The following is a 54,689-nucleotide window of genomic DNA, read 5'->3' as shown; positions in this document are numbered from 1 at the left end:
TCTTCGGTGCGGCCTACGCGGTGCAGCCGGCGTATGGCATCGGCTTCGACAAGAGCGTGTACCTGTGGATTCCGGTGGTCGGCAACATCGTCGCGGTGCTGGTGATCCCGTTCGTGGGCAACCTGTCGGACAAGATCGGCCGTCGCCCGACCATGATCGCTGGCTGCCTGGGCTCTGGCCTGCTGGCCTTCGTCTACCTGTATGCGATCAGCATCCAGAACGTGCCGATGGCGTTCGCCGCCTCGATCGTCATGTGGGGCATGGTCTACCAGGGTTACAACGCGGTGTTCCCAAGCTTCTACCCAGAGCTGTTCCACACCCGCTACCGCGTTACGGCCATGGCCATCGCGCAGAACATCGGCACCATGCTGACCGCCATGCTGCCCGCGCTGTTCGCAATGGTTGCTCCGCCGGGCTCGGACAACATTCCGCTGGTAGTCGGTGGGCTGGCCTTCTTCATCACCGGCGTGTGCGCCCTGGCGGCCTACATTGCCCCGGAAACCCACCGCCTGGCGATGGACGACCTGGGCAACCCAGACGCCAAGCCGATGGAAAAGGCTGCCTATGAAGCCAGCCGTAAAGGTAGCTTTCAGGCGGTGAGCCACTGATAGATTGCAGGGGCTGCTTTGCAGCCCCTTCGCGGGCAAGCCCGCTCACACAGGTACCGTACAGGCTTCAGCCCTGATGCGATCCCTTGAGAGCGGGCTTGCCCGCGAAGGCTTCAGCCCTTGATCACGTCCTGCAGACGTGCCCACAGCCGCTGCACATCCCCCCGCTCGGTCGGCAGCGCACCAATCGAAACCCGCACCATCCACCGCCCGTCCAGTGTAGCCGGCGTCACATAAGCATCGCCGGATGCATTCAGCCGCTCGGCCCAACCCTTGGTATGCGCATCCAGCGCCTCCCCTTCAAGCCCCGCCGGTCGATGGCGAATGCACAAGGTCTGCAGCTGCACTGGCGCCAGCACTTCCCACTCCGCCGCCGCCTCGACCTGCCCCGCCAGCCACTGGGCATTATCCAGGTCACGCCGCAGCCGCGCCTGCAATGCATCGACACCCTCGCTGCGCAACATGAACCACAGCTTCAACGCACGGAACCGACGGCCCAGCGGAATGCCCCAGTCGCGCAGGTTCTTCACCTCGCCATCCACCGCCGACTGCAGGTAGCTGGGATTGGTGCTCATCACGCGAATCAGGTGCTGCGGATCGCGCACGTAGTAGATCGAGCAATCGAAGGCCACACCCAGCCATTTGTGCGCGTTGACCACCACCGAATCGGCCAGCTCGATGCCGTCCCACATCCAGCGGCACTCGGGCAGGATCATCGCCGAGCCGGCCATGGCCGAATCAACGTGCAACCACAGCCCATTGGCCTGGGCGATTTCGCCCACCGCGCGCAGCGGGTCGAGAGCAGTGGTCGTCGTGGTGCCGGTGGTGGCAACCACGGCGCAGGGCTGGTTGCCGGCAGCCAGGTCCTGTTCGATCGCCGCCTGCAGTGCTTCTGGGCGAAGGGCGTAGCGGTCGTCGGTGGGGATCAGGCGGATATTGTCGCGGCCAAAACCTGCCAGCAGTGCAGCCTTGTCCACCGAGCTGTGGGCGTGGGCGCTGACATACACGATCAAAGGCTTGGGCTCGGCCTGCAGGCCACCACGTACCAAGGCGTAGTCAGTGGCGCGTTCACGGGCACTGATCAGCGCCACCAGGGTGCTGGTCGAGGCAGTGTCCTGGATCACCCCACTCCACTGGGCAGACAGGCCAAGTAACTGGCGCAGCCAGTCGAGGGTGGTTTCTTCCAGTTCGCTCAGGGCCGGGCTGGATTGCCATGACAGGCCCAGCACGCCCAGACCGGTACTGAGGAAGTCCCCCAGCACCGAGGACAGGGTGCCATTGGAAGGGAAATAGCCATAGAAATCCGGGTGCTGCCAATGGGACAGGCCGGGCATGACCAGGTTATTGACGTCGTCGAGAATGGCCGCGAAAGGTTCGCCTTGTTGAGGGGCAGTTGCGGGCAAGGCGGCCTTGAGATAGCCAGGTTCGACCTGGGCCATGACCGGGCGTTCGCCCACGGTCTGGCGGTAGTCGGCAATCAGGTCGATCAGTTGGTGGCCGTACTGGCGGAATTGTTCGGGGGTCACGCTAGCTCTCCTGGGGTTATCCATTGCCTGTGCTGGCCCTTTCGCGGGTAAACCCGCGCCTACAGCCGCGAAGAAGCCGCACAATCAACACAATGTCCCAGTCTAGGCACCTATCCCCAGCCGAATAACCCCGCTTCACGCATAGCTGCTATGGCGAACCCGCATGCCCGCCCTGCACCCCGAACTGCGACTGGCGCCACAGCTCGAACACCCGGTTGCGAAACCAGCGGTGCTCGGCCGAAGCCTGCAGGCGCTGGTGCCACACCACCCAATAGCGCTGGCTGTGGTCAATGAAGCCCAGTGGCCGCCAGTCCAGGTGATGTAAACGGCACAACTGCCGGGCAATATGCTCGGGGACCGTGGCCACTGCCTGACTGTTGGCAATCACTTGTACCGTGGCGCAGAAGAACGGCACTTCCAGGCTGACCCGCCGCTGCAGGCCCTGTGCACGCAGGTGACGGTCGATGAAGCTGTCCTTGTCGCCACCGCCCGAAATGCGCACATGCTTGTACGCCAGGTAGTCGGCCTGGCTGAGCGCGGCCTGCGCGGCCAGCGGGTGATCCTGGCGCATCAGGCATACCGCGCGGTCCTCACCCAGCAGCCGTCCATGCAGGTTGGGCGGCGACTCGTCAAACAAGGTGGTCGCCAGGTCGATTTCTCCGCTGGCCAGCAAGGCGTACTGGCCGGCCTGCCAGGTGCGGTACTCCAGCGACACACCTGGCGCTTCGCGCTCCAGCGCCGCCACCAGCAGCGGCAGCATGTGCTCGGCCACATAGTCCGAAGCGGCCAGGCAGAACCGCCGCTCGCAACGCGCCGGGTCGAAGATGGCGGGCTGGCGCAGCGCGTGCAGTTCTTCGAGCACCTGGCGCAAAGGCTCGACCAGGGCTTCGGCGTGTTCGCTAAGCACGTAACCACGCCCTTGGCGCACCAGCAATGGATCATCGAAGGCTTCGCGCAGGTGGGCCAACTGGCGGCTCAGGGCCGATTGGCTGACACCCAGGCGCTCGGCCGCGTGGCTGAGGTTTTTAAGCTGCAACAGGTGGTCGAGGGTACGCAGGTGGGCGAGGCTGAGGGAGGCGAAGGTGGGGTTCATGCAGGCTCCCTGCGGTGGAATTCAAGGGCCCTCTCGCGGGCAAGCCCGCTCTCACAGGGTTCTCACATCGTTCAGCATCGTGAAAAACCTGCGGGAGCGGGCTTGCCCGCGAACAGGCCGCAACGCGGCCCCGACGATTACTCGGTCAGGCCAACATAGACGTTCTGCACGTCATCGTGCTCGTCGATCGCCTCGAGGAACGCTTCGACCTCGGCCAACGCTTCAGCACTCAGGCTGGCCGCGCTTACCGGGTTTTTAGGGGTGTAGCCGATTTTTGCCGCAGTCACGGTGAAACCATGCTCTGGCAGGGCCTTCTGCACCGCGTCCAGGTCGGTGGTGTCGGTGATGAACAGGGTCGAGCCCTCTTCTTCACCTTCCTCGAAGTCCTGGGCACCGGCTTCGATCGCGGCCATTTCCGGATCAGCGTCAGCGCTCGCAGGCGTGGCTTCGATCAGGCCTACATGGTTGAAGTCCCACGCTACCGAACCGCTGGCACCCAGCTGGCCCTTGCGGAACAGCACGCGGATCTGCGCGACAGTGCGGTTGATGTTGTCGGTCAGGCACTCGACGATCAGCGGTACCTGGTGCGGTGCGAAACCTTCATAGCTCACCGCATGGTATTGCACGGCATCACCGTCCAGGCCAGCGCCCTTGCGGATTGCCCGATCCAGGGTCTCGCGGGTCATCGAAGCTTTCTTGGCTTGCACGATGGCCAGGCGCAGGCGCGGGTTCATGTCGGGATCGGCACCCGACTTGGCCGCGATCTGGATTTCCTTGGACAGCTTGCCCATGATCTTGCCTTTGGCATTGGCCGCTGTTTCTCTATGTTTGGCTTTCCACTGTGCGCCCATGTCGACTCTCTTGTTTCAGCGGCCGGTTCAGGAAGCGACCGGCCAAAAGTGGGTGCATTTTATACGCCCTCGAGCATGGGATCGACAAGAAATCTCATCAGCCTTTATCGGCTTTGCCCGCCGCCGCGGCAAACCGCGCCAACCGCACGTCCAGCCTTCGCGGGCGCACACCACGATCTTCGGCCTGCTCCTTGCGGCGGATGGCATTGCGCACCATCAGCGAGCCCAGGTAGCGGATCGGCTCGGGCGGGAACAGCCCCAGCGGCCCTTTGACCAGCGGCGACCGGGTCCACGGGTTGTCCAGCCCCAGCGCCAGCGACGAAAGAATCTGCCCGCCCATGTGGCACGGGCCAACACCGCTGCCGGAGTAACCAAAGCCGTAGAACACGTTGCCCTGCCCGTCCAACCGACCAAAGAACGGCAGGCCGGTTACCGAGCGATCCGACGGCCCGTTCCAGCTGGCCGCCAGTGGCACCTCGGCCAAGGCCGGGAAAAAGCCGCCAAGGCTTTCGCGCAGCAACCGCCGATACGGCGACGGCTGGTCGAACACCGGCAACATGCGCCCGCCATAGGCAAACGTGTTGCCGCCCTTGCCGAGCATCAGCCGGCCATCGGAGGTGTTGTGGTAGTAGTGCACGAAAATACGCGAGTCGAGCACGCTGATGCCGCTGTCCAGGCCGATCTGGCGCAGCAGCTCGGGGCACGGTTCGGTAATGACCATGTCGCTGGAAACGATCGCCACACTGCGCTCGAACTGCGGGAAGACGCGCGCCATCCAGGCATTGAGGCCCAGCACGACACGGTCGGCGCGCAGCGTGCCGTGGGCCGTGCGTACCTGCACCGGGGCGCCGTGCTCCAGGCCGGTCATGGCGGTGCCTTCGTAGAGCCGCACGCCGCGCTGCAAGGCCACCCGGCGCAGGCCGCGCACCAGTTTGCCAGGCTGCACGGTGGCGGCGGCCGGCGAGAACCAGCCCTCCAGGTGCCGTGCCGAACCGGCCAGGCGCTGCACCTGCTCCAGCGGCAAGCGGCAGAACGAGTTGATGCCCTTGTGCTCCAACGCGGCGATCACCGCGTCGGTGGCACCGACCTGCGCTGCGTTGGTGGCCGTGTACAGCGTGCCGTCCAGGCGGTAGTCGCAGTCGATGCCATTGGCCGCGCAGAACACACCGATGTCTGCGATGCTGCGCTCCGACTCGCGTACCAGCCGCACCGCCTCCGCCGCCCCGAACAGGCGTTCGAGGGTGAAGTACTTGGCCGACCAGGACAACGCACAGCCCCCATTGCGGCCGCTGGCTCCGGCACCACAGATGTCGGCCTCGATCAGCACCACATCCAGGGCCGGTACCGCTTCCTTGAGCATCAGCGCCGTCCACAGGCCGGTGTAGCCGCCGCCGACAATGCACACATCGCAACGGGTATCGCCTTTCAGCGGCGGGCATACCGCCTCCTGCGCCGAATCCAGGGCCTGTTGCAGCCAGAAGGGTCTCATTCGCTCGCTTTCCTTTAAGTACGCAGTGGCTTGATTGCCATGCTGGTGTTCGGTGCCACGTCGGTGCCTTGCGCGCTGCTGGCCGGGCGGCTGTTCCAGTGCGGCAGCAACACCAGCGCCGAGAACAGCGCGCAGCCCGCGAACACGATGAACACCGTGACGCCGTCGAAGTAACCCGGCAGCAGCCCGCCCAGCACCGCGCCCACCGAGCCACAGCCGTTGACGAAACCTGCTGCGGTGGCGCCGGCCTTGGCGGTGCCGAAGTCGATGGCTGCAGCGCCGCTGATCATCGAGTCCGGCCCGTACAGGGTCAGGCCCATGACGAACAGCAAGGCCACCACCAGCAGCACGCTGCCGGTGTGCATGGCCGCCATGAACGCCGCCAGTGTCACGGTCAGCAGCACCAGGCTGATCACGCAGGCCGGCATGCGCCGGGCGCCAAACAGTTTGTCGGAGGCCAGGCCGATCATGATCGGGCCAAGCAGCCCGGCCAGTTCGAAAGCAGTCGGGATGATTGCCGCGCCCACTTTGCCCACCGAGGGCATCTGCTCGAAGACGATCACAGGGCCCCACAGCAAGATGGCGTAGCGCGCCGGCTTCAGCAGGAAATACGCCAGGCCCAGGGTCAACACCGTGCGGTTGCGCAAGATTTCCCGCAGGGGTGCCCACACGCTGCACAGGTTGTCGGCCGGGGCCATGCTTTGCGGCTCGGGCTCAACCGCCGGCAAGCCGACGTCCTCGGGTTTGTTGCGCTGCAGGAAGAAGAACAGCACCGCCACCAGCGCCACCACTGCCGCGCTGGAGAAGAACGCCGCATGCCAGGTGCCCACCAGGGTGTAGGCCCACCAGCCCGCGAACGGCGAGGCCACCAGGCCGCCGAAGGCATAGCAGGAACTCCACAGGCCCAGCACCCGCCCGCGCTGCGAAGCCGGGAAGAAGCTGCCGATGTTCTTGCACAAGCCGGCCCAGCCGGTGGATTGCGCCAGGCCCTGTACCAGCATGCAGGTGGCGAAGATCGGGAAGGTTGCGTAACTGCCCATCACCACTGCCGCCGCCGCAGAAATCAGCAACCCGCCCAGCACGACCACGCGCGGGCCGAAGCGGTCGGCAAGCATGCCCCAGGTGAATTGGCCCACGGCATAGGCGGCCAGGTAGATGGCGTCCAGGTTGGCCATGGCGGCCTTGTCGAGCATGAAGCCTGGGTCTTCGGCGATGCCCAGTTTGGCCACCGAGAAGGCTTTGCGGGTGAAGTAGAAGGCGGCGTAAGCCAGCCAGGTGATGGCGAAAATCTGGATGCGCCAGCGTTTGAACGCGGCTAGGGATTGGTTCATGTAAGTCTGACCTCTTGCTCAAGTGTGCCGGCAGAATGTGAAGAAACGCCTGTCTTGTTCTTGTGTTACGCACAGCGATGACGAGGCTGTCATCGGGTCAGGTGGCGCCGTGTGAGCGCCATGGCCCTGGCGGCATTCGTGGTGCCAGCGTCGGGCTGAAATCCATGGAAACAGTTGCTGTAAGATAAATAAAATCGATTTATCGTATTACACACATAAGCCCAGCTTGTTACTGAGGTCGTCATGTCGGTTTCCCACGCTCAACTCAAGGCTTTCCACGCGGTGGCCGTGCACGGCAGCTTTACCCGCGCCGCTGAAAGGCTGTTTCTTACCCAGCCTGCGGTGTCCGATCAGGTGCGCAAACTGGAGGAGCGCTTCGGCGTATTGCTGTTCCACCGCAACAAACGCTCGGTGCAGCTCACCGACCTTGGCGAGCGGCTACTGGGCATCAGCCAGCGCCTGTTCGCCTGCGAGGCCGAGGCACAAGAGCTGCTGCACGACTCGCGTGCGCTGCACACCGGCAGCCTGGTGCTGGCAGTGGATGCGCCGGTGCACGTGCTGCCGCAGATCGCCCGCTTCTGCCAGCGTTATCCGGGTATCCAGGTGAAGATCGAAACGGGCAATACCGACGAATCGCTGGCGCGGCTGTTCAGCTATCAGGCCGACCTGGCCCTGCTGGGGCGGGATGTCGACGATGAGCGCCTGCATTGCCTGCCGCTGCGTCGTGACCCGATGGTGGCGTTCGTTTCCCACCACCACCCATGGGCCAGCCGTGGCTCGATCAGCCTGGCCGACCTGGACGACACGCCACTGGTGCTGCGCGAGCCCGGCTCGGTAACGCGGCAAACGCTGGAAGAAGAGATGCAACGTGCCGGCCTGCGGATACGCGCAGCGATCCAGGTGGAGGGCCGGGAAGCGGCGCGTGAAGCGGTGGTGGTAGGGATTGGTGTGGGCGTGGTGTCGGCGGCGGAGTTCGGTGCCGATGCGCGGGTGTGTGCGTTGCCGATTGTCGATTGCCAGCGGCATTTGACCGAGACCCTGGTGTGCCTGAGCGAGCAGCGTACACGCCGGGTGGTGGCGACTTTCCTGCAGATGGTCGAGGAAGGGGTGTAGGCCTGTGCTGGCCCCTTCGCGGGCTCGCCCGCTCCCACAGATCCTGCGCAGCATCCGGAACCTGTGGTGATGCTGCGGAAGCGGGCGAGCCCGCGAAGGGGCCAGATCAGGCAACCCGACTATGCTGGGATAACCCCAATCCCCGGGCGCCCACCCCATGCTCTACCGCCTTGCCGCCGACACCCTGGTGCTGCTGCACCTGGCCTTCATCCTGCTGGTGCTGTTCGGCGGGCTGCTGGTGCTGCGCTGGCGCCCTGCCCTGTTGCTGCACTTGCCGGCCCTGGCCTGGGGCCTGGCGGTGGAGTGCCTGCACCTGGGCTGCCCGCTCACCACCTGGGAAAACCGCATGCGCAATGCCGCCGGTGACGCCGGTTACCAGGGCAGCTTCGTCGAGCACTACGTCTGGCCACTGATCTACCCCACCGGCCTGACCCCGCAGATCCAACTGCTGCTGGGCACACTCGTGCTGGCGCTGAACCTCGGCATCTACAGCTACGTGGCCTGGCGCTGGCGCCGCCCTAGCGGGTAGCGATCACGAACAACCGCGGGAAGGGCAACAGGACCTTGCCATCAGAGGCCGGCGGATAATCGCGCTGCATGGCCTGCAGGTACATCTGCAGGAAGTCGGCCTGCTCCTGCTCATCAAGCCTGGCCAGATAAGGCCGCAACGCCGAGCCCTTGAACCATTCCACTACCGCTTCGGCGCCCCCCATCAACGGGTGATGATAGGTGGTGCGCCACACATCCACCCGTGCGCACAGCGGGCTGAGCAAGTCGTAGTAGAACGCCGCGTTGTGCCGTGGGGGTAGCTGCAAGTCGGCGAACTTCGCCGCCCAAGGGCCTTGGCTTGCGATCTCGCGCAACTGCCGGTGGGCCGGCTCGTCGAGGTTGTCCGGGGTCTGCACGGCCAGGCTGGCGCCTTCGCTGAGCTGGCGCACCAGGTGCGGATACAGCAAGGCGTGGTCAGGTACCCATTGCAGCGAGGCATTGGCCAGGATCAGGTCCTGCGGCTCGGGGGCAGCCCAGCCGGCAATGTCGGCAATGACCGTGCGCACACGCGGGATACACAGCCGCTTGCGCTCACGGGCCTTGTCGATCATGTCCGGGTCGCTGTCCAGCGCCGTCACCTGGGCATCGGGGTAACGTTGCAGCAGCACTTCGGTCGAGTTACCGGGGCCGCACCCCAGGTCGGTGGCGTGGCGCACCGGCCGTGGCGGGATGGCGGCAATCAGGTCGCGTACGGCGCGTGTGCGTTCGTCTTCGAACAGGGAATACTGGTTGGCAGACCAGGCCATGTGCGGCTCCTTTGGGCGGGCAATGTGCCTAGCATATGCCATCTGTCGCCCGGCGGGACGGTTGCGAACGGATTACCCCGGAACTGATCACCTCTGCTTGAAGTCAGTCCTTGCATGCGCACGCCCTTGAAGACCTACATCGCCCTCGCCATCCTGGCCCTGATCGCTGCGGCCGCCCTGCTCGGTTCACCGTGGATGAACCAAGGTTTCCACATGCCTGCAGAAAAAGCCCAGGCCCAACAACGCGAAACGGCCGGGTCCCCAAGGGAGCCGGCCGTTTCCAGACGCGAGTGACGCTTAGTGCTGCTTGCTACCAGAGCGGATCTGGTGCACCACACCCATCACCACCACGACCGCCGCAGCGATACCGGTGGAAATGACCAGAATCTGGTAGTCAGGCATGAAGGCCATGGTGACCAGGGCAGCCACGATGAACGCGATCACCAGGTAGGTCAGCCACGGGAACAGCCACATCTTCAGGCGTACTTCCTTGCCCTCGGCAATCAGCTTGCGGCGCATGCGCAGCTGCGAGAAGGCGATAACTAGGTACACCAGCAGGGCGATCATGCCGGTGGTGTTCATCAGGGTGTCCAGCACGTCTTTCGGGCGCAGGGTCTCGCTGAAGTTGATCAATGCACACACCACGGCCACGGCGCACGAACCCATGATCGCGTACACCGGTACACCGGTACCGGCGCGGGTGATCTTGAAGAACGACGGCGCATCGCCACGCTGGGCCAGGGAGAACAGCATGCGCGAAGCGGTGTAGTGGCCCGAGATCAGGCAGCTGCTCACCGAAGTCAGCACCACGAAGTTCATCAGCAGCTCGGCATACGGCACGCCCAGCAGCTCCAGGGTACGGCGATAGGCGCCATAGCCAGAAACACCCAGGTGCGGGTCGTTCCACGGAACCAGGCAGACGATCAGGAAGATCGAGCCGACGTAGAACAGGCACACACGCCAGACCACCGAGTTGGTCGCCTTGACGATCTGCGCAGCCGGGTCCTTGGCTTCGGAAGCGGCGATGGTGACGATCTCGGCACCGAGGAAGGCGAACATCACCCCGAGCAAGGCACCGATCACAGTGGTGATGCCGTTGGGCATGAAGCCTTCGGCGGTGAGGTGGCTGATGCCACGCACTTCACCGAACTGCCAGATGTTCATCACGGCAGCGGTACACACGATCAGGAAGCAGACGATCGCAATCACCTTGATCAAGGCGAACCAGAACTCGAACTCACCGTAGTGCTTGACGTTGAAGAAGTTGACGGTGATCAGCAACAGGGTCGTGGCCAGCACGAACACGTTGACGCTAACGTCGGGGAAGAAGCCATGCAGGATCTTGCCCGCCACATAGGCTTCCCAGGCCATGAGAATGACCCAGTACCACCAGTACAGCCAGCCGATGGTGAAACCGGCCCAACGGCCAATGGCGCGGTCGGCGTAGGTTGAGAACGAGCCGGTGTCAGGCGAGGAAGTCGCCATTTCACCCAGCATGCGCATGATCAGCACCACCAGGATGCCGCCTGCCAGGTAGGCCAGGACAGCGGCTGGGCCGGCGCTGTGGATCACGCTGCCGGAACCGACGAACAAGGCGCCGCCGATAACCCCGGCGATCGACATCATCGTCAGGTGGCGCGACTTCAGCGAGGCACTGAGCTTGCTCTCGTGCCCGCTTTTCGCGGTGGTGGTTGTGGATGTTGCGTCCATCAGTTGTGTACCCCGTGCTTCTTCTTATCCAAGGAAAACTGTGAAATCCCGATGGCTGGCGATTTCACCTGTACATCAGTGCTAATGCGGGCAGGATGGTGTGAATTACACACGCAGGCCTTCCATGGCGGCCTGCTGACGCGCCCCAGAGCGACTGCCTGAGGCGAACTGAACATGCTTTATGTGGCGATATCCGACACCTAATGTAAAAATGTCCGACGCAGAGAGCCATGCACAGTGGCATGAATCTCGCACTGCACTGTATAGGTCGCCCATGCAGTACACCCTGCAGACGCCAGGCGATACGCACCCTGAAGGCCCCGAATGTTCGAATTACATCCAGACTCCTCAACCCCGCTGGTCAACCAGATCATCGATGGGCTGCGCGAGCTGATCGACAACCAAACCCTCAAGCCAGGCGCCAAGGTCCCGTCGATCCGCGCCTTTGCCGCCAGCTATTCGGTGAGTACTTTCACCGTGGTCGAGGCCTACGACCGCCTGGTCGCCCAGGGGCTGCTGGTGAGCCGTGGCAATGCGGGGTTCTTCGTCAACCGTGCGGCGGGCGAACTGCTGGAGCAGCACAACACCGAGGCCGACACCAGTCGACCAACGTTCAACTCCGAGTGGTACCTGCAGCAGATTTTCGAAATCCGCCAGTTGCCGTACAAACCGGGGTGCGGCTGGCTGCCCAACGACTGGATGTACGAAGACGGCCTGCGCCGCGGCCTGCGCCAGGTGGCCGGCAGCCCGCTGGAGTTGTCGGGGTACGGCGACCCCATGGGCCTGATGGAGCTGCGTGCGCTGACCGCACAGAACCTGCAACAAGAGCTGTCGATCGTCGCCAACCCGGCACAGCTGATGCTCACCCACGGCGCCAGCCAGGCCCTGGACCTGGCCGCACGCACACTGGTGCGGCCGGGCGATGTGGTGCTGGTGGACGACCCCGGCTACCCGAACCTCATGAGCATTCTGCGCACCCAAGGCGCAACCCTGGTAGGCGTGCCGCGCACCCCGGCCGGCTACGACCTGAACCAGCTGGAGCAATTGCTCACCCACCACCGCCCGACGGCGTTCTTCACCCAGCCGCACCTGCACAGCCCGACGTGCTCGCGCACCCCGCTGCCGCAGTTGCACCGCCTGCTGCAGCTTGCCAGCCAGCATGGCTTCCGCCTGGTGGAGAACAACCTGTACGCCGACATGGTCGCCGAGCCGCAGCCATGCCTGGCCAGCCTCGATCACCTGCAGCAGGTGGTGTACGTGGGCAGCTACTCGAAGAGCATCTCGCCCAACGTGCGGGTCGGCTACATGCTGGCCAATCCTGAGCTGATGCAGAAACTGCTGCACCTGAAAATGCGTTCGGGCCTGACCACTTCGCAGGTGATGGAGCGCGTGGTGTACGCCGCGATCATCGACGGCCGCTGGCGTAAGCACCTCAAGCGCCTGCGCCAGCGGCTGGCCGAGGCGCACCAGGAAGTTGGCCGGCATCTGCATCGATTAGGCTTCGAACTGTTTACCGAATCGGATGAAGGCATGTACATCTGGACCCGCCACCCGGCCATTCCGGACAGTGCCGCGTTGCTGGACGATGCGCTGGAGAAAGGCATCATGCTTGGGCCTGGGCAGTTGTTCATGGTCGACGCCAAAGCGACCGGGTGGATGCGCTTCAACGTGGCGTTCAGTACGGACCCGGCGATGTGGGAGTTGTTGGAGAAGGTCTTCGTCAAGCATGTGCGCCGGGGTGGGATGTAGTTCGCCACGACATTGCACCGCCTGTGGGATCGAGCGCCGCCCACGCGCCACGACATCTCACAGGCGTTGAAGATGTTGTGGCATGCACTTATTGGCTCCATCACCCCCTTCGCGCTTGCTCCTGTCGCCCCAAATATTCCTGGCACTTGGCGCTCTGGCACAACACTTCTTCTTAACTTCTTTGATCACACAGTTCAAACCTGCTTCCTACCCCCAGTCACTTTCCTGCACCTGCTCCTTGTAGTCACAGGCTCTAACGCGCACGGCAGCCCTGAATCAATTCCATCTGCAGCCTCTACGACACGCGCTCCAATACTTCCCGTCTCAAATCCGCCTCACTGGAAATAGACGTGACCTCTCGAAAAACCTTAACGAGCGCTGAACTGCAAAAAATATACTCAGCAGAACCTTTCAGCTATGACTTCGAAAAAATCCTTTCATGGGACACCCCATGCACACTGCCTATAGTACCGCCAAACATAGCCTCGCTATCGACAGAAGCGCTTCGCACCAACGCAGCACGGATTGCAATAAATCTAATAAAGGAAATCGAGGCGACTCGCCCATCCGATACCCCCGGACTTGAAACGTATTTAGCTAAAAATTATTCAAACATAAAAAAATTACACCCGGACCAGATAAATCATAATTACGCCAAAAAGAAATTTTTGCTATTTCTTTATAATAAAATTAACAAAAAAACATCTCACCCTCTCAATAGATATATGGCAGTAGACCTCTATGCCTCAAGCATCAATGACATAGGCCTGAATGTTGAAGTAACCGCAAACGAATTAGCAGAGGATGGACACAATTTTTATTGGCTTGAGGAGGAGCTGTATTATTTAATGAGCGCTGCTACTGCCGCGCAAATTGAAATAGTGCTAAGATGCTGCCTTGAGAAAGTCCGAAATGAATTCAAAGAGTTCCACCCTAAAGCAATAAGAACATTACGAGAAAATAATTTAAAAGACAACAACAAATCCATCACTTTAAATCTTAACTCCACAATTCAACTTAGCTCAACACTAACCACCCTATCAACAACCGAAAACCTTCAAAGCGCGCTATTTGACGGAATACAGAGACTCAAATGGCCTGGCCTTACTGCCACGCCAATTTTCAGACTGGGTATTGGGGTATTTTTTTATTCAGCGGAACTAGGGAACGCAGATTTGTACCATGAATCAGCCCTGAGCATACCTGCTGAACTACTCATTCCTGAGCTACCTGACAACATTCATGACATCTCGCTTAAACATGGGTCTTTCGAATCCCCATTCCGGATTCATGCCACGCTCGACACGTATACACTTACGGATAAAGGAAATGCTACCCATGCGGAAAAAGAGATACCCGTACGCCCCCTGATAATGGACGAAGAAAGCAATAGCTACACATGGGTCCCATCGAGTGATTTCCCAATCAGGCTTAGCTTTCCCATTCATACCGAAAGTGGATCATCAACTACAACCCCCATTATCCCGATGCCCTCAGATCCCTATGAGGGAGTCAACCTCAGAAAAGCATGGTCAGAAGCGACACCACTCCCTGCCCATGAGCCACCGAATTATAAAGACTGCATCTACTGCTTCCCGCCAGAGTCTGGCCTACCGCCACTGTACGTAGTTTTCAATTCTCCCTATCCCGGCGCGACAACCATAGGGACTTACAGCGGACGCCCCTACAACCCGGATAAAGCCGGGGGACCAATCGAGCGAATGGATTGGAGAAAAGCCCGGATCACAGCAGGCGGTGTCGAGTTAGTCAAATTACACACTAGTCGATTCCCGCCTTCAGACGCGAACAAAATCATGATAGATAGGCTCGAAAAAATCCTACAAAGCAAACTACAAGCCACCGACATCGACAAGCGATTTTTCACACATGAAATAAGGGAGCTTGAGCGCTTCCGCGCCCTTGGTATTGCTGATAAAATTCTACCAACTGATGGCGGCGAGACTTGGAACAATACTCACGCAGCCACTTTGGAAGACTATCAGCTTGGATCAGACGCCGAGCTATTATATACAGCGGAAGCGCTAGAAGCAGACGCAATCCAGCTTGAGCGGGAAAATCCATGAATACCATTCACGATGTAATTAAAAACGAATCTCCTACGGATGTAATTTTATTTTTCACCAGAGGTACTGGCATCTCCCACCCGCAACTAGACAGGCTTTACACCCAGAATAATTGGATTCACCTAGGTGACTGCATTGGCCTCATCGAACTGATCAGAAGAATGACGAGCGACGGCTTGATTGAACAAAAAGCCGGTGGATATGTGAAAGGTCCAAAATGGACGGCACCAAAATTCATGCTCGAAAATAAGTACACTTTCAATCAAAGTTGACAGCACACCAGCGGGCGTTGGCCGGCGTACCCGGTGCGGTGCAGTTCGTCGGCGAGGCTGCCGGTGAACACCGCCGAGCCGAACATGGCCGGGATGAAGCGCGCGCCCTCCTCGTTGGTCCATTCGGCAATTTCCAGTGACTTGCGGGTTTGGATGTCCAGGTCGCTCAGACGACGCACCACTTGACCGAGGCCAATCGCCACAACTTGGATCCCATCTTGTGACGAGGTATGCTAGGCAATAGCTAAACGCCACTACCCAGGCAGGCTTGGTGCCTGTCTTCAAGGACGAGCCCTTTGCCCAGCCACCCGACCCGCCACACCATCGCCCGCCAGTGGCAACTGCTCAAGTTACTGCCCGGCCGCCACCCAGGCATGAGCTCCACTCAGTTGCAGGCGGCCCTGACAACCGTGGGCCATTCCACCAGCAAACGCACCGTCGAGCGCGACCTGGTGGAGCTCGCCGCACTGTTCCCGCTACAGTGCAACAGTAAAGGCATGCCTTATGGCTGGTACTGGCAACCGGGCTTGAGCCTGGGCGAAGCGCAGCAGCTGCAACCCGACGCACTTACCCCCCCGACACACGTTGTACTGTATGCCTGGGTCGATGACGCGCTGGCCCGCCGCCTGGAACAGTCACCCCTGTCCGTCGATATGCAACTGACGCCGCAGGCTGGCGGCGGCGCCGCGCTGGTGGCCACCGTCGACGACAACCGCGCGCTGATGGGCTGGCTGCTGTCCCAGGCGGGCTCGATCCGCATCCAGGCGCCGCAGGCACTACGTGCGGCCATGATTGAACAATTGCGCCAGAGCCTGGCGCTGCATGAGGGCGAAGGCGGCTGCAAGCAATAGCGCCAACGGCGTCAGTAGGTTCCTGGATACGCCCCGCCATCGATCAGCAGGTTCTGCCCGGTGATGTACCCGGCATGCGCACTGCACAGAAATGCGCAATACGCGCCAAACTCCGCGGCTTCGCCAAAACGCGACGCCGGAATGGCCTTGCGCCGCGCCTGGGCAGTGACTTCCACATCACCACCCGCAGCCTTCAAGGTCTTTTGCAGGCGCGCCGTGTCGAACGCCCCAGGCAACAGGTTGTTGAGTGTCACATTGCGGCCCGCCAGGCGCTGCTGCCGGGCCAGGCCGGCAATGAATCCGGTCAGGCCACTGCGGGCACCGTTGGATAAACCCAGCATGTCGATCGGTGCCTTCACCGCGCCGGAGGTGATGTTCACCACCCGGCCAAACCCACGCTCGGCCATGCCATCTACCACCGCCTTGATCAGCTCGATGGGCGTGAGCATGTTGGCGTCCAGCGCCTTCAGCCAGTCATCACGCCCCCAATCACGGAAGTCCCCCGGTGGCGGGCCACCGGCGTTGTTGACCAGAATGTCGACCTGCGGGCAGGCCGCCAACAGCGCCTGGCGCACCTTGGGATCGGCCACATCACCTGCCACGGTATGGACCTCGATGCCCGGGCAGGCCCTGCGCAACTCGCTGGCGGTCTGCTCCAGGGTGGCCTGGGTACGGGCATTGATGACCAGGTTGACGCCTTCTTTGCCCAGCGCTTCGGCGCAGCCTTTGCCAAGGCCTTGGCTGGCCGCGCAGACGATGGCCCAGCGGCCGGTGATGCCTAGATCCATTGGTTTGCTCCTAGATGCAATCAGGGTTACAGGGTGACTGACAGGCACTGCCGGGGCAATCTAGAGCACAGGACAGGGCCACCGATAATGAAAAGAACTGATCCACCGATAACCGCCGCTTATCCCTACCAGCGCTTCGACAACGGGCTGGAAATAGAGGGGTAGCGTCACACTTCACCCGCCGTCAGTTCCTCCACCAGCAATCGTGCCGCAGGCGATAACGGCGCCGCGACCCGGTGCACGATGCCGAACGGCTCGCTCAGCGCCCGTAGCGGCACCGCCAGCGACACCAGCAACCCGCGCTGCTCGGCAAAGGCCGCCACTGCACGGGGAATGACCGCCACCAACGTCGGGTCATCTTCAAGCAGCATGAAGGTGGCGAAGGTGGAGAAGGTCTCCAGCGGATAACGCGACACCGCCACCCCAGCCTCGCTCAACTCGCGTTCCAGCGCTTGGCGCATGGGCATGTTGGCCGGATAAACCACCCAGCGATAATGGCTAAGGTCGCTGATCTTGAGTGCCGCCGCCCCGGCCAGCGGATGCTGCGGATGCGCGACCACCGCCAGCGGCTCCTGGGCCAGTTCGACAAAGCCATATTCCGCCGCGTTGCGGCCCAGCCCTGGTCGGCAGATGGCCAGGTCCAGGCGCCCTTCGTCCAGCTGGGCGAGCAGGTTGGCGCTGGTATTCTCGGCAATTTCCACTGCCAGTTGCGGCTGTTTGCGGCGCAAGCGCCCGAGGGCGCTGACCAGTGTGGGCATCGCCCCCATGATACTGCCCACCGCCAGCCGCCCGCCCTGGCCTTGGACGATGCCCAACACCTCTTCGCGCAGATGCCCCAGGTCGCTGTGGATCAGCCGCGCGTAGCGCACCACGCAGCGGCCCACCTCGTTGGCAACCAGGCCGCTGGGCATTCGCTGGAACAACGGTACGCCCAGCACCTCCTCGACCTCGCGCAGGGCCTTGGTGGCGCCGGGCTGGGAAATGGCCATGGCTTCAGCTGCCTTGTGCAGCGAGCCACAGCGGTCCAGCTCAATCAGCAAGCGCAACTGGCGCAGGCGCAGGCGAGAAAAAATGGCGTCCAGAGAAGGAATCATCAGGCAGGCTCGGCAGGGGTTTCGTCATGCCGAGCACTATAGAGGGTCGTCTGCGGGGGCGTGTTGCGTTTTCAGCAAATGACCCTTGATCGCAGAACGCATGCACGCATTTTTCTGCAGGCTGTTTTACCGCGGAACACGACGCGCCAGGCAGGCATAGGCCAAGCCCAGTACGCTGGCCGCCAGTATGCCAAGCAGTATCATCAGCTCACGGCTGTAACGGGCCACCATGGCCGGAAAACCGATGACTTCGCGGTACACCTGCACATTGGCCTCACCATCGGCATGGCTGATACTGACCCCGCCATGGCGGATCTGCGAGTAGTCGGCATCGAAATACACCCACACCTTGCAGGTGCCAGCTGGCTCGATGGCCGGGATATCAACCTGGGCGATGGCGGTTTCCAGCAGCGTATCGTTGCCGGCAGCATCGCGCACCTGCACCAGGCCCTTGGCTGGCAGGCGGATTTTCACCTGCCGGACCTGCGCATCACCGCTGTTGTGCAGTTCGATCAGCAGGCCGGCACGGTGGTCGACCAGCCCGGCCTCGAAAGGCTTGGCGAACAGCTGGGCATAAGGGGCCTGCGCCATTTCGATGAGCCGCTCGACCTGATCATGGCCCAGCTGGCCTTGAACGATACCGTTGATTTGCCCCTGCAACTGCTCATACTTCAGCTGTTCGCTGGCCTTGCTGATCCGCTCGCTGAACTGGCTGGGGTAAGTGAGGTAGGCATAGGTCAGTGACGCCTCAAGGCGCGGATTGCCCCTGAGCAACGCGTAGGCGGCCAACAGGACCATCAGGCCGATCAGCACGGCGACGAGAAGCTTCCCCACCTTGTCCCAGCTCAATGCATGCTTCCTTCTGTCGTGTTACAGACGATTAAAACCGCCCAAGGGTGCCAAGTTCGCGCCCCCCAGGCAAGCCTGGCTAGGCTTCGCCCCCGCCTTCGCGCGCCTGACGCATCTGCAGCAGCTGGCCGTCGATCAGTGACTTGGCCATCCCGGCCAGGTAGTACGTGGCCTTCATCATCACCTGGCGGTCGTCAGGCCTGTCGATGGCCTTGCGGGTGATCTCGGTGATGCAGCCCATGATGCCCGAAGCTTCCATCAGTGCGGTGCGTATTGGCAGTTGCGGTTTCATTTGCACCAGTTCGGCATCGCTGTTGCCAAAGCGGCTCGCGGCTTGCACGACATAGGGCTTGCTGCTGTTTTTCGGCGTTTCGCTGTCCATGTCCATTCCTCAAGGTTAGGCGCTTGCCGAGGCTAGGCCGCTGCCTACCCCATTACAATGACAAAGGGGTGGAAAGGGTCACTTTAGGAAATGGACTACAAGAACCCTGCACAGGGAGCGCCGAGCCCCCGCTCAGCCCCCTTGACCCGCCCCCGGCAGTGGCGGACGATCAACCTCCCCCACACAAGGACGAACACCATGCTGCGGATACTGGGAAGAGCCTCTTCCATCAATGTGCGAAAAGTCCTGTGGGCCTGCGCCGAATTCGAGATCGCGTTCGAGCGCGAAGACTGGGGTTCCGGCTTCAAGGCCACGGACAGCACCGAGTTTCTCGCGCTGAACCCCAACGCCATGGTTCCGGTGATCCAGGACGGCGACTTCACCTTGTGGGAATCCAATAGCATCATCCGCTACCTGGCCAGCCGCTACGGCGCCACCGCGTTCTATCCCGGCGAGGCCCAGGCGCGGGCGCGGATCGACCAGTGGATCGACTGGCAGGCCTCGGACCTCAACCGCTCTTGGAGCTACGCGTTCATGTCGCTGGTCAGGCATTCGCCCGCTCACCAGGACCCGCAAGCACTGGCTGCCGGTTGTGCCGAGTGGTCACGCTACATGCGCATCCTCGACCGCCAGCTGGCCGGCACCGGTGCCTATGTGGCCGGCAGCCAGTTCACCCTGGCCGACATCCCGATCGGCCTGTCGGTCAACCGCTGGTTCGAAACGCCGTTCGAGCACCCGCACCTGCCCGCGGTGCGCGATTATTACGAGCGCCTGAGCGAGCGCCCTGCCTATCACCTGCATGGCCGAAACGGTACCCCGTAGTACCCGCAAGGAAGTGTATCGAGGGGCGCAAGGCGCCCCAAGGTTCCGGCCTGTTACACCGCAACCTGCCGCCCGGCTAGCCCCCCTCGCCCACGCCAGGCAAACAGCAGCACCAGCACCAGCGTCTGCCGCCCGAGCGCTAGGCCTGACGCCCTCGGCGGTCAGCCGCATTCTCGCCCGCACCGAACAGCGCCTGGGTACCCGCCTGCTGCTGCGCACGATCCGGGCGCTCACCCTCACCCCCGAGGGAGAGGCCTACCTGCGCGGCGCACGGCGGGTGCTGGCGGACATGCTGGAAGTGGAAGAAGCCATCACTGACCAAGGTGTGCCACGCGGGCGCTTGCGGGTCAGCGCTGCGCTGGGCCATGCCCGGTTGACCGTAGTGCCGCTGCTGGCGGCCTTCAGCGCACGCTACCCGCAAGTGCTGGTTGACCTGACCCTCAGCGACGAGGTGGCCGACATTCTCGGCGGCCAGGCCGACGTCGCGCTGCGCTTCAGTCACCTGCCGGACAGCTCGTTGAGCGCTCGCGCCATTGGCGAGACCGGCCAGGTAGTGGTGGCCTCGCCCGATTACCTGCAACGCCACGGTACCCCGCTTGAACCTGAAGACCTGGCCCGGCACAACTGCCTGCGCTTCAACTTCCGCCGCGCGGTGCCCGACTGGCCGTTTCACCGCGACGGGCATACGTTCTCACTGAAGGTTAAAGGGAATATCGAATGCAGCAGCGGCGAAGCGCTGGCGCAGCTGGCCAGGCTGGGCGCCGGCGTGGCGCGTATCGGCACCTTTACCGTGGCCGATGACCTGGCCAACGGGCAACTGGTGCCGTTGCTGGAGGCTTACAACCCGGGTGATCGGGAACCGATTCATGCGGTGTTCGTCGGCGGCCCGGCGATGCCGGCGCGGGTGCGGGTGTTTGTGGACTTTCTGGTGGAGCAGCTATCTGGCGGCCTGTAGAGCCGGCCTCGGGTCGCGACAGGGCCGCCAACGCATGGCGGTTGCATCACTGGGCGGCAAAGCCGGTGCTGATGTGCAGCGACTGCAGCCTGACCTGACACCGATACCGCCCGTTAGGTTATCTTCGACACTTCCCTGTACCGCCCGGGCCAGACCACCATGCGCATTGTCATTCCCGACGACTACCAAGATGTAATCCGTACCCTCGATTGCTTCGGCAAGCTGAGCGGGCATGCTGTCAGCGTCCTTCATGAGCTCCCGCCTGCCACGCTGGAACAACTTGCCGCACGTTTTGCCGATGCCGACGCCCTGGTACTCACCCGCGAACGCACACGCATCGACGCTGCCTTGCTCGACCGCCTGCCCAACCTCAAGCTGATCAGCCAGACCGGCAAGGTGTCCAGCCACCTCGACCTGGCTGCCTGCACCGCGCGCGGCATTGCCGTGACCGAGGGACGCGGATCGCCGGTAGCGCCTGCCGAACTGGCCTGGGCGCTGATCCTCAATGCCCGCCGGCAACTGGTGCCGGCCATTGATGCCTTCCGCCAAGGCCAATGGCAGGTCAACCTGGGCCAGGCGCTGGCCGGGCAGACGCTGGGCATCTGGGGCTATGGCAAGATCGGCCAGCGCCTGGCGCGTTATGCGCAGGCTTTCGACATGCCCGTGCTGGTGTGGGGCAGCGACAGCAGCCGCGCCGCAGCCAAAGCCCATGGCCACACTGCTGCCGCCTCGCGTGAGGCGTTTTTTGCCGAGGCGGATATTGTCAGCCTGAACCTGCGCCTTTCGGATCAGACACGCCATGGAGTGACCTTCGACGACCTGTCCCACATGAAGCCCGACGCCTTGCTGGTGAACGTCAGCCGCGCGGAACTGATTGCACCAGGCGCATTACTGCAGGCATTGGATGTCGGGCGGCCGGGCTACGCGGCGGTGGATGTTTATGAGGAAGAGCCGTTACTCGACCCGGCCCATCCACTGCTGCGCCACCCACGTGTACTCAGCACGCCCCACCTGGGGTATGTGGAGAAGAACGGCTACGAGCTGTACTTCGGTGACGCCTTCGACAATGTGCTGGCGTTTTTCGAAGGGGTGCCGAAGAACGTCGCCAACCCGCAAGCTTTGGCACTTCAACGCTGAACCCAGTGCAGCCTTGAGGTTGCACTACCCAAGCAGGTGCAGCCCCAGCGTAAACACAGCCACGGCCAAGGCGACCAACGACACCCCATGACGTTCCAGGTACGCGGGCCAACCGGCTGCTGACTGCGCCACGCATTGACATTGGCGCTCAGCCAGGCCGGTCAAGCGCGTCTCCACACTGTCCACACGGTCTGCCTGGGTGCTCGCTGCCAGCGCGAGCTTCTTCAGCGCCGTGGTGACCGTGATGGACAGCCCCTCCCGAGCCTGATTGCTGGCGGCCAGTTGCTGCTGGCACTGCTCAAGGTGCTTGCGAATCGCCCCTTCCTTCTGCACACGGGCCAGGGTAGTTGCCACGAGCTTTTTGTTCAGCGCCTCGATACTGGCCTGCAGTGCGTCATGCCCGGGGGCCTGCTGGGCCGACGCGTCTGCCTCATGCTGGGGCTCGTCCATCGTGTTCCCATTCGCCTCGGCAAGCGGAGTCAGGGTGCCGTGTTCATGTAGCTGGTTCATCAATCACTGTCCGGATACTGCGGTAAGGGGCGAGAAGCTATCAAAATGACATTACCGGATCCACTGGTCAGTCGCGCAATTGACGGCTTTCGTCAGAACGTGCGCGTACACTTGCCTTCATGCCACTCGCAGGAGCCGCTTCATGCCCTACCCCATTGAAGAAAAACTGGTCATCGGCGTTGCCTCGAGTGCGCTGTTCGACCTCTCCGTCTCCGATGACATCTACCAGACCCAAGGTGTCGAGGCTTACCGCCAGCACCAGGAGCAAAACCTGGACGAGCCGTTCCCCAGTGGGGTGGCGCTCCCGTTCATTCGCCGCTTCCTGAGCATCAACAAGGCGTTCCCCGACCAGTTGCCGGTGGAAGTGGTGCTGCTCTCGCGCAACTCGCCGGAAACCGGCCTGCGGGTGTTCCGCTCCATCAGCCACTATCAGTTGGACATCACCCGCGCGGCATTCATGTCGGGCCGCTCGCCCTACGAATACATCCCGGCGTTCAATGCCTCGCTGTTCCTCAGCGCCAACGAGGAAGATGTGCAAAAGGCCATCGACGCCAACTACCCTGCCGGGCGTGTACTGCCTACGCGCATCTACGATGATGAAATCGATACTGAGCTGCGGGTGGCCTTCGACTTCGATGGCGTGATTGCCGACGACGAGGCAGAGCGTGTTTACAAGCGCAACGACAACCTGGACGACTTTCAGGAACACGAACGCATGCACAAGGGCACCCCGCATTCGCCGGGGCCACTGGCAGACCTTTACCGCAAACTATCGCGGATACGCATGCTGGAGGACCGCAAGCTGGCCGAGGACCCGACGTACCAGCGGATTCTGCGCATTGCCATCGTCACGGCGCGCAACGCGCCTTCGCATGAGCGAGTAGTGACGACCTTGAAGGATTGGGGCGTATCCCCGGATGAGTGCTTTTTTCTAGGCGGTATGGATAAACCCAGGGTGTTGTCGATATTGAAGCCGCATGTGTTTTTCGACGACCAGCGCACGCACCTGCAATCGCCAGCGGGGAACCTGCCGATGGTGCATGTACCGTTTGGGGTGGCGAACAGAGTGCGCTCGCCTCAGGAACCCGACGTGAAGCAGGATCAACTGCCGATCAGCGCATCATCCTGCATGCCCTAAAGCGCAAACACCGGCGCTGTGCCACGCGCGGTTCGGGCGACCAAGGTGCGTGCGCCCGTGCCGGGTACGCGCTTGCAACCCGGCCGAAAGGGCGCGGTCCGTCGCGGGGTCAGCTTAGCGCGGGCCGCCACCCTGATGGCCACCAAAACCACCGCCGTGGCCACCCCCACCATGACCACCGCCACCACCCGGCGGCATGAACATCCAGCAACCCGACAAGGCGGATACCAGCGCCGCCACCAAGGCTGCGCGCAAAAGGTTTTTCGACTTCATTGAAACGCTCCACAAGGCTAGATCTGCTGCCTGCCTTAGCGGATCGGGCAGCGACACGATTCTAGAGCTGCGGTGTGATGGCACAGGGAAACTTTGCATATCTTTACTGTCGACCCAGTGGCCGCAAACGCCGCGCAGGGACCACCAGAATGATCCTCCTTGACCCATGCCCACTCGCCGCCGCATGCTCGAACGCTTCCACCCACGCTCAAGGAACGATTGCATGAAGCTGGAAACGCTTGCCATCCATGCGGGCTTCAGCCCCGACCCGACCACCAAGGCGGTGGCCGTACCGATCTACCAAACCACCTCCTTCGCCTTCGACGACACCCAACACGGCGCCGACCTGTTTGACCTGAAGGTTGCCGGCAACATCTATTCGCGCATCATGAACCCCACCAACGACGTGCTCGAGCAGCGCATGGCCGCCCTGGAAGGCGGGGTTGGCGCGCTGGCCGTCGCCTCGGGCATGGCGGCTATCACCTACGCCATCCAGACCGTCGCCGAAGCCGGCGACAATATCGTCTCGGTGGCCAAGCTGTACGGCGGCACCTACAACCTGCTGGCGCACACCCTGCCACGCATGGGAATCCACACCCGCTTCGCGGCCCATGACGATATCGCCGCCCTCGAAGCGCTGATCGACGCGCGTACCAAAGCGGTATTCTGCGAGTCCATCGGCAATCCCGCCGGCAATATCGTTGATATCGCTGCGCTGGCCGAGGCCGCCCACCGCCACGGGGTGCCGCTGATCGTCGACAATACCGTGGCCACCCCGGTGCTGTGCCGGCCGTTCGAGCACGGCGCCGATATCGTCGTGCACTCGCTGACCAAGTACATCGGCGGTCACGGCACCAGCATCGGCGGCATCGTCATCGACTCCGGCAAATTCCCCTGGGCCGAAAACAAGGAACGCTTCGCCCTGCTCAACACCCCCGACCCGTCCTACCACGGCGTCACCTACACCGAAGCTTTCGGGCCTGCCGCCTTCATCGGCCGCTGCCGTGTGGTGCCCTTGCGCAACACCGGCGCCGCGCTGTCGCCGTTCAACGCCTTCCTGATCCTGCAAGGCCTGGAAACCCTGGCCCTGCGCATGGAGCGCCATACCGAGAACGCGCTAAAGGTCGCCCATTACCTGCAAGCCCACGAGCAAGTGGCCTGGGTGAAGTTCGCCGGGCTGCCCGACCACCCCGAACATGAACTGGCCCAGCGCTACACCGGCGGCAAGCCGGCGTCGATCCTGTCGTTCGGTATCAAGGGCGGCCAGGCGGCTGGCGCGCGCTTCATCGACGCATTGCAGTTGGTGGTACGCCTGGTGAACATCGGCGACGCCAAGTCACTGGCCTGCCACCCCGCTTCCACTACTCACCGTCAGCTCAACGACGAGGAACTGGAGAAGGCCGGCGTGCCACGGGACATGGTGCGCCTGTCGATCGGCATCGAACACAGTGACGACATCATCGCCGACCTGGCCCAGGCCTTGGAGGCCAGCCGCGGCTGATTCCTCCGCGCCCTACCCAATGTCGAAGGCGGGCGCACCTTCATCAAGCGTGGATGCACCCGCAATGACCCTGTTTTACCTGAAACTCACCATCACCCCCCTGCTGATGTGGGCCATCTCCCTCGCCTCCCGGCGCTGGGGCGGCCTGCTAGGCGGATTGCTGTCCGGCCTGCCGATCACCTCGGCGCTGGTGATGACCTTCCTGTGCCTGGAACAGGGCACGGCCTTCGCCCTGGGCGCATTGCCCGGCGCACTGGGCGGCCTGGCGGCGGTGCAGGCCACCTACACCGTCTACCTGCTGGCCACGCGCACACTCGGCATCGCCGTGGCCGTACTGCTGGCGTTGCTGTTCTATGGCCTGGCCGCCTATGCCTTTACCCACTGGGGCAGCCTGTACCTGTCGATTGCAGTGGCGTTGGTGCTGATCGGCGTGCTGATCCGCGCCAGCGGCCGCGAGCCCAAACCTGATACCTTGGCCCGCCCCCGGCACCGGCACTGGGAAATCCCGTTGCGCATGGTATCTGCCACTTCCCTGCTGATGATCACCACCAGCCTGGCCAGTTGGCTGGGCCCGGCGACCAGCGGGATGCTGGCGCCGATTCCGGTGATTGCCTGGCCACTGGTGGTGTTCGCCCATGTGCAGGGCGGGCGAGCCGGGATGGCGGCGATGGTGCGGGGGAATGCGATCGGCGCGGTGGGGGTGATTGCGTTCTATCTGGTATTGGCGGGGCTGCTGGAAACGTGGGGCGTTGGCGTGACCATCGGGCTGGCCATGCTGTGCGCTGTGGTGCTGACCCTTGGGCTGGCCGCGGTGTTGCGGCGGCGTTGATAGGCCGTTGGGCTGCTGCGCAGCCCATCGCAGGCACGCCAGCGCCTGCAGGGACCGAGCGGACTGCTCGCACCTGCGGCCTTAGTCGAACGCCCCGTTCAACACCTCATAGATGATCCCGGTCGCCACGGCGACCAGAATCAGGTCTGCGCCCGCTTGCATCCACTCATACCCGTCGTAGTGAGGCAGCTGCCCCAACAGACGGCCATCCAGTTTCTTGGCGATACCAGGTGGCAGGGGCTTGCCGCGGGCCAGGTTCTTCTGAATGCCTGGAGGCAATGCCGGGCCCGGGCTCCAGTAGTTGCGGTGGCCACCGAGGATGCCCAGTACATCGCCACGGTCGATGGACGGGCCGCCGTGCCAGTCATTGCCGCCGGCGCTCTGCTTGTGGCCGCCCGAATTGCCCTGGCCCTGGCCCTGACCCTGGGCGTGCGGCGCCTGACCCTTGCCGTGCCCCTGACCTTGGCCCTGGCCTTTGCCATTACCCGGGTCGGCGAGCACCGGGCCAGAGGCCAAGGCCACCGCCAATGAGGTGACAATGGCTGTCATGATTGTTGATCTGGCCATGTGAGCATCCTTTGCGCGAGAGGTTGCCCCACACTATAGACGGTGCGCACGCCTGCTTCACTTGCAACAGCCTCAGCAGGGGTGGCTGACAAGGCAGGCACGCTTCGGCCACAATCGGTCGCCTGGTCCACGCTGGGAAGCACTGCATGCTCACTACCCTCGCCATCGGCAACTACCGCTCGATCAACCACCTGGTGCTGCCGCTGAGCCAACTCAACCTGGTGACCGGTGCCAACGGCAGCGGCAAATCCAACCTGTACAAGGCGCTGCGCCTGCTGGCCGAAACCGCACAGGGCGGTGTGGTCGAAGCCCTCGCCCGTGAAGGCGGGCTGGATTCGACCTGGTGGGCCGGCCCAGAAACCAGCGCACGAATGCGGCGCGGCGAAGTGCCCATCCAAGGCCAGCATCCGAGCGAAGCCAGGCGCCTGCGCCTGGGCTTTGCCACCGAAGACCTCGGTTTTGCCATCACCCTCGGCCTGCCAATTCCCCTGCCGTATCCGAGCGCGTTCATGCTCGACCCTGAAATAAAGTGCGAGGCCATCTGGGGCGCTGGCGCCTATCGCCCCTCTTCCTTGCTGGTCGAGCGCAAGAATGCCCTGGTGCGGGCCCGCGAGGGCAACCGCTGGGCAGTGCTCGATCAGCATGCTGACAGCGGCGAGAGCTTTTTCAACATCGTCGGCCGGCCACGCCAGGCACCGGAAATCGGTGACCTGCGCGCGTTCATCAACAGCTGGCGGTTTTACGATCACTTCCGGATTGACCGTGATGCGCCTTGCCGTCAACCCCAACTGGGCACTCGCTCGCCGGTACTGCATCACGACGGGCGCAACCTTGCCTCAGCGTTGCAGACCATTATCGAAATTGGCGATGTGGAGGATCTGGTGGAAGCGCTGAATGACGCGTTTCCCGGCAGCCGTCTGGAGGTCAATGCGCCACCTGGTGGGCTGTTCAGTGTACGGCTGCACCAGCACGGTCTTTTGCGCCCGCTCGAGGGTGCTGAATTGTCGGACGGCACCCTGCGTTATCTTCTGCTGATGGCCGCCCTGCTCACACCACGGCCGCCATCGCTGATGGTCTTGAACGAACCGGAAACCAGTCTGCACGCGGACCTGCTTCCGGCCTTGGCGCGGCTGATCATTCGTGCATCACGCCGTAGCCAGGTTTGGGTGGTATCGCACAGTGCGCCATTAATCAACGCGCTGGCAGCCTGTGACGGGTGCAATGTGCTAGAGCTGGAAAAAATACAAGGGCAAACCCAGCTGCGGGGGGTTGGGTTGCTGGATGAGCCGCTGTGGCGCTGGGCTGACTGAATTCAAGGACGGTATGAGCCCGGCATGACTAACCGGCCCCGGTAATCTCGTCCATGAACTGGGTAAGAAAGGTTTCAAGCCGGGTATGACGCTCGGCAGCAAGGCGAGCCCCTTCTTGGGTCTTAAAGCCCGAAGCGAGCTTGAGCAGTTTGGTCTGGAAGTGCTCGATGGCATACGCCCCGTCCTGGTACGCCCTCTGCTGCGCGAAAGGATTCTCGACGTCATAGAGCGCCGACCCCATTCGCCCGGCGACGTAAAAACACCGGGCAATACCCACCGCGCCGATGGCGTCAAGCCGGTCACTGTCCTGAAGGATGCAGGCCTCACGTGTCAGCGGTTCGAACCCCGCCGAGTAACTGTGTGTTTTGATCGCATGCACTACCTGCTCAACACGCCCACTCGGCCAGCCCATCTCAGCAAGGACTGATGCAGCCTTGTTCGCCGATAACGTCGAGGCCTGCCCACGTAACGGCGAATGCTTTTCCACCGCCACACAGTCGTGCAGCACCGTCGCCGCAAGCAAGACTTCAAGGTCGCCACCCTCTACCCGCTGAATCCGGTGCGCATTGACCCACACGCGCTGAATATGGGCCAAGTCGTGGGAGCCATCACGCTGGTCGGACGGCAGATACTTCAGCAAGTCAGTGGCAAGGCACTGATAAGGGGCAAACGCTTGGCGGGTCATCTTCGGTAGGTTCCATTTCCGGTGAATGCGCGGGTTCACGGGCGCCGCCCGACACTGCCTGGGCAAGTACCGAGAGCCTGCATGTCGGTTTCAAAGCCTGTACAGCGCTGGCAGGAGCAGCCTTGTGCTGCGATGAGGATATTACTGCCAAAGTAGATCCTCAGCCCTATCTGCACCTTGCTACTAAGTATTTCCGTCAACAACACGTTTGTTACTGGGAGCACTTGTATTCGATCAGCAAGGAGTCAATGGATGTCCGCTCGCTTTTCCTCCCCCGCCACCCGTATTCGCCAAACCGCGCTAGCGGTCAGCTTCGCGGGCTCGCTGCTGGGCACTGCACATGCCTGGGCCGAGCCTGTGGGTTACAGCATCCCGGCAGGGTCATTGGCTCACGCACTCGACCAGTTTGCCGACGCCAGCGGTGCAGTCATCAGTTTCAGCCATGAAGCAGTCGCAGGCTTACACAGCAAAGGGCTGCACGGCAATTACGCGCTGCATCAGGCGTTGGCAGAACTGCTGCAAGGCAGTGGCTTGCAGGTGCAGGCAGCGGGCGACAAGCGCTTCATGCTGGTTAGCGCTGAACAGGATGGCGCCATGGAGCTTGCGGCAACCACCGTCTCCAGCATGGCCCTGGGTGCCACCACCGAAGGCACCGGCAGCTACACCACCGGCTCGGTCAATACCGCAACCGGGCTGCGGTTGTCTGCACGCGAGACACCCCAATCGGTCAGCGTGGTCACCCGCCAGCAGATTGAAGACCAGAACCTGAACGATGTTGCCCAGGTGCTTGAACAGACACCGGGCGTGGTCGTTGACAGCATGGGGCCCGCCGGAAGCGACGCCAACCATATCTACGTGCGCGGCTTCGAGGTCGGCAGCATCCAGGTGGACGGCATCAACCGCCCCGATACCTTTGGCTTCAGGGACGACCTCTCCGACATGGTGTCGTATGACCGGGTAGAGGTAGTGCGCGGTGCCACGGGCCTGATGTCCGGCACTGGCGACCCGGGCGCCACCGTCAACCTGATCCGCAAGAAGCCGACCCTGGAAACACAACGCAAGCTGACCTTGAAAGCGGGCTCGTGGGACAACTACCGCACCGAGCTGGACGTTTCTGGCAAATTGACGCAAAGCGGCAATGTCCGCGGGCGCTTTGTCGCCTCCAATACCGACAGCCAGAGCTACGTCGACCGCCAATCGCTGGAACGGCAGGTGGCCTATGGGGTGCTGGAGTGGGACATCACCGACAGCACGATGCTGACAGCAGGTGCGGAATATCAGGAGATGGACAACGACGGGGCAGGCAACCACGGCTTCCCGATGTTCAATTCAGATGGCAGCCACTTCAGCCCCTCCCGCGCGTTCAATTCGGCTTCGGACTGGAGCTATCACAAGCGTCGCACCAAGACGGTATTCACTACGCTGGAGCATCAACTGGACAACGGCTGGCAATTGAAACTGAATGCCGAACACAGCCGTCGCAGCTATGACGACGCCTTCGCCACCGCTGCCAGCGGCACCGTCAAGCCCGATGGCAGTGGCATCAGCACCTGGACGGGGCGTTGGGCCGGCGAGCCCCGGCAGACCTCGTTCGACCTGTCGGCGTCGGGCCCGTTCGAGCTGTTGTCACGCGAGCACCAGGCCTACCTCGGGGCCAGTCACTACCGCGCCTACTACCGCAACGACGGTTACCCACTGTGGGCGATCCAGACCATCGACAACATTTACACCTGGGACGGTTCGCTGGCGATACCAGACGCCATCCATGCCAAGTCCTCGGAAGACGCGCTGGATGAAACCCAGGACGGCCTGGTGGCTTCGGTACGCTGGAGCCTGGCCGATGACCTGTCGCTGATTACCGGGGCGCGGCTGATCGACTGGAAACGCGACGAAACCTCTACCACCCTGTCGTCCGGCGCGACAAGCCGCACCTCGCGTAGCGAAACCGGGGTCGTCACGCCCTACCTTGGCCTGGTGTATGACCTCAACGAGCACTGGTCGGCCTATGCCAGTTACACCACCATTTTCAAACCGCAGAGCAACAAGGATATCAACGGGACCTACCTGGACCCGTTGGAAGGTGTTAACTACGAGCTCGGTCTGAAGAGTGAGTTCTGGGACCAGCGCCTGACCGCGGCTTTCAGCGTTTTCGAGGTGCACCAGGACAACCTGGCGGTAGCCGACGGAAGCAACCTGGCGCCAGACGGCAACCAGGCCTACCGTGCCGAGTCGGGTACCAAGACACGTGGTTTCGAGATGGAAATGGCGGGCGAGATTTTGCCTGATTGGCAGGTCTCGGCCAGCTACACCTATGCGGTGAGCAAGGATTCGGATGGCGACCGCCTGAACACTGAAATACCGCGAGACACCTTGAAACTGTTCACCAGCTACCGCCTGCCGACCCTGCCACAGTTGAAGGTCGGGGGTGGTGTGCGCTGGCAGGGTACCGAATATTACAAGAGCGCCGGGCCCAACAACGAAACGTTCACCCAGGACCCCTACAGCGTGGTCGATCTGATGGCTCAATATGCCTTCACGCCGCAGACCAGCGTTTCACTGAACCTCAACAACGTGTTGGACAAAACCTACTACACGGCGATTGGCGCCCGCGGCTGGTATGGCAGCCCACGCAGCGCCACGGCCACGTTGGTATACGCGTTCTGACCCGCCAAGGCGACGCCTGATGGCCCCTGAGTTCGCAGATCAGAACACCGACCATCCGATCCGCGAACTGAGCAGCTCAAGCGCCGCCATCCCGGCCAGGGAGTTGCCCGCAGCGTTCAACTCTGGCGACCACACGCATACGGTAAATTGCCCCGGTACGATCGCCACGATCCCGCCACCCACACCACTCTTGCCAGGCAAACCCACCCTGAAGGCGAAATTCCCCGCCTCGTCATACAGCCCGCTGGTGGCCATGATCGAGTTCACTTGTTGGGTCTGGCGCCGCGTCAGGATCTGCTCACCGCTGTGCTTGCAGAACCCATCATTGGCCAGGAAGCAGAATGCCCGCGCCAGGTCCAGGCAGTTCATTTGCAGTGCGCAGTAACTGAAGTAACTGCGCAGCACCGTCTCGACCTCGTTATGGAAGTTGCCAAATGACTGCATCAGGTACGCCATGGCAGCGTTGCGCGCGCGAAACTGATATTCCGAATCAGCGACCCGGGTATTGATCGAGATGTGGGGGTTGCCTGAAAGCCGTCGGACAAAATCGCGCATCGACAACGTGGGGGCAGCGAAGCGCGACTGATTGATATCGCAGATCACCAATGCCCCTGCATTGATGAACGGGTTACGCGGCCGCCCGCGCTCGAACTCCAGCTGCACCAGCGAGTTGAACGGCTGACCCGAAGGCTCATGCCCCAGTCGCTCCCAAATGGCTTCCCCCGAATGGCCAATGGCCTGGACCAGGCTGAACACCTTGGAAATGCTCTGCACCGAGAATGGCACCCGCGCGTCGCCTGCGCAGTGATAACTGCCATCGTTGCCATAGACAGCGATGCCCAGCTGGTTCGCCGGCACGTCCGCCAGCGCGGGAATGTAGTCAGCGACTTTGCCCTTGCCGATCAAGGGACGTACTTCTTCGAGAATCTCGTTCAACAGCGTTTGCATGGAAGGCCCTGTATCAATCCCCAGACGACGGCGAGGGGCAGTCTTCTTGACGAAGACTGAGCGGGAGAGATCACACATTCAGAAACAAATCACCGTCAGCGTCTTCATCACCCGGAAGCCTGACGACGCCAGCAGCGCATCAGGTCTTTTACAGGGCAACAGCTTGCTGCCGAGCGGCACAGCTTGACGCGACATTAGCGCCACGAAGTCTGCGATAAAAAAATTGGATATCTCATTAAAGAAATCCCGCAGGCGCTGCCCTGGACCATGGGATTACAGTCCGCCCCACGCCGTCGTCCGGCGGGGTGGTTGCTGCTGGGCCATTACGCGTTCGAAGCCTTACCGGAACCCGGCGCAATTCACACCAATACAAGAACAAAGGTGACCACGCATGCTTAAGCCTCCTGTCGATGCCCCTATCGATGTCAAAGACTGGATCGATAACCGCCCCATTGCTGCCTACCAGTGGCTGATTCTGTCGCTGTGCTTCCTGATCGTGCTGTTCGATGGCTTCGATGTCGCCGTCATGGGTTTCATCGCGCCTTCGCTGATGCAGGACTGGGGCCTGTCGCGCGCCGCCTTTGGCCCGGTGATGAGTGCCGGCATGGTCGGCCTTGCCATCGGCGCACTGACCGCCGGCCCGTATGCCGACCGGTTGGGCCGCAAGAAAGTGCTGCTGATCGCGGTCAGCGGTTTCAGCCTGCTGAGCCTGGCCTGCGCCTTCGCCCGCAACCCCTATGAACTGGCTGTGTTACGGCTGCTGACCGGCATTGCCCTGGGTGCGGCCATGCCCAACTGCACCACCCTGCTCGCCGAATACCTGCCTACCCGCAACCGCTCGTTGATGATCACCATCATGTTCACCGGCTTCAACATGGGCTCGGGCCTGGGCGGCTTCCTGTCCGCCTGGCTGATACCTCATCACGGCTGGAAGTCGGTACTGCTGGCCGGCGGCCTGCTGCCACTGGCCTTGCTGCCACTGCTGTGGTGGCTGCTGCCAGAGTCCGCTCGCTTCCTCGCCGCACGCCAGGCACCGGCCAGCCAGATTGCGGCAGCCTTGGCCAAGCTTGGCGGCCGCTTCGCTGCCGGCACCCGCTTTACCGTCAGTGAGCCAACCACGCAGCACAAGGCACCGGCCCGGCAGCTGTTCAGCGAGCGCTACCGGTTGGGCACCCTGGCCCTGTGGCTGACCTATTTCATGGGCCTGCTGGTGATCTACCTGACCATGGGCTGGTTGCCGACGCTGCTGCGTGATGGCGGGCTGTCCATCGAGCGCGCCGCCACCATCACGGGGCTGTTCCAGATCGGCGGCGCAGTGGGCGCAATCGTGGTCGGCTGGATCATGGACCGACGCAACCCTAACCGGGTCATCGCCATCGCCTACGCCCTCGGCGGCCTGTGCATCGTCTCACTGGGCGCCCTGAGCCTGGAGTCGAGCCTGCTGGTGGTGGGCGTGGCGGCTGCCGGGTTCTGCATGAGCGGTGCGCAGACCGGCCTGAACGCCTTCGCCCCTGGCTATTACCCGACCGAGTTCCGCGCCACAGGCGTAAGCTGGATGCTCGGTATCGGGCGCTTCGGGGCCATTTTCGGCTCCCTCATCGGTGGTGCCGTGCTCAGCCTGGGGCTGGGCCTGCCGCTGCTGTTCACCCTCCTCGGCCTGCCGGCATTCGCCGCTGCCCTGGCGATCCTGGCCAACGGCCACGCCCGGCTGCGCGCGACCCCCGCAGTAACCGCGCCGTAACCTGTAACAGAGGACTTTCGCATGGCTCGTATCATTGGTGGCCTGGCCGTCTCCCACACCCCAACCATCGGCTTCGCAGTCGACCACGACAAACAGGAAGAAGCCGCCTGGGCGCCGATCTTCGAAAGCTTCGAGCCGATCCGCACGTGGCTGCAGCAGCGCCAGCCGGACGTACTCTTCTATATCTTCAACGACCACATCACCTCGTTCTTCTTTGACCATTACAGCGCCTTCACCCTGGGCGTAGACGAGCAGTATGGCGTGGCCGATGAAGGGGGCAATCCGCGGGACCTGCCGCCAGTGGGCGGCCACGCAGCGCTGTCGCGGCACATCGGCCAGAGCCTGATGGCCGATGAGTTCGACATGAGCTTTTTCCGCGACAAGCCGCTGGACCACGGCTTCTTCTCGCCCATGTCGGCGCTGCTGCCCTGCGATGAAAGCTGGCCCGTACAGATCGTGCCGCTGCAGGTCGGCGTACTGCAGCTGCCGATCCCCACGGCCCGGCGCTGCTACAAACTGGGCCAGGCATTGCGCCGCGCCATCGAGAGCTTCCCCGAAGACCTCAAGGTGGCGATCGTCGCCACCGGCGGGGTGTCACACCAGGTGCACGGCGAGCGTTGCGGCTTCAACAACCCGGAGTGGGACGCGCAGTTCCTTGACCTGCTGGTGAACGACCCACAGCGCCTTACCGAGATGACACTGGCCGAGTACGCCACGCTCGGCGGCATGGAAGGTGCCGAGGTGATCACCTGGCTGATCATGCGTGGCGCGTTGTCTGCCAACGTTGAGCGCAAGCACCAAAGCTACTACCTGCCGTCGATGACCGGCATTGCCACCCTGCTGCTGGAAAACCGCGACCAGGCACTGCCGGCACCGGTCAACGAACGCCACCGCCAGCACATGCAGCATCAGCTGGCAGGGGCTGAGCAGCTTGAGGGCACCTATCCCTACACCTTGGAGCGCAGTGCCAAAGGCTACCGCCTGAACAAGTTCTTGCATCGCATGATCGAGCCGCAGTGGCGCCAGCGCTTCCTGAGCGAACCCGAAGCGCTGTACCGCGAGGCAGGCCTGAGCGAAGAGGAAAGCGACCTGCTGCGCCGCCGCGACTGGCGTGGGCTGATCCACTACGGGGTGATCTTCTTCGTACTGGAGAAGCTGGGCGCCGTACTGGGTGTGTCCAACCTGGACATTTACGCCGCCATGCGCGGGCAGAGCATCGAAGACTTCATGAAGACCCGTAACCAGCAGGTTCGCTACTCGGTGGCCGGCAAAGCACCCAACTGACCGATGCAACCCGCTTGATCCTGTGACGGCGCGTCCCGCGCCGCCACCCCCACCGCTCCCTGATTCAACCTGCCCAGCGCCGATGCGCCGCTGGCAGGCAGCGCTTTGCCCATCCCTGGAGAATAAAAATAATGAAATGCCGCACCCTGTACCCGCTCGTCCCCACATTCACACTGGCAGCCAGCCTGCCACTGCAAGCCCTGGCCGAAGGCTTCGTCGACGATGCCAAGGCAAGCCTGACGTTGCGTAACTTCTACATGAACCGCGACTACACGGGCACGGCAAGCCAAGGCAAAGCCGAGGAATGGACGCAAAGTTTCATCCTCGACTTCAAGTCCGGCTTCACCCCCGGCGTGGTCGGTTTCGGCGTTGACGTGCTGGGCCTTTACAGCATCAAACTTGATGGCGGCAAGGGCACCGCCGGCACGCAGTTGCTGCCTGTTCATGACGACGGGCGCCCGGCGGACGACTTTGGCCGCACGGCGCTGGCGGGCAAGATGCGGGTGTCCAAGACGGAACTCAAAGTCGGTGAGTGGTCGCCTACCCTGCCCATCCTGCGCGCCGATGACGGCCGCTCGCTGCCACAAACCTTGCAGGGCGCGCAGGTCACCTCCAACGAGCTGGCCGGCCTGACCCTGTATGGCGGCCAGTTCCGCCAGAACAGCCCGCGCAACGACGCCAGCATGCAGGACATGAGCCTGTTCACGCGCACTGCCTTCACCTCGGACCGTTTCAACTTCGCCGGCGGCGAATACCGCTTCAACCAGGAGCGCACCTTGGTCGGCGCCTGGTATGCCCAGCTGGAAGACATCTACCAGCAGCGCTACTTCCAGGTGCAGCATCAACAGCCGCTGGGTAACTGGGTACTGGGCGCCAACCTGGGCTACTTCTGGGGCAAGGACGACGGTGGCGCCAAGGCAGGCGAACTGGACAACCGCACCGCTTCGGGCCTGTTCTCGGCGAAGCTGGGTGGCAACACGTTCTACGTCGGTTTGCAGAAGGTCATGGGCGATGATGAATGGTTCCGGGTCAACGGCACCAGCGGCGGCACGCTGGCCAACGACGCCTTCGGCTCCAGCTACGAAAGCGCCCGCGAGCGCTCCTGGCAGGTGCGCCACGACTTCAACTTCGTGGTGCTTGGCATACCCGGCCTGACCCTGATGAACCGCTATATCCACGGCGACAACGTGCACAACGCCAGCACCCAGGACGGCACCGAGTGGGGCCGCGAAAGCGAGCTGGCCTATGTGATCCAGTCTGGGCCGTTCAAGGCCCTGAACCTCAAGTGGCGCAACTCCAGCCAGCGCCGGGACTGGGGCAGCACCAACAGTTTCGATGAGAACAGGCTGATCGTCAGCTACCCCCTGAGCCTGCTTTGAGGCCCCTCCCGAGCTTATGCCTGCTCGGTGATAACCTGGCGGATACAGGCCATCAGCGCGACTGCCGCCGGTGACTGCAGGCAGCCACTGCGCTGCATGAGGCCGATGGCGCGGGCAGTGCCGGGCAGTGCCAGCGGCAGGCGTTGCAGTTCGCCGCTGGCAATCTCGTAAGCCAACTGGTGCGCAGACACCGCCGCCAGCATGTCCGAACGCACCAGCAGGCCACGGATAACCGCCAGATCAGCGCTTTCCACCACCGGCCACGGCGCTGTCAGGCCCGCGACGGCGAAGCAGTTGTCGAGCAGCTGGCGGGCCGGCGAGCCCGCCCGCGGCAACACCCAGCGCGCCTGGTGCACGCCCTTGAGCGTCAGGTGTGTGTGCAACAGCGGGTGCCCTCGACGGGCCAGCAACACCATTTCCTCGTTAATGAGCGGCTCGCCCACCAGATCGCTGGCATAGTCGTGAGGCCGCAAGGCCCCCAGCACAAAATCCACATCCCCTACCCGCAGCTCGGTTGCCAACAGGTCGAACGGGCTTTCGTTGGTCACCACCCGAACCTGTGGGTGCTGGGCCGTGAAGCGTAAAATGGCGTCCGGTAGAATGCGCGAGCGGCCCAATGGCAACGCGCCGACATGCACCACCCCGCGCAGGGTGCCTTGCATCGCGCTCAGGTCACTGTCCAGCAGGCGCAACTCGTTCAGCGCCCGGCGGATGGGGAACAGAATGTCCCGGCTGGCCACAGTGGGCTGCAGGCCGCGCGACGTGCGCACGAACAAGGGCTGTCCGCAGCCGCCTTCGAGCACTTTCAAGGCAGCACTGACCGCCGGCTGGCTAAGGCCGAAGTGCCGCGCCACGGTTTGCATGTGCCGTGTTTCACAGAGCTTCACGAACACCTGCAGGCGCCGCGCCTGAAACAGGTAAAGGGGCTCGCCCTGCGCGGTGCCCAGCAAACTCGGCACGCCGTCCAGTTCCGCCAGCACGCGCTGTGCACGCGGCAGCAGGCACTCGCCATAGTCGGTCAGGCGCATGCCATTGGCATGGCGCTCGAACAGGGGCACGGCAAAGCGCGCCTCCAGCTCGGCGATGGCGCGAGTGACCACGGACTGAGCACGGAACAGCACCTCCGTCGCCCGCGAAACGCTGCCCAGCTCGGCTACCCGGATGAACGCGCGGACTTGCATCAGGTTGGGCAGTTCGACATCGATCATAAGGGCTCCCGGCGCTCGGCTCGTGACTGCGGCGACTATGCCTCTACCCCGCTTGCCCGGCAATAAATAAAACGCATAGCCGCTGCAAATGAACGCATTAGTGCCCTGCACAGGCCAATGACATCCTGCGCCCACCCCCACTGCAGGAGCCAACGAACCATGAATACCCCACAAAAATCCGCCCTGGTGGTCAGCGCACATTCGGCCGACTTTGTCTGGCGTGCCGGTGGCGCCATTGCGCTGCACGCTGAGCAAGGTTATGCCATGCACGTGGTCTGCCTGTCTTTCGGTGAGCGTGGTGAGTCTGCCAAGCTGTGGCGCAAGGGTGAAATGACCGAAGCCAAGGTCAAGGACGCTCGCCGTGAAGAGGCCATGGCGGCGGCCGAAATCCTCGGTGCCAGCGTGGAGTTCTTCGACATCGGCGACTACCCGATGCGCGCCGACAAGGACACCCTGTTCCGCCTGGCCGATGTATATCGCCGGGTACAACCGGAGTTCGTACTCAGCCACTCCCTCAAAGACCCTTACAACTACGACCACCCGCTGGCCATGCACCTGGCCCAGGAAGCCCGCATTATCGCGCAGGCTGAAGGCTACAAGCCGGGCGAGAAGATCGTTGGCGCACCGCCGGTGTACGCCTTTGAGCCGCACCAGCCAGAGCAGTGCGAATGGCGCCCGGACACGTTCCTGGACATCACCCCGGTGTGGGACAAAAAGTATGCCGCCATCCAGTGCATGGCCGGCCAGGAACACCTGTGGGAGTACTACACCCGTGTAGCCCTGCAGCGCGGCGTGCAAGCCAAACGTAACGTGGGCATCACCAGTGCACGCAACATCGTCTACGCCGAAGGCCTGCAGAGCGTGTTCCCACGCGTGACGGAGAACCTGGCATGAGCGGGCTGATCGGCAAGACCGGCATCGTCGTGCGTAATATCCCACGCGTTGAGCCACACATCATCAATGCCCTGGGCCGGCTGGGTGTCGCCACGGTGCATGAGGCCCAAGGTCGCAAGGGGCTGCTCAATACTGCCGTGCGCCCCCTCCAGCAAGGTGTGGCGGTGGCCGGCAGCGCGGTAACCGTGCTGGTGGCCCCTGGCGACAACTGGATGTTCCATGTTGCCGTGGAGCAGTGCCGCCCAGGCGACGTACTGGTGGTGGCGCCCAGTTCGCCGTGCAGCGATGGCTATTTCGGCGACCTGCTGGCGACCTCGCTCCAGGCCCGCGGCGTGCGCGGCCTGGTGATCGATGCGGGCGTGCGCGACAGCCAGACACTGCGCGACATGGGCTTTGCCGTGTGGTCCCGCGCCATCAATGCCCAAGGCACAGTGAAGGAAGTGCTGGGTTCGGTGAACCTGCCGCTGCTGTGTGCCGGGCAGCTCGTCAATGCCGGTGACATCGTGGTGGCCGATGACGACGGCGTAGTGGTGGTGCGCCATGGCGAAGCCCAGGCGGTACTCGAAGCCGCCACCCAGCGCGCCGACCTGGAAGAACGCAAACGCCTGCGCCTGGCCGCCGGCGAGCTTGGCCTGGACATCTACGAGATGCGCCCGCGCCTGGCGGCGAAGGGCCTGCGTTATGTCGACCACCTCACCGACCTGGAAGGCTGAACATGGGCCAGACCCGCATACCCTGCCTGCTGATGCGCGGCGGCACCTCCAAGGGCGCCTATTTTCTGCATGACGACCTGCCCGCCCCTGGCCCGCTGCGTGACCGGGTGCTGCTGGCGGTGATGGGCTCGCCCGATGCCCGTCAGATTGACGGCATCGGCGGCGCCGACTCGCTCACCAGCAAAGTCGCCATCATCCGCGCTTCGCAGCGCGATGACGCCGACGTGGACTACCTGTTCGCTCAGGTGGTGGTGGACGAGGCGCGGGTGGACTATGGGCAAAACTGCGGCAACATTCTGGCCGGCGTAGGGCCGTTCGCCCTTGAGCGCGGCCTGGTGGCCGCCAGCGGCGCGAGCACACCGGTGCGCATCTTCATGGAAAACACCGGGCAGATCGCCGTCGCCCAGGTGCCGACCGCCGATGGCCAGGTGGAGTATGCCGGCGATACCCGTATTGATGGGGTGCCGGGCCGTGGGGCGGCGCTGGTGGTCACGTTTGCCGACGTGGCCGGCGCCAGCTGCGGAGCCCTGTTGCCCACCGGCAACAGCCGCGACTGTGTCGAGGGTGTGGAAGTCACCTGCATCGACAACGGCATGCCGGTGGTACTGCTGCGTGCCGAGGACCTTGGCGTGACCGGTTACGAGCCGTGCGAAACGCTGGAGGCCGACAGCGCCCTGAAAACACGCCTGGAAGCCATCCGCCTGCAACTGGGCCCACGCATGAACCTGGGTGATGTCAGCCAGCGCAATGTGCCGAAGATGTGCCTGCTGTCGACACCGCGCAACGGCGGCACAGTCAATACGCGCTCGTTCATCCCGCACCGCTGCCATGCGTCCATCGGGGTGTTTGGTGCGGTGAGTGTTGCTACGGCCTGCTTGATTGACGGGTCGGTTGCACAGGGCCTTGCCAGCGCGTCCGGCGGTGATCGTCAGCGTTTGGCGGTGGAGCATCCGAGTGGGGAATTTACGGTGGAAATCAGCCTGGAACATGGCGTGATCAAGGGGTGCGGGTTGGTGAGGACGGCGCGTTTGCTGTTTGACGGGGTTGTGTGCATCGGTCGGGATATCTGGGGTGGGCCGCAGAAGTGATTCATCAATGGTTGCTTGGGGTTTCAAAAATGAATGGACACCGCAAGTGCACTGACCAGCAAACAGAGGCTCGCGACAGCCGTTAAATGCACGCGCATCGGCAGATACCACCCAGGCACGGCTTGCGCCAGTTTGCGATCCTGCCAAAGATGGCCGACAAAACCAAAGGTCAACGCCAGACACCCCACTGGCACAGGCAGCAACGTGCCAACCCAACCGATCAGGGCCGGTATAACGCTCCACACCAGTCGCTCTTGACGCTGCTTTGCGGGCAAACCCTGCAACGTCATGGCAAACCCCCAGTGCAGGGCACCGACGAAGCTCAATATCACCGCGCCATAGCCAACCAGCATCATCGAGAAAAACGCTCGATATTCAGCCCAAAAAAGGATGAGCAGCGTCAAACCAATAAACGGCAGCAGACCGCCGTAACCCAGGACAGCGAAGCGGCTTGGAGATAACGCAGTAGCATCGGTATTCATCTGGGCGCCCCTTCGCGACGGTTCAGGACCGGACGTCAACTGTGTCGTCCAATGAGGTTCAGGAATTCGTGCCGCGTCGAGGGGGCGTCGCGAAATGCACCTAACATCACGGATGAAATCATCACCGAGTTCTGCTTCTCTACACCGCGCATCATCATGCACATATGCTTGGCTTCGATCACGACCGCTACCCCTGCGGCATCCGTGACTTCCTGCACGGCATACGCAATTTGCCGCGTGAGGTTTTCCTGTATCTGTAAACGACGGGCGAACATGTCCACCACGCGTGCAACCTTGGAAAGGCCTAACACGCGTCCTGTTGGCAGGTACGCGACATGCGCCTTGCCAATAAACGGCAGCATGTGGTGTTCGCACAATGAGTAGAGCTCAATGTCACGCACCACAATCATTTCATCGTTTTCACTCTCGAACAGAGCACCGTTCACGACCTCGTGAAGATCCTGGGCATACCCGTTGCACAAGTACTGCATCGCTTTTGCCGCACGCTGGGGTGTGTCCAGAAGCCCTTCGCGCTGCGGGTTTTCACCAATACCGACCAGGATTTCATGATAGTGCTCGGCTAACGAATGTGACATTTGGACTCCTCACCGCTACAACGGTGCCCGCCATCGGGATGTGGTAGCCAGGCCAAGTGTGGCCTCAATCGACAGAACAGCCTGTAAAGCACCGAAAACAGGGGACGTAGCGGACGCCAAGCCAGTGGCGCGACCCACAGGCCCACATCCGCAGCACGCCAACTCCACAAGGTGGCGTCCAAGCCTGTAACCCAGTGCCCGCTCGCGAACCTTCCATGCAGGCATGACCTCAGTTGCTCAACCGTCAAGCCCAACGCCCCTGCATCGAAATCATCAGCACTGATGTCAACCAGGATGAGCTTTCCCCCGGTCGATTGCCTGCGCAGGAAGGCGATCTCCCGAGCGCACAACGGGCAGGCGCCGTCAAAGTACAGGGTGAAGGGCCACTCGCAATACATGTACAACCTCTCATGCTTGTACAGGTTTTTTGTATAAGTTAGCTGAAACCAGGAAATTCGCAATGGGGGGCTGGGAGATGTTCGCCGGTGGGTTTGTATTGCCGGTGAGATCGAGCGCCGCCAAACCTCCCATGGCCGACACCTTCCACTCAAGGCCGCATGAGCGGCTCGATCCCGATCCATTTCTTAACGGGGTGATAGCAGAGCTTCAGCGGCGGAATCTGCACCTTGCGGCCCTGCACATCCAGTGCCCCCAGATGAATCGTCCACTTGGAATCTGCCTCGAACTTGTCCGTCTGAAAGATCACGTAAGCCGAGCCATAGCGCTTGTTGTTGGTCATCCTGGGAATCATCCGGTGCACTTCATCGCTGTTGATGTCATATGGCGATGGCCGGGCGGTCTTCTCATTCACCAACGGAAAGTCGTAGGTCTCGTTGATGCCCAAGTACACCTCGGGCCGCGCATTCAGGCGCGAGCCGTCTTCAAAGGTGATGTAAGCCCGACGGCTGTCGTACAGCACCGGTATCGGCGGCTCGCCACGCTTGGCATCGGTAGACGGGCGTTGGCGGTCTTTGTTGTAGGCGATCATTTGCACAAAGAATTCCTGCCGCGAGTACTTCTCGCCCGGGTACTGCACGTACAGGCTTTGCTCATAGCGCTTTTCGCCCCATAGGGCGGCGTGGTCGTAGAGGTAGGTTTCCAGGTAGAGGGTGGTCTCCCCCTGCGGGCCTGGCACTTTGAACTGGAACTCGGATTCGCAAAGGTCCGCGTAGGCGGCGCGTTCGCGTTTCCAGGGGACGCAGGCGGTCAATGAAGCGGCTGCCAGCAGCAGCATGAGAGAGAGTGTGCGTTGCAGGTTATTCCTGACCGGCCCTGGTCCAGATGCTAATGGATCAGTTTCGAGGGCTGGGTCGCGCAAGTCCATACTGACCCTTTGCCATTATCGCGATACAGACAACACACCTTGCAACCGCTCTGGAAGTGACCACAACGCCGCAACCGGATTTGCTAAGATCGCGGCCTTTCCACTGGGTGAACTGTATGTTTACCCGAGCCATCTGCAGCCTGCTGGAAGACCCGATGAACAAACTGATCCTGCCTTTCGCCATCTTCGTTAGCGTCATCATCACAGGGAAGATCGCCGAGCATTACGGCCTGGAGGGCAGCTGGAAAGTCGGCCTACTGTGCCTCGTTGCAGCTGCCGTCCAGATCGCGGTTACCCGCTTTCAGCGCCACCAGCGGCAGAAAACCGAGCTTTAAAGGGCGCGGGGCCCTCTGGATGATCACGTTATGGGGACCTTTCTTTCACCCAATTTTCACAGTGGCTTGGGCAGGATGAAGCTATCCCTACGTGATAGTACTTAGCCCGCCTCGGCGGGCTTTCTTTTGCCCGCATGTTTCCTGTCGACGTTTTGGGGAACGGGAGCGGGTCGAAAAATCAGAAATAACCCCTTCCTTGTAGGCCATTTCCCAAAGATACTCCTCGCGCCTGATTTTCGTTGCACATGGAAATAGTCAGCCCTAGTCTCGGCCTGTCGCTGCCAATTCAGCGACCGGTTTTGACAGACCGCTGACGTTGTCCTCATGTGCTCGCTTTCATGGCGGCTGTACGTGTGGGCACCCTGTGGTGCGCCGAGTGCCAACGTCTCGGTCTGTCAACCCGCGTACAGCTGCCACCATCTTGTTTGACAGCAAGGTTGAGGTAGCTCCACTTTCCGACGTTGGAGTTACGCCATGCTCAAGATCGTTCCAGATCCACCCCACCGGTCCCTCTGCCTTGAAGACACCCTGATCCAGGCCACGGATTACGCGCTTTGCGCTGCAACTGTCGTGCATCAGGCAATGCTGCTGCAGCCCAAGTCACCCGCGTCGATTCTGATGATGACCTCGATGCATGAACTGGAGACCTTGAGAGCTTTGCTCGAGTCCGCAATAGCCCAGGTGCAGATGCCCACTGAACCTCGCACTACGCACTGACGTCTCGCTGATGTACTGCCTGGGCCGGCCTCTTCGCGGATACCCTCCCCGGCACTCCCTCAGCCTTGAAGACTGCCGTGCTCCCGTAGGAGCGGGTTCACCCGCGAATAGGCCCGTACAGGCTGAAGCAATCTTGGGGAAACTGAACAATGTCCACAGAAGAAACCAAATTCACCGTCGGCAAAACCACCTTCTACCAAGGTGAAAACCAGACCCATCCCCTCTTCCGCATCGAAGCCGGCATCCCCTGCCAAAGCGCCCGTGAACAGGCGTCCGAGCTGATGGGCTATGCACGGGACATGACTCTGGATGGATTGATGGAAGATAAACCTCAGTTGATCTGGGCTTCGCACTACCTTTGCGCGTTAGCCAAGGCACTGATGGATGATGCTGAACTGGGCATGATGCGCTGAATGACTCATCATCGACTGGTTGCCTTCAAGACCTATGCGACTCCCGGTTTTGAAGGCGACTCAGCGACCTAACCCCTGCCCCTTTCTTGCTAGACGTGATCCAAGATTCAGTTCCATCGATTGCGACATCAAAGCCGAACCCTCACGCAAAGGCTCCGGTGCGCCGACTGCATGAAATCCGCTCGCTTTGTACAAGTGCATCGCCGGGCTATCTGCAATCGTCACACCAAGACGGACACATGCCGCACCGCGATCTTCAGCCCATGTGATAGCCCTCTCAAGCAAGGCACTCCCGGCTCCGAGCCCACGTGCATCAGGCGCAACCCACATCTGGAAAATCTCGACAACGCTTGACTCAACGTCGGATGCCTTGCACCACACCAAGCCACACGCCTCATTATTCCAATGAGCGAAGAAAGCTTGAGCAGTGCTGGAGCTAGCGACCGCTGATACGCGGGCTAGCCAATCATCGTCGTCCCGGACTGATTCACGCTCGTGAGTACTCGCGAACGCCTCATGAGAGTCACGTAGGGCCCGCAGACGTAGATCCCGATAAGATCGCCAATCAGATGCTGCTACAGGGCGAACAAAGAGCATACCACCTCCATTGTGCATTGCTTCAGCGAGAGCTATTGGCGTTTTAGAAGATACTCATATTATTGGATTGAACGCTGTAGCTAGGCTACTGAGGTTCGACGACCCATCGTCCGCGTAACATGCCTTTCAGCTCATCGACACTGAGGGTCATGTCGCGCTTGCGGTGGACTACCGCATGACAGTTGGCACATAACGTTACGAGGTCTGTCTCAGGATTCACAGCCTGTTCTCCACCAAATTTCGAAATAGGTACTACGTGATGAACGTGAATGAAGCCCTTTGCATGTTCGCCGTAAGCCTGCTCGAAATCAAAACCGCATGCTTTGCAGTCAAGCCCGTGAATAGCGATGGCCTTCATCCTAAGATCTTTCCGGCGTTCGTATCGGGTTCCAAAGTAGCTTGTCTTGCTGCCTTCATTAGCCGATTCAAATGTAATCGGATCGTCTTCTGACTGCGGTAGAGCAGTATCCAACCGCGGATCTAAAAGCTTCGCGTGGCTTAAGATAGCGTCGTAATCAGACTGAGAAATGAGCCGAACCCCGTCACGCCAGTAGTTACTCGCGCGGCTGCCGGGGATAGTCTCCCTGTACGCGCCGTCGATTTTGGCGGGAACAGCGCTTTCAAATGGAATGAAATTTTCAATCAAAGCAAAAAGATCACCCTTATTACTACTGCTATCTGCGTAGACCTTGCCTATACGTGCCTTGCCAAAATAGTGCGGATTGGCACAAAGACGGACCGAGGCAAAGGCTTTATCTTTGATACGCCCTTTGTAGTAAACAACCTCGGTTCCCTGAGCGAGCAAGGCTTGGTAACGCTTGGGGAAGTGATAGACAGCGCCTGTCTGGTCTTCCCACTGTGATGTATCGTTTTCAACGATGACGACGGGCATTCCATTTTCCTCTCGACTGACGGCAGAAGCCTATCAAATAAGAGGAATTTTCCTACAGCGCAGCGGAAAAAGGACAACATTCCGGCGTAATCACAGTCGCCCTAACCGCTCAAGCGAATTCTCTGCAGGGGTGGTTTTGCGTAGCTCAACGGTTTTCAAAACAGTGGTACAAGCGTCCAATCCATGCAGCCTCAGTGACGTAATCGTTTAAAAAAAGACGAAACGGCACGGCTACAGGCCGTTTCGCTCAAACCTGTCCCCAGGGGAAATTGCGTTTCTGGTTGGCTTTATGAATGCCAATTCTTTCTTGCGCGCCTTCAAGCCTGAAGAGGGATGACACCGGGCGAGTGTCGACGGCAGCACAGCCACTAAACTTGAGGGCTGATGGCAGCTTTGGCCTCAGAAGCGCTCATCACCGATAGCCGGCAAGATCAGCTCCCGTACAAACGAAGCCCCGGACAAGCGCAACAGCGCGTCGACCATAGTGACCACATCATGCACCGGTACCTGGCGCCGCTCGCCACGTGCTGCGGCTTGCGCCAATGGCGTGTTCAGGGAGTCGTCGGTATTCAAATAACCCAGTTGAAGCACGGTCACCGCCAGGTTGTCATCCCTGAAACCTTCGCGCAGCGCATCAGCCATGCCGTTGAGGGCGAACTTTGAGGCGCCGAACGCTACCTCCGGGCGCCCACTCTGGCGAAGAGCTGAGGTCGAACCGGTGAGGATCAACTGCGGCCGGGGCGCACCAAGCAACTTGGGCACCAGGCGCTTAAGCAGAAGCAGCGTGGCCGTGATGTTCACCTCGACCAGCCTGGTGATCGATTCGTCGCTGTCGTCAAGGAAGGCATAGTGCTCGCTGAAGGCGTGTTCTTCCCAGATGCCAACGTTGTAGATCAGGACATCCAGATCGGCAGGTGCCCGATCCGCGATCTGTGCTACAGCCGCCGCTGGCTTGGCAAGGTCGGCATCGACCCACTGCAGATCGATGCCCGGGGCAAGGGCCAAGTCTGACGGCTGTTTGCGTGATACGCCGATCAGCGTGTCCCCTGGCTTGCCGAGCCCTTCGAGCAAAGCCCGGCCCAACCCTCTTCCGGCGCCCACGATCATCATCTTCATCTGTTGCTCCTTTTAACTGAAATGCTCCAAGCTTCCCTAGGCCGCTCAACTCCAGCGGACATTCAGTACGACGAAGTGCAGCAGGATCCAGACCATCAACAGCAGATGGGTCAGTTGCAACCCTTCCTGGCGGATCCAGTAGCCGAACCATATCCCGCCCAGCAGCATCGCGAACAGGAACCCGAGCGTTGCGCTCAAGGCCAGGTTCAACCAGGGCCGCGCCACCTCCAAGCCGGCGCCAAGCAGCAGTTCATAGCAGCCAACCCAAGCCGCGAGAACGGCGGCTGCCTGTGTCAGCACGATGATCGACAAGGCCAAGCGATGGATGGCGTGAGAGGTCATCGCTCGCACCAGCAAAGGGAGGCTGATTCCGGGAGGTTGGGCCAGCGGCGCCATCGACATGGTCTCCCCGATCGCCCCGGCTGAGCTGGCAAAGGCCTGCAGGTTGTTGATCAGGCTGATACTCAGCCACAGGCTCAAGCCAATGCAGCAGGTGATCTGGAAAATCAGCAGTGAAGTCGGAGTGTCCATTCCGGGTCCTTTGTGAGTTCGTTTCCGAAAGCAGCGAGAGCGTCCGGACGCCACTCTAAAACCTTGACTTAACTCGAGGTCAATACCGGTTTACCAATAAGGCAGCCAGGGGCGACAACCTCAACCGTTTGTTCAAGCCGCCGGTAAGTCTTAGAAGTTTGTCGAGGTCTTGGGCGACCGACCGAGCCGCGCCGATCAACGCCACAGGTATGACCCACTGGAGGATCCGGGATAGAGCCAACCGGTTTGCTATGCTCTCTACTTCGGCTGGCCTGAAGGCGCCGAGCGTGTGCGGCATTGGCCAAGATGCTTGAGATTTTTCTATCCGCGTTTGTGAAAAAACGAACCAAGGAGTGGAGTAACAGACATGCCAGCTTGTCCCCTACCCGCTGATGAAGCACTTCGTCAGCGCACACTTGATGACATGGACTTGGTCGATACGCCGGCCGAGCATTATCTTGATACCTTGGTACGACTCACCCAAGAACTAGCCCAGGTGGAGACCGTTCTGATCAGCCTAATCGATCAGGATCGGCAGTGGTTCAAGGCTCGAATCGGCATCGAGGTAAGCGAGACGAAGCGCAATGTGTCCTTTTGCGGCTACGCGATTCTCGGTGAAGATACCTTGATGGTTTCCGACGCCAGGTGCGATTCACGCTTCGAGGACAATCCCCTCGTGCTGAACCCACCCTATATCCGGTTCTATGCGGGCCACCCGTTACGTGCCTCAAATGGAAAAGCCATTGGCACCCTGTGCATGTTCGATCCTCGGCCGCGGAAGCTCAGCGAGGCACAACAGGCTCATTTTCGGGACTTAGCCACGCTCACCGAGGGTTATTTGCAACTGCGGAGCCTAGCTCAGGTCAATCGCGCTCTGCGTGTTGAAATGGATCGCGGGCAGCGCAGGGCTTTGCTTGATCCTTTGACACAACTATGGAACCGCGGGGCGTTGGCAGCATTTCAGAACCGAGAGCTTCAATTGGCTGAGGAGCGAGGTTTACAGCTAGGTGCCGTATACGCAGACCTCGACCGTTTCAAATCCGTCAATGACGAGCATGGCCACGATGCCGGCGATAAAGTGCTCTGCGAGTGCGCCCGCCGCCTGCGGGCTACGCTTCGGCCAGATGACCTGCTGGTACGCCAAGGAGGAGAGGAGTTCGTGGCCTTGCTACGGGTTAAAGATAGCCAAGAATTAACGCAGATTGCGGAGCGCTTGCGTCAGTCAATCGGCAGCGCGCCGTTTTTGATGCCCGGCGGCCCTCGGAAGATGACCATGAGCATTGGATGCACCCTGCTCACCCAGGGTGAGCAGATTGATGATGCAATAAAGCGCGCTGACGGCGGTCTCTATGCGGCCAAACATGGGGGGCGTGACCAGGTTGTCTATGTGCCAGCGTTATCCTGAGGAAGTTAAGACTCGGTAACATGGGGCGAGACTCTCCCTATACGAGATGCGCTAGCGTATTGGCCACCCCGGTCTCCAAGTGGGTTCTCCTTCGCAAGCGTGTCGAGCCAAGGCCGCCCTGGAGGCGCTGATTCGCGCCGCCGGGGCAGTTCGGAGCTCATCCCTGAGTTTTTTTGCTGCGGTACTCGGTGGTGGTCATACCGGCGTAGCCCCAGTTATCGGTGTCGACCTCCTCGATCACGATATGGGTGAGCTCAGGTTTCTTTCCGAGCACTCGCTGCAAGGTCTCGGTGATTTCCTTGATGACCTGAGCTTTTTGATCACGGGTGACGCCGTCGCGAGTGATGCGGACGCTGACGAAGGGCATGGTATTACTCCTATGGGGTGGGGAAATCAGGGCAAGGAGGCGGGATGCCTCCCCGTTACGTTCAGCCTATTACCATTTGCCGACACTCATACCGCCGTCGACCGGCAACACCACGCCCGTGGTGAACCCGGCGTTGGCCAGGTAAAGCACAGCGTCGGCAATGTCGCTGACGCGGCCGATGTGTCCGGCCGGCTGCAGGCCGTTGAGGAAGTCGAAGCTGGCCGGATCGTGCATCGGCGTCTCGATGATGCCGGGAGCCACCGCGTTAACCTGGATGTTGTGCGACGACAGCTCCAGCGCCAGGGCGCGGGTGACCTGGTTGAGGCCCCCCTTGATCAGCACCGGCAGGGCGGCGGGCACGGCGATGTTGGGTTGCAGCGCCACGGCAGCAGTGATGTTGATAATGTGACCCTGGCGCCGCTCGATCATGTGCGCGGCGGCGGCCTGGGAGGCGTAGACCACGCCCTTGAGGTTGGTCTCCAGCATGCCTTGGATGTCTTCCGGGCTGTATTCGATGAAGGGTTTGGGCAGGAAGAAGCCAGCGTTGTTGACCAACACGTCGACCTGGCCGAAGGCGTCGATGCTGGCCTGAATCAGGCGGCGGGCGGTCTCAGGCTTGGCGATGTCGCCGGCCACGCCGATGAAGTCGGGGCTGTCCAGTTGTGCCTTGGCCTCGGCGAGGCGTCCGGCGGAGCGGGCATTGCCGACCACATTGAAGCCACTGGCGAGGAAAGCCTTGGCCAGGCCGAAGCCGATGCCGCTGGAGGCGCCGGTGATCACTACCGTTTTGCTGTTGCTCATGTCGTTTCTCCCAATCAGGTGGCGCCGAAGAGCGCCGTTGGGAGGACTATATTTTTGCTTCAGATAAGGATAAATATGGCAGCGAGAACTTCAGTTGATACATGGTGTAATCAATGCAGCGGCATTTCGACGACGTCCTACTCGGCAGCATCGAGCTGTTCTGTCTGGCGGCGGAGCTGGGCAGCTTCACCGCGGCCGGTCTCGCGGCGGGCGTGACGCCGGCAGCGGTCAGTCGCTCGATCAGCCGCCTGGAAGAGCGCTTGGGCTCCAGACTGTTCGTCCGTACCACCCGCAGCATCCGCCTGACCGAGGGCGGGCGAGGCTACTACGAACAGTGTCGTCAGGCGCTGACCCAGCTGGTGGAGGCCGAACGGGTGGTGACCGGGCAGCAGCAGGAGCCTTCGGGCACACTGCGCATCAGCCTGCCCACGACCTACGGGCACCACCGCATCCTGCCGCTGCTGCCCGAGTTTCGACGGCGCTACCCGAAGGTGCAGGTCGAAATCCACCTGGGCAACCGCAACATCGACTTTGTCGGCGAGGGCTACGACCTGGCCATCCGCGTGCGTGCACAGCCGGATTCGACCCTGATCGCCCGCCCACTGGAAGACGCCCGGCTGGTGGTGGTGGCCACTCCGGATTACTTGGAACACGCGGGCGAGCCGCAGAGCCTTGAAGAACTGGCGCGGCACGACTGCATCCAGTTCGAACTGCCCAGCAGCGGTCGGCGCATCGCCTGGCTGTTCGACGAGGAGGGCCGCGAACGAGAAGTCCTCACCGACGGCGGCTACGTCTGCTCGGACGACGTGCTCGGTGGCGTGACCTTGGCCAAGCACGGCGCGGGACTGTTCCAGACCTACCGCTTTATCGTCGAGCGCGAGCTTGCCGAGGGCTCGCTGGTCGAGGTGCTGCGGCCCTTCGCGGGCCGCTCGCGGCCGTTCACCCTGCTGTATCCCCAAGGCCGACACATGCCGTTGCGCCTGCGAGCCTTCGTCGACTTCATCATGGACAAGCGGCGCCACTGGGCCGCTGGCAGCTGAGGGGACGTATCACTCTGTATCAGTGCCATGGTGGATGCGGCGCCGATGGGCCAGCCTGTAGTTGGCCTTGGACCGATGTGCGGTTTAGCACATGTCGGCCCAGCACCGGGCCGAGCCGGTGGCATGGATGGACTCACGCTCACCTCAGGCGTACGCCACGATCTCGAACGAGGTTAAGCAGCACAACCTCAAATTCGGTGGAGCGCCTGCCTCGGCGGTCAACGACTACAGCATTCCGCTCTACACCCACGCCGATCCTGACGAGGTTGACGGCATGCGAATTCGCGGTGGTGTTACCCTGAGAAGTCACGCAAAAGTCACGCACATGAAAAAGGCCACTCCTTTCGGAAATGGCCTAAGTCATTGAAATATATGGTCGGGACGGAGTGATTCGAACACTCGACCCCTTGCACCCCATGCAAGTGCGCTACCGGGCTGCGCTACGCCCCGACTGGGCTTTGAAGCATGTTCTCAATCTTGCCGAGAACGTTGAAGAATGTACCCTAACCTCCTGATAAATGAAAGCTTTTTCTCAAAAAAATTTCCATTCATCAGAAACCCGGTTTACTTCTTCAAAACCACCAACACATCCTCCAACTCAACAATCATCTGCCGAATCAGCTGCTTGTACTGGCTGGATTCATCTTTAGCCTCATCACTGGAGAGCCTCAACCGCGCCCCGCCAATGGTGAACCCCTGGTCATACAGCAGCGCACGAATCTGGCGGATCATCAGCACATCCTGGCGCTGGTAATACCGCCGGTTCCCCCGCCGCTTCACAGGGTTCAGCTGGTCGAACTCCTGCTCCCAATACCGCAGCACGTGTGGCTTTACGGCACACAACTCGCTCACTTCACCAATGGTGAAGTAGCGTTTGCCCGGTATGGGGGGCAGTTCGTCGTTATGGCTTGGTTCCAGCATAGGCCTCAACCCGGGCCTTCAACTTCTGCCCTGGACGAAAGGTGACGACGCGCCGTGCGGTGATCGGGATTTCTTCCCCTGTCTTGGGGTTACGGCCCGGCCGCTGGCGTTTGTCGCGAAGGTCGAAGTTGCCGAAACCGGACAGCTTGACCTGCTCGTTCTCTTCAAGTGCGTGCCGAATTTCTTCGAAAAACAGCTCGACCAGCTCCTTGGCCTCACGCTTGTTAAGCCCCAGCTCCTCGTACAGCCTTTCGGCCATCTCAGCTTTCGTCAGAGCACCCATGCCGTTATTTCCTTAACGTGGTGTTCAACCTTTGTTCGAGCGAGGTGAGGATGTTTTGCAGGGTAGTGTTCACCTCATCGTCGTTAAGAGTGCGCGATGGATGCTGCCAGGTCAAGCCGACGGCAAGGCTTTTTCTATCAGGATCAATGCCTTTACCTTGGTACACATCAAACAGCCTGAGGTCTGTGAGCCATTCGCCTGCATTGTCACGAATTAATTCAAGCACCGCGCTAGAAGCCACATCACGTCCTGCGATCAAAGCCAGGTCACGACGGGTTTCCGGGAACTTGGACAGTTCGCTGAATTTCGGCAGGCGGCCTTCGACCACGTCGCCCAGCACCAGCTCGAACAGGAACACCGGGCGGTCCAGGCCCAGGGCCTTGGCCAGCTCTGGGTGAATGGCGCCGAGGTAGCCGACCAGTTTACCGTCACGCTCGATGGCAGCGGTCTGGCCTGGGTGCAGGGCTGGGTGTTTGCCGGCGCTGAAGGTGAAGTCGCTCAGGGCGCCGGAGTAGCCCAGCAGGGCTTCCACGTCGGCTTTGACGTCGAAGAAGTCGACGCCGTCGCGGCCGTTGGCCCAGCCTTCTGGCAGGCGGCTGCCGGTGATGACGCCGGCAATCATTGGCTGCTGCTGCAGGTCACCCAGTTGGCCGACAAAGCGCAGGCCGCTTTCGAACAGGCGCACGCGGTCTTGCTGGCGGTTCAGGTTGTGCTGCAGTGCCTTGACCAGGCCCGGCCACAGCGAGGCGCGCATGGCGGCCATGTCGCTGGAGATGGGGTTGGCCAGCAGCAGCGGCTCTACGCCCGGGCTGAACAGTTCGAACAGTTTCGGGTCGATGAAGCTGTAGGTGATGGCTTCCTGGTAGCCGCGGGCAACCAGCAGGCGGCGCAGGGTCGGCAGGTCACCGCGGGTTTCCGGCTTGCCCTGTGGGGCCAGGCGGGCTTGCGGGTAACGAACCGGCAGGTTGTTGTAGCCGTACAGGCGGGCCAGCTCTTCGATCAGGTCCACTTCCAGGCTGATGTCGAAGCGGTGGCTTGGTACGCTGACGGTCCACTGCCCTTCCCCGCTCTTGGTCGTGGTCAGCTCGAGGGCGTTGAGCAACTGCTCGACCTGGGCTGGGTCCATTTCCATGCCAAGCATCTGGGTGATGCGTTCGGCGCGCAGGGTGACCGGGGCTACTTGTGGCAGGTGCTGTTCGCTGACCGCTTCGACCACAGGGCCGGCTTCGCCGCCAACGATGTCCAGCAGCAACTGGGTGGCGCGCTCCATGGCTTCGCGGGCCAGTTGCGAGTCGACGCCGCGCTCGTAGCGGTGCGATGCATCGGTGTGCAGGCCGTAGGAACGGGCTTTACCGGCGACGGAAATCGGCTCGAAGAAGGCGCTTTCCAGGAACAGGTCGCGGGTTTTTTCGGTGTTCACACCGCTGTGCTCGCCACCCATGACGCCGGCGATAGCCAAGGCGCGGGTGTGGTCGGCGATGACCAGGGTGTCGGCGCGCAGGGCCACTTCCTGGCCGTCGAGCAGGACGAGCTTTTCGCCCTCTTCGGCCATGCGCACGCGGATGCCGCCGTTGATTTCTGCCAGGTCGAAGGCGTGCATCGGCTGGCCGAGTTCGAGCATCACGTAGTTGGTGATGTCGACGGCGGCGTCGATGCTGCGAACGTCGCTGCGGCGCAGGCGCTCGACCATCCACAGTGGGGTTGGCTTGCTCAGGTCGACGTTACGGATAACGCGGCCCAGGTAGCGCGGGCAAGCAGCCGGGGCGCTGACTTCGACCGGGCGCACTTCGTCATGGGCGGCCGCTACGGCTGGCACCACCGGGCGGGTGACCGGGGTGTCGTACAGGGCGCTGACGTCGCGGGCCAGGCCGGCGATGGACAGGCAGTCGCCGCGGTTCGGGGTCAGGCCGATTTCGATGCTGGCATCATCCAGGCTCAGGTACGTGCGAATGTCTTCGCCAACCGGAGCGTCGGCAGCCAGTTCCAGCAGGCCGTCGTTTTCTTCGCTGATCTGCAGTTCGGCAGCCGAGCACAGCATGCCGAAGGACTCGACACCGCGCAGCTTGGCCTTCTTGATCTTGAAGTCGCCTGGCAGTTCGGCACCGATCATGGCGAACGGGATCTTGATGCCTGGGCGG

General features: G+C 61.8%; 58 protein-coding genes, 1 tRNA gene and 1 pseudogene (2 of these 60 running past the window's edge). 28 read left to right on the top strand and 32 right to left on the bottom strand.

Going from position 1 to position 54,689, the window contains the following annotated elements; genetic code table 11:
* Positions 1-608 carry the 3' end of an MFS transporter gene (locus V6093_RS01375; protein ID WP_003250787.1) on the top strand. Its footprint begins 766 nt before the window's first position, so only the last 608 of its 1,374 coding nucleotides appear in the window; its start codon lies off the left edge, out of view; its stop codon occupies positions 606-608.
* A 113-nt stretch (positions 609-721) separates the two neighbouring features.
* Here V6093_RS01375 and V6093_RS01370 read toward each other — a convergent pair whose 3' ends face one another.
* From V6093_RS01370 to V6093_RS01350, 5 genes are all read right to left on the bottom strand, one after another.
* Positions 722-2,134: a DOPA decarboxylase gene (locus V6093_RS01370; RefSeq protein WP_047603948.1), complete on the bottom strand. Its 1,413-nt coding sequence runs from the start codon at positions 2,132-2,134 to the stop codon at positions 722-724.
* Between the two features lie 148 nt (positions 2,135-2,282).
* The gene (locus tag V6093_RS01365) at positions 2,283-3,227 is read right to left on the bottom strand and encodes a LysR family transcriptional regulator (protein ID WP_108078831.1); all 945 of its coding nucleotides are present in this window, start codon (positions 3,225-3,227) and stop codon (positions 2,283-2,285) included.
* Positions 3,228-3,364: 137 nt separating this feature from the next.
* Positions 3,365-4,078 carry a YebC/PmpR family DNA-binding transcriptional regulator gene (locus tag V6093_RS01360; protein ID WP_004575404.1) on the bottom strand — a complete coding sequence of 238 codons (714 nt, stop codon included), beginning with the start codon at positions 4,076-4,078 and terminating at the stop codon, positions 3,365-3,367.
* Positions 4,079-4,175: 97 nt separating this feature from the next.
* Positions 4,176-5,567 carry an FAD-dependent oxidoreductase gene (locus tag V6093_RS01355; RefSeq protein ID WP_108078830.1) on the bottom strand — a complete coding sequence of 464 codons (1,392 nt, stop codon included), beginning with the start codon at positions 5,565-5,567 and terminating at the stop codon, positions 4,176-4,178.
* Positions 5,568-5,581: 14 nt separating this feature from the next.
* Positions 5,582-6,898, bottom strand: a complete 1,317-nt coding sequence (locus tag V6093_RS01350; protein WP_012052837.1) for an MFS transporter — start codon at positions 6,896-6,898, stop codon at positions 5,582-5,584.
* A 243-nt stretch (positions 6,899-7,141) separates the two neighbouring features.
* On the opposite strand from V6093_RS01350, the gene V6093_RS01345 reads away from it, so the two are divergent.
* Together V6093_RS01345 and V6093_RS01340 are read left to right on the top strand one after the other, a co-directional pair.
* Positions 7,142-8,011 carry a LysR substrate-binding domain-containing protein gene (locus V6093_RS01345; RefSeq protein WP_003250776.1) on the top strand — a complete coding sequence of 290 codons (870 nt, stop codon included), beginning with the start codon at positions 7,142-7,144 and terminating at the stop codon, positions 8,009-8,011.
* Positions 8,012-8,168: 157 nt separating this feature from the next.
* Positions 8,169-8,540, top strand: coding sequence for a DUF2784 domain-containing protein (locus V6093_RS01340; RefSeq protein ID WP_047603951.1), 372 nt, complete (start codon positions 8,169-8,171; stop codon positions 8,538-8,540).
* On the opposite strand, the gene tam is transcribed toward V6093_RS01340, so the two are convergent.
* On the bottom strand, positions 8,530-9,306 hold the full coding sequence (gene tam / locus V6093_RS01335) for a trans-aconitate 2-methyltransferase (RefSeq protein ID WP_003250773.1): 777 nt from the start codon (positions 9,304-9,306) through the stop codon (positions 8,530-8,532). The genes V6093_RS01340 and tam overlap by 11 nt on opposite strands.
* Before the next feature lie 114 nt (positions 9,307-9,420).
* Between tam and V6093_RS01330 the strand changes: the two genes are divergently transcribed.
* A complete protein-coding gene (locus V6093_RS01330; protein WP_014860860.1) occupies positions 9,421-9,600 on the top strand; it encodes a hypothetical protein in 180 nt (59 codons plus the stop codon).
* 3 nt (positions 9,601-9,603) lie between these two features.
* On the opposite strand, the gene V6093_RS01325 is transcribed toward V6093_RS01330, so the two are convergent.
* Positions 9,604-11,016, bottom strand: a complete 1,413-nt coding sequence (locus tag V6093_RS01325; protein ID WP_019438828.1) for an amino acid permease — start codon at positions 11,014-11,016, stop codon at positions 9,604-9,606.
* 324 nt (positions 11,017-11,340) lie between these two features.
* Between V6093_RS01325 and V6093_RS01320 the strand changes: the two genes are divergently transcribed.
* The 3 genes from V6093_RS01320 to V6093_RS01310 all read left to right on the top strand — a co-directional run bounded on the left by V6093_RS01320 (position 11,341) and on the right by V6093_RS01310 (position 15,121).
* Positions 11,341-12,765 (top strand): PLP-dependent aminotransferase family protein, encoded by a 1,425-nt coding sequence (locus V6093_RS01320; RefSeq protein WP_003250769.1) that lies wholly within the window; start codon positions 11,341-11,343, stop codon positions 12,763-12,765.
* A gap of 350 nt (positions 12,766-13,115) precedes the next feature.
* Positions 13,116-14,849 (top strand): S-type pyocin domain-containing protein, encoded by a 1,734-nt coding sequence (locus V6093_RS01315; protein ID WP_406669675.1) that lies wholly within the window; start codon positions 13,116-13,118, stop codon positions 14,847-14,849.
* On the top strand, positions 14,846-15,121 hold the full coding sequence (locus tag V6093_RS01310) for a hypothetical protein (protein ID WP_080756753.1): 276 nt from the start codon (positions 14,846-14,848) through the stop codon (positions 15,119-15,121). The genes V6093_RS01315 and V6093_RS01310 overlap by 4 nt, the downstream gene beginning before the upstream one ends.
* An 8-nt stretch (positions 15,122-15,129) precedes the next feature.
* Here V6093_RS01310 and V6093_RS01305 read toward each other — a convergent pair.
* A pseudogene (locus V6093_RS01305) lies at positions 15,130-15,339 on the bottom strand (Zn-dependent hydrolase); the annotation flags it as partial.
* Positions 15,340-15,417: 78 nt separating this feature from the next.
* Between V6093_RS01305 and V6093_RS01300 the strand changes: the two are divergent.
* Positions 15,418-15,972, top strand: a complete 555-nt coding sequence (locus V6093_RS01300) for a WYL domain-containing protein (RefSeq protein ID WP_014860861.1) — start codon at positions 15,418-15,420, stop codon at positions 15,970-15,972.
* A gap of 11 nt (positions 15,973-15,983) precedes the next feature.
* Here V6093_RS01300 and V6093_RS01295 read toward each other — a convergent pair whose 3' ends face one another.
* From V6093_RS01295 to V6093_RS01280, 4 genes are all read right to left on the bottom strand, one after another.
* Positions 15,984-16,760, bottom strand: coding sequence for an SDR family oxidoreductase (locus tag V6093_RS01295; protein WP_088512764.1), 777 nt, complete (start codon positions 16,758-16,760; stop codon positions 15,984-15,986).
* 167 nt (positions 16,761-16,927) lie between these two features.
* Positions 16,928-17,854, bottom strand: coding sequence for a LysR family transcriptional regulator (locus tag V6093_RS01290; RefSeq protein ID WP_003250758.1), 927 nt, complete (start codon positions 17,852-17,854; stop codon positions 16,928-16,930).
* A 126-nt stretch (positions 17,855-17,980) separates the two neighbouring features.
* Positions 17,981-18,703, bottom strand: coding sequence for a hypothetical protein (locus tag V6093_RS01285; RefSeq protein ID WP_041168472.1), 723 nt, complete (start codon positions 18,701-18,703; stop codon positions 17,981-17,983).
* Between the two features lie 79 nt (positions 18,704-18,782).
* Complete coding sequence (locus V6093_RS01280; RefSeq protein WP_014860864.1) at positions 18,783-19,085, bottom strand: DUF3077 domain-containing protein; 303 nt, start codon at positions 19,083-19,085, stop codon at positions 18,783-18,785.
* A 198-nt stretch (positions 19,086-19,283) separates the two neighbouring features.
* On the opposite strand from V6093_RS01280, the gene V6093_RS01275 reads away from it, so the two are divergent.
* The 3 genes from V6093_RS01275 to V6093_RS01265 all read left to right on the top strand — a co-directional run bounded on the left by V6093_RS01275 (position 19,284) and on the right by V6093_RS01265 (position 21,999).
* Positions 19,284-19,907 carry a glutathione S-transferase family protein gene (locus V6093_RS01275; protein WP_003250753.1) on the top strand — a complete coding sequence of 208 codons (624 nt, stop codon included), beginning with the start codon at positions 19,284-19,286 and terminating at the stop codon, positions 19,905-19,907.
* Complete coding sequence (locus tag V6093_RS01270; RefSeq protein WP_258230050.1) at positions 19,885-20,862, top strand: LysR family transcriptional regulator; 978 nt, start codon at positions 19,885-19,887, stop codon at positions 20,860-20,862. The genes V6093_RS01275 and V6093_RS01270 overlap by 23 nt, the downstream gene beginning before the upstream one ends.
* A gap of 159 nt (positions 20,863-21,021) precedes the next feature.
* Positions 21,022-21,999, top strand: coding sequence for a D-2-hydroxyacid dehydrogenase family protein (locus V6093_RS01265; RefSeq protein ID WP_143999949.1), 978 nt, complete (start codon positions 21,022-21,024; stop codon positions 21,997-21,999).
* 24 nt (positions 22,000-22,023) lie between these two features.
* Here the strand turns inward: V6093_RS01265 and V6093_RS01260 are convergent, their stop codons facing one another.
* On the bottom strand, positions 22,024-22,509 hold the full coding sequence (locus V6093_RS01260) for a hypothetical protein (protein WP_143999948.1): 486 nt from the start codon (positions 22,507-22,509) through the stop codon (positions 22,024-22,026).
* A gap of 142 nt (positions 22,510-22,651) precedes the next feature.
* On the opposite strand from V6093_RS01260, the gene V6093_RS01255 reads away from it, so the two are divergent.
* The gene (locus V6093_RS01255) at positions 22,652-23,647 is read left to right on the top strand and encodes a 5'-nucleotidase (RefSeq protein WP_047603955.1); all 996 of its coding nucleotides are present in this window, start codon (positions 22,652-22,654) and stop codon (positions 23,645-23,647) included.
* Positions 23,648-23,761: 114 nt separating this feature from the next.
* Here V6093_RS01255 and V6093_RS01250 read toward each other — a convergent pair whose 3' ends face one another.
* Positions 23,762-23,920 (bottom strand): hypothetical protein, encoded by a 159-nt coding sequence (locus V6093_RS01250; RefSeq protein ID WP_004575389.1) that lies wholly within the window; start codon positions 23,918-23,920, stop codon positions 23,762-23,764.
* Positions 23,921-24,143: 223 nt separating this feature from the next.
* Between V6093_RS01250 and V6093_RS01245 the strand changes: the two genes are divergently transcribed.
* Positions 24,144-25,421, top strand: a complete 1,278-nt coding sequence (locus tag V6093_RS01245) for a bifunctional O-acetylhomoserine aminocarboxypropyltransferase/cysteine synthase (RefSeq protein WP_004575388.1) — start codon at positions 24,144-24,146, stop codon at positions 25,419-25,421.
* 64 nt (positions 25,422-25,485) lie between these two features.
* Complete coding sequence (locus tag V6093_RS01240; RefSeq protein WP_003250736.1) at positions 25,486-26,250, top strand: hypothetical protein; 765 nt, start codon at positions 25,486-25,488, stop codon at positions 26,248-26,250.
* Positions 26,251-26,331: 81 nt separating this feature from the next.
* On the opposite strand, the gene V6093_RS01235 is transcribed toward V6093_RS01240, so the two are convergent.
* On the bottom strand, positions 26,332-26,817 hold the full coding sequence (locus V6093_RS01235; RefSeq protein WP_004575387.1) for an anti-virulence regulator CigR family protein: 486 nt from the start codon (positions 26,815-26,817) through the stop codon (positions 26,332-26,334).
* A 146-nt stretch (positions 26,818-26,963) separates the two neighbouring features.
* Between V6093_RS01235 and V6093_RS01230 the strand changes: the two genes are divergently transcribed.
* Complete coding sequence (locus tag V6093_RS01230; protein ID WP_004575386.1) at positions 26,964-28,127, top strand: AAA family ATPase; 1,164 nt, start codon at positions 26,964-26,966, stop codon at positions 28,125-28,127.
* Positions 28,128-28,155: 28 nt separating this feature from the next.
* On the opposite strand, the gene V6093_RS01225 is transcribed toward V6093_RS01230, so the two are convergent.
* Positions 28,156-28,812 carry an HD domain-containing protein gene (locus V6093_RS01225; RefSeq protein ID WP_108079152.1) on the bottom strand — a complete coding sequence of 219 codons (657 nt, stop codon included), beginning with the start codon at positions 28,810-28,812 and terminating at the stop codon, positions 28,156-28,158.
* Between the two features lie 252 nt (positions 28,813-29,064).
* On the opposite strand from V6093_RS01225, the gene V6093_RS01220 reads away from it, so the two are divergent.
* Positions 29,065-31,476: a TonB-dependent siderophore receptor gene (locus V6093_RS01220; protein ID WP_406669674.1), complete on the top strand. Its 2,412-nt coding sequence runs from the start codon at positions 29,065-29,067 to the stop codon at positions 31,474-31,476.
* Between the two features lie 39 nt (positions 31,477-31,515).
* Here V6093_RS01220 and glsB read toward each other — a convergent pair whose 3' ends face one another.
* A complete protein-coding gene (glsB, locus tag V6093_RS01215) occupies positions 31,516-32,424 on the bottom strand; it encodes a glutaminase B (protein WP_004575383.1) in 909 nt (302 codons plus the stop codon).
* Between the two features lie 391 nt (positions 32,425-32,815).
* Between glsB and V6093_RS01210 the strand changes: the two genes are divergently transcribed.
* The 3 genes from V6093_RS01210 to V6093_RS01200 all read left to right on the top strand — a co-directional run bounded on the left by V6093_RS01210 (position 32,816) and on the right by V6093_RS01200 (position 36,828).
* Positions 32,816-34,165, top strand: a complete 1,350-nt coding sequence (locus V6093_RS01210) for an aromatic acid/H+ symport family MFS transporter (RefSeq protein WP_047603958.1) — start codon at positions 32,816-32,818, stop codon at positions 34,163-34,165.
* Positions 34,166-34,186: 21 nt separating this feature from the next.
* A complete protein-coding gene (locus tag V6093_RS01205; protein WP_406669673.1) occupies positions 34,187-35,449 on the top strand; it encodes a gallate dioxygenase in 1,263 nt (420 codons plus the stop codon).
* Between the two features lie 131 nt (positions 35,450-35,580).
* Positions 35,581-36,828, top strand: a complete 1,248-nt coding sequence (locus V6093_RS01200) for an OprD family porin (protein ID WP_012052861.1) — start codon at positions 35,581-35,583, stop codon at positions 36,826-36,828.
* Positions 36,829-36,842: 14 nt separating this feature from the next.
* On the opposite strand, the gene V6093_RS01195 is transcribed toward V6093_RS01200, so the two are convergent.
* Complete coding sequence (locus V6093_RS01195) at positions 36,843-38,036, bottom strand: LysR family transcriptional regulator (RefSeq protein WP_332729151.1); 1,194 nt, start codon at positions 38,034-38,036, stop codon at positions 36,843-36,845.
* A gap of 117 nt (positions 38,037-38,153) precedes the next feature.
* Here V6093_RS01195 and galB point away from each other — a divergent pair, with 117 nt between their 5' ends.
* From galB to V6093_RS01180, 3 genes are read left to right on the top strand one after another with little or no spacing between them, the layout of a single operon-like run.
* Positions 38,154-38,930, top strand: coding sequence for a 4-oxalmesaconate hydratase (gene galB / locus V6093_RS01190; protein WP_110159605.1), 777 nt, complete (start codon positions 38,154-38,156; stop codon positions 38,928-38,930).
* Positions 38,927-39,643, top strand: a complete 717-nt coding sequence (locus V6093_RS01185) for a 4-carboxy-4-hydroxy-2-oxoadipate aldolase/oxaloacetate decarboxylase (protein ID WP_047603964.1) — start codon at positions 38,927-38,929, stop codon at positions 39,641-39,643. Before galB ends, V6093_RS01185 begins: the two co-directional genes overlap by 4 nt.
* A gap of 2 nt (positions 39,644-39,645) precedes the next feature.
* Positions 39,646-40,731 (top strand): 4-oxalomesaconate tautomerase, encoded by a 1,086-nt coding sequence (locus tag V6093_RS01180; protein ID WP_406669672.1) that lies wholly within the window; start codon positions 39,646-39,648, stop codon positions 40,729-40,731.
* Positions 40,732-40,754: 23 nt separating this feature from the next.
* On the opposite strand, the gene V6093_RS01175 is transcribed toward V6093_RS01180, so the two are convergent.
* The 4 genes from V6093_RS01175 to V6093_RS01160 all read right to left on the bottom strand — a co-directional run bounded on the left by V6093_RS01175 (position 40,755) and on the right by V6093_RS01160 (position 43,043).
* On the bottom strand, positions 40,755-41,213 hold the full coding sequence (locus V6093_RS01175) for a DUF3429 domain-containing protein (protein WP_102885237.1): 459 nt from the start codon (positions 41,211-41,213) through the stop codon (positions 40,755-40,757).
* A 35-nt stretch (positions 41,214-41,248) separates the two neighbouring features.
* A complete protein-coding gene (gene folE, locus V6093_RS01170) occupies positions 41,249-41,809 on the bottom strand; it encodes a GTP cyclohydrolase I FolE (RefSeq protein WP_019751941.1) in 561 nt (186 codons plus the stop codon).
* Positions 41,794-42,207, bottom strand: coding sequence for a thiol-disulfide oxidoreductase DCC family protein (locus V6093_RS01165; protein WP_012052868.1), 414 nt, complete (start codon positions 42,205-42,207; stop codon positions 41,794-41,796). The genes folE and V6093_RS01165 overlap by 16 nt, the downstream gene beginning before the upstream one ends.
* Before the next feature lie 149 nt (positions 42,208-42,356).
* Positions 42,357-43,043 (bottom strand): hypothetical protein, encoded by a 687-nt coding sequence (locus V6093_RS01160; RefSeq protein WP_406669671.1) that lies wholly within the window; start codon positions 43,041-43,043, stop codon positions 42,357-42,359.
* Positions 43,044-43,249: 206 nt separating this feature from the next.
* Between V6093_RS01160 and V6093_RS01155 the strand changes: the two genes are divergently transcribed.
* From V6093_RS01155 to V6093_RS01145, 3 genes are all read left to right on the top strand, one after another.
* Complete coding sequence (locus V6093_RS01155; RefSeq protein WP_047603968.1) at positions 43,250-43,468, top strand: hypothetical protein; 219 nt, start codon at positions 43,250-43,252, stop codon at positions 43,466-43,468.
* 474 nt (positions 43,469-43,942) lie between these two features.
* The gene (locus V6093_RS01150; RefSeq protein WP_014860884.1) at positions 43,943-44,185 is read left to right on the top strand and encodes a hypothetical protein; all 243 of its coding nucleotides are present in this window, start codon (positions 43,943-43,945) and stop codon (positions 44,183-44,185) included.
* Between the two features lie 149 nt (positions 44,186-44,334).
* On the top strand, positions 44,335-44,598 hold the full coding sequence (locus tag V6093_RS01145) for a DUF3077 domain-containing protein (protein WP_003250694.1): 264 nt from the start codon (positions 44,335-44,337) through the stop codon (positions 44,596-44,598).
* A gap of 60 nt (positions 44,599-44,658) precedes the next feature.
* Here V6093_RS01145 and V6093_RS01140 read toward each other — a convergent pair whose 3' ends face one another.
* The 4 genes from V6093_RS01140 to V6093_RS01125 form a co-directional block, all read right to left on the bottom strand.
* Positions 44,659-45,213 carry a GNAT family N-acetyltransferase gene (locus V6093_RS01140; RefSeq protein WP_003250692.1) on the bottom strand — a complete coding sequence of 185 codons (555 nt, stop codon included), beginning with the start codon at positions 45,211-45,213 and terminating at the stop codon, positions 44,659-44,661.
* A gap of 67 nt (positions 45,214-45,280) precedes the next feature.
* Positions 45,281-46,087, bottom strand: coding sequence for an HNH endonuclease (locus tag V6093_RS01135; RefSeq protein WP_012052874.1), 807 nt, complete (start codon positions 46,085-46,087; stop codon positions 45,281-45,283).
* 399 nt (positions 46,088-46,486) lie between these two features.
* Complete coding sequence (locus V6093_RS01130; protein ID WP_047603971.1) at positions 46,487-47,203, bottom strand: SDR family oxidoreductase; 717 nt, start codon at positions 47,201-47,203, stop codon at positions 46,487-46,489.
* Positions 47,204-47,248: 45 nt separating this feature from the next.
* On the bottom strand, positions 47,249-47,734 hold the full coding sequence (locus V6093_RS01125) for a DUF2165 domain-containing protein (RefSeq protein ID WP_185280202.1): 486 nt from the start codon (positions 47,732-47,734) through the stop codon (positions 47,249-47,251).
* Between the two features lie 367 nt (positions 47,735-48,101).
* On the opposite strand from V6093_RS01125, the gene V6093_RS01120 reads away from it, so the two are divergent.
* Complete coding sequence (locus V6093_RS01120; RefSeq protein WP_108079159.1) at positions 48,102-49,139, top strand: sensor domain-containing diguanylate cyclase; 1,038 nt, start codon at positions 48,102-48,104, stop codon at positions 49,137-49,139.
* Between the two features lie 157 nt (positions 49,140-49,296).
* Here V6093_RS01120 and V6093_RS01115 read toward each other — a convergent pair whose 3' ends face one another.
* On the bottom strand, positions 49,297-49,506 hold the full coding sequence (locus V6093_RS01115) for a 4-oxalocrotonate tautomerase family protein (protein WP_014753565.1): 210 nt from the start codon (positions 49,504-49,506) through the stop codon (positions 49,297-49,299).
* Positions 49,507-49,575: 69 nt separating this feature from the next.
* Positions 49,576-50,307, bottom strand: a complete 732-nt coding sequence (locus V6093_RS01110) for an SDR family NAD(P)-dependent oxidoreductase (RefSeq protein WP_047603978.1) — start codon at positions 50,305-50,307, stop codon at positions 49,576-49,578.
* 113 nt (positions 50,308-50,420) lie between these two features.
* Between V6093_RS01110 and V6093_RS01105 the strand changes: the two genes are divergently transcribed.
* Positions 50,421-51,347: a LysR family transcriptional regulator gene (locus tag V6093_RS01105; RefSeq protein ID WP_406669670.1), complete on the top strand. Its 927-nt coding sequence runs from the start codon at positions 50,421-50,423 to the stop codon at positions 51,345-51,347.
* Between the two features lie 91 nt (positions 51,348-51,438).
* Entirely contained in the window at positions 51,439-51,714 is a 276-nt protein-coding gene (locus V6093_RS01100) for a hypothetical protein (RefSeq protein ID WP_121783701.1), read from the top strand.
* Between the two features lie 6 nt (positions 51,715-51,720).
* Here the strand turns inward: V6093_RS01100 and V6093_RS01095 are convergent.
* The 4 genes from V6093_RS01095 to pheT all read right to left on the bottom strand — a co-directional run.
* Positions 51,721-51,797: transfer RNA gene (locus tag V6093_RS01095), tRNA-Pro, on the bottom strand.
* Positions 51,798-51,911: 114 nt separating this feature from the next.
* On the bottom strand, positions 51,912-52,268 hold the full coding sequence (locus V6093_RS01090) for a MerR family transcriptional regulator (protein WP_003250681.1): 357 nt from the start codon (positions 52,266-52,268) through the stop codon (positions 51,912-51,914).
* Positions 52,249-52,551 (bottom strand): integration host factor subunit alpha, encoded by a 303-nt coding sequence (gene ihfA, locus V6093_RS01085; protein WP_003250679.1) that lies wholly within the window; start codon positions 52,549-52,551, stop codon positions 52,249-52,251. Before ihfA ends, V6093_RS01090 begins: the two co-directional genes overlap by 20 nt.
* Before the next feature lie 4 nt (positions 52,552-52,555).
* Positions 52,556-54,689, bottom strand: partial view of a phenylalanine--tRNA ligase subunit beta gene (gene pheT / locus V6093_RS01080; RefSeq protein WP_004574323.1) — the 3' portion only. 248 nt of this gene lie beyond the right edge of the window; only the last 2,134 of its 2,382 coding nucleotides appear in the window; its start codon lies off the right edge, out of view — the gene reads right to left on this strand; it ends in the stop codon at positions 52,556-52,558.

This window comes from Pseudomonas putida group bacterium ESBL64, assembly GCF_045277175.1.
GTDB lineage: Bacteria > Pseudomonadota > Gammaproteobacteria > Pseudomonadales > Pseudomonadaceae > Aquipseudomonas > Aquipseudomonas alloputida.
Note: the sequence above shows the minus strand (reverse complement) of the source record. Positions and strands in the feature narration are given on the sequence as shown.

Bases quoted from the DNA above. Each gene is read 5' to 3' on its own strand.
- V6093_RS01365 (WP_108078831.1), bottom strand. From the start codon at position 3,227: ATGAACCCCACCTTCGCCTCCCTCAGCCTCGCCCACCTGCGTACCCTC.
- V6093_RS01360 (WP_004575404.1), bottom strand. From the start codon at position 4,078: ATGGGCGCACAGTGGAAAGCCAAACATAGAGAAACAGCGGCCAATGCC.
- V6093_RS01355 (WP_108078830.1), bottom strand. From the start codon at position 5,567: ATGAGACCCTTCTGGCTGCAACAGGCCCTGGATTCGGCGCAGGAGGCG.
- V6093_RS01350 (WP_012052837.1), bottom strand. From the start codon at position 6,898: ATGAACCAATCCCTAGCCGCGTTCAAACGCTGGCGCATCCAGATTTTC.
- V6093_RS01345 (WP_003250776.1), top strand. From the start codon at position 7,142: ATGTCGGTTTCCCACGCTCAACTCAAGGCTTTCCACGCGGTGGCCGTG.
- V6093_RS01340 (WP_047603951.1), top strand. From the start codon at position 8,169: ATGCTCTACCGCCTTGCCGCCGACACCCTGGTGCTGCTGCACCTGGCC.
- tam (WP_003250773.1), bottom strand. From the start codon at position 9,306: ATGGCCTGGTCTGCCAACCAGTATTCCCTGTTCGAAGACGAACGCACA.
- V6093_RS01330 (WP_014860860.1), top strand. From the start codon at position 9,421: ATGCGCACGCCCTTGAAGACCTACATCGCCCTCGCCATCCTGGCCCTG.
- V6093_RS01325 (WP_019438828.1), bottom strand. From the start codon at position 11,016: ATGGACGCAACATCCACAACCACCACCGCGAAAAGCGGGCACGAGAGC.
- V6093_RS01320 (WP_003250769.1), top strand. From the start codon at position 11,341: ATGTTCGAATTACATCCAGACTCCTCAACCCCGCTGGTCAACCAGATC.
- V6093_RS01310 (WP_080756753.1), top strand. From the start codon at position 14,846: ATGAATACCATTCACGATGTAATTAAAAACGAATCTCCTACGGATGTA.
- V6093_RS01295 (WP_088512764.1), bottom strand. From the start codon at position 16,760: ATGGATCTAGGCATCACCGGCCGCTGGGCCATCGTCTGCGCGGCCAGC.
- V6093_RS01290 (WP_003250758.1), bottom strand. From the start codon at position 17,854: ATGATTCCTTCTCTGGACGCCATTTTTTCTCGCCTGCGCCTGCGCCAG.
- V6093_RS01280 (WP_014860864.1), bottom strand. From the start codon at position 19,085: ATGGACAGCGAAACGCCGAAAAACAGCAGCAAGCCCTATGTCGTGCAA.
- V6093_RS01275 (WP_003250753.1), top strand. From the start codon at position 19,284: ATGCTGCGGATACTGGGAAGAGCCTCTTCCATCAATGTGCGAAAAGTC.
- V6093_RS01270 (WP_258230050.1), top strand. From the start codon at position 19,885: ATGGCCGAAACGGTACCCCGTAGTACCCGCAAGGAAGTGTATCGAGGG.
- V6093_RS01265 (WP_143999949.1), top strand. From the start codon at position 21,022: ATGCGCATTGTCATTCCCGACGACTACCAAGATGTAATCCGTACCCTC.
- V6093_RS01260 (WP_143999948.1), bottom strand. From the start codon at position 22,509: ATGAACCAGCTACATGAACACGGCACCCTGACTCCGCTTGCCGAGGCG.
- V6093_RS01255 (WP_047603955.1), top strand. From the start codon at position 22,652: ATGCCCTACCCCATTGAAGAAAAACTGGTCATCGGCGTTGCCTCGAGT.
- V6093_RS01250 (WP_004575389.1), bottom strand. From the start codon at position 23,920: ATGAAGTCGAAAAACCTTTTGCGCGCAGCCTTGGTGGCGGCGCTGGTA.
- V6093_RS01245 (WP_004575388.1), top strand. From the start codon at position 24,144: ATGAAGCTGGAAACGCTTGCCATCCATGCGGGCTTCAGCCCCGACCCG.
- V6093_RS01240 (WP_003250736.1), top strand. From the start codon at position 25,486: ATGACCCTGTTTTACCTGAAACTCACCATCACCCCCCTGCTGATGTGG.
- V6093_RS01235 (WP_004575387.1), bottom strand. From the start codon at position 26,817: ATGGCCAGATCAACAATCATGACAGCCATTGTCACCTCATTGGCGGTG.
- V6093_RS01230 (WP_004575386.1), top strand. From the start codon at position 26,964: ATGCTCACTACCCTCGCCATCGGCAACTACCGCTCGATCAACCACCTG.
- V6093_RS01225 (WP_108079152.1), bottom strand. From the start codon at position 28,812: ATGACCCGCCAAGCGTTTGCCCCTTATCAGTGCCTTGCCACTGACTTG.
- V6093_RS01220 (WP_406669674.1), top strand. From the start codon at position 29,065: ATGTCCGCTCGCTTTTCCTCCCCCGCCACCCGTATTCGCCAAACCGCG.
- glsB (WP_004575383.1), bottom strand. From the start codon at position 32,424: ATGCAAACGCTGTTGAACGAGATTCTCGAAGAAGTACGTCCCTTGATC.
- V6093_RS01210 (WP_047603958.1), top strand. From the start codon at position 32,816: ATGCTTAAGCCTCCTGTCGATGCCCCTATCGATGTCAAAGACTGGATC.
- V6093_RS01205 (WP_406669673.1), top strand. From the start codon at position 34,187: ATGGCTCGTATCATTGGTGGCCTGGCCGTCTCCCACACCCCAACCATC.
- V6093_RS01200 (WP_012052861.1), top strand. From the start codon at position 35,581: ATGAAATGCCGCACCCTGTACCCGCTCGTCCCCACATTCACACTGGCA.
- V6093_RS01195 (WP_332729151.1), bottom strand. From the start codon at position 38,036: ATGATCGATGTCGAACTGCCCAACCTGATGCAAGTCCGCGCGTTCATC.
- galB (WP_110159605.1), top strand. From the start codon at position 38,154: ATGACATCCTGCGCCCACCCCCACTGCAGGAGCCAACGAACCATGAAT.
- V6093_RS01185 (WP_047603964.1), top strand. From the start codon at position 38,927: ATGAGCGGGCTGATCGGCAAGACCGGCATCGTCGTGCGTAATATCCCA.
- V6093_RS01180 (WP_406669672.1), top strand. From the start codon at position 39,646: ATGGGCCAGACCCGCATACCCTGCCTGCTGATGCGCGGCGGCACCTCC.
- V6093_RS01175 (WP_102885237.1), bottom strand. From the start codon at position 41,213: ATGAATACCGATGCTACTGCGTTATCTCCAAGCCGCTTCGCTGTCCTG.
- folE (WP_019751941.1), bottom strand. From the start codon at position 41,809: ATGTCACATTCGTTAGCCGAGCACTATCATGAAATCCTGGTCGGTATT.
- V6093_RS01165 (WP_012052868.1), bottom strand. From the start codon at position 42,207: ATGTATTGCGAGTGGCCCTTCACCCTGTACTTTGACGGCGCCTGCCCG.
- V6093_RS01160 (WP_406669671.1), bottom strand. From the start codon at position 43,043: ATGCTGCTGCTGGCAGCCGCTTCATTGACCGCCTGCGTCCCCTGGAAA.
- V6093_RS01155 (WP_047603968.1), top strand. From the start codon at position 43,250: ATGTTTACCCGAGCCATCTGCAGCCTGCTGGAAGACCCGATGAACAAA.
- V6093_RS01150 (WP_014860884.1), top strand. From the start codon at position 43,943: ATGCTCAAGATCGTTCCAGATCCACCCCACCGGTCCCTCTGCCTTGAA.
- V6093_RS01145 (WP_003250694.1), top strand. From the start codon at position 44,335: ATGTCCACAGAAGAAACCAAATTCACCGTCGGCAAAACCACCTTCTAC.
- V6093_RS01140 (WP_003250692.1), bottom strand. From the start codon at position 45,213: ATGCACAATGGAGGTGGTATGCTCTTTGTTCGCCCTGTAGCAGCATCT.
- V6093_RS01135 (WP_012052874.1), bottom strand. From the start codon at position 46,087: ATGCCCGTCGTCATCGTTGAAAACGATACATCACAGTGGGAAGACCAG.
- V6093_RS01130 (WP_047603971.1), bottom strand. From the start codon at position 47,203: ATGAAGATGATGATCGTGGGCGCCGGAAGAGGGTTGGGCCGGGCTTTG.
- V6093_RS01125 (WP_185280202.1), bottom strand. From the start codon at position 47,734: ATGGACACTCCGACTTCACTGCTGATTTTCCAGATCACCTGCTGCATT.
- V6093_RS01120 (WP_108079159.1), top strand. From the start codon at position 48,102: ATGCCAGCTTGTCCCCTACCCGCTGATGAAGCACTTCGTCAGCGCACA.
- V6093_RS01115 (WP_014753565.1), bottom strand. From the start codon at position 49,506: ATGCCCTTCGTCAGCGTCCGCATCACTCGCGACGGCGTCACCCGTGAT.
- V6093_RS01110 (WP_047603978.1), bottom strand. From the start codon at position 50,307: ATGAGCAACAGCAAAACGGTAGTGATCACCGGCGCCTCCAGCGGCATC.
- V6093_RS01105 (WP_406669670.1), top strand. From the start codon at position 50,421: ATGCAGCGGCATTTCGACGACGTCCTACTCGGCAGCATCGAGCTGTTC.
- V6093_RS01100 (WP_121783701.1), top strand. From the start codon at position 51,439: ATGTCGGCCCAGCACCGGGCCGAGCCGGTGGCATGGATGGACTCACGC.
- V6093_RS01090 (WP_003250681.1), bottom strand. From the start codon at position 52,268: ATGCTGGAACCAAGCCATAACGACGAACTGCCCCCCATACCGGGCAAA.
- ihfA (WP_003250679.1), bottom strand. From the start codon at position 52,551: ATGGGTGCTCTGACGAAAGCTGAGATGGCCGAAAGGCTGTACGAGGAG.